56 protein-coding genes and 1 pseudogene (1 of these 57 cut by a window edge) are annotated in these 57,325 nt (G+C 44.1%); 31 read left to right on the top strand and 26 right to left on the bottom strand.

Going from position 1 to position 57,325, the window contains the following annotated elements; genetic code table 11:
- Nucleotides 1–93: 93 nt before the first annotated feature.
- The 3 genes and pseudogenes from AB6E51_RS16735 to dcuC all read left to right on the top strand — a co-directional run bounded on the left by AB6E51_RS16735 (nucleotide 94) and on the right by dcuC (nucleotide 3,131).
- Nucleotides 94–798: pseudogene (locus AB6E51_RS16735) on the top strand (transcriptional regulator).
- On the top strand, nucleotides 791–1,297 hold the full coding sequence (locus AB6E51_RS16740; RefSeq protein WP_010430060.1) for a hypothetical protein: 507 nt from the start codon (nucleotides 791–793) through the stop codon (nucleotides 1,295–1,297). The pseudogene AB6E51_RS16735 and the gene AB6E51_RS16740 overlap by 8 nt, the downstream one beginning before the upstream one ends.
- Before the next feature lie 466 nt (nucleotides 1,298–1,763).
- Nucleotides 1,764–3,131, top strand: coding sequence for an anaerobic C4-dicarboxylate transporter DcuC (gene dcuC, locus AB6E51_RS16745; RefSeq protein ID WP_016788598.1), 1,368 nt, complete (start codon nucleotides 1,764–1,766; stop codon nucleotides 3,129–3,131).
- Between the two features lie 169 nt (nucleotides 3,132–3,300).
- Here dcuC and AB6E51_RS16750 read toward each other — a convergent pair whose 3' ends face one another.
- Both AB6E51_RS16750 and narQ read right to left on the bottom strand, forming a co-directional pair.
- Nucleotides 3,301–3,933, bottom strand: a complete 633-nt coding sequence (locus AB6E51_RS16750; RefSeq protein WP_017062609.1) for a response regulator — start codon at nucleotides 3,931–3,933, stop codon at nucleotides 3,301–3,303.
- On the bottom strand, nucleotides 3,920–5,650 hold the full coding sequence (narQ, locus tag AB6E51_RS16755) for a nitrate/nitrite two-component system sensor histidine kinase NarQ (RefSeq protein ID WP_372058966.1): 1,731 nt from the start codon (nucleotides 5,648–5,650) through the stop codon (nucleotides 3,920–3,922). Before narQ ends, AB6E51_RS16750 begins: the two co-directional genes overlap by 14 nt.
- 253 nt (nucleotides 5,651–5,903) lie before the next feature.
- Here narQ and napF point away from each other — a divergent pair, with 253 nt between their 5' ends.
- The 6 genes from napF to AB6E51_RS16785 all read left to right on the top strand — a co-directional run bounded on the left by napF (nucleotide 5,904) and on the right by AB6E51_RS16785 (nucleotide 10,545).
- Complete coding sequence (napF, locus tag AB6E51_RS16760; RefSeq protein WP_017062611.1) at nucleotides 5,904–6,383, top strand: ferredoxin-type protein NapF; 480 nt, start codon at nucleotides 5,904–5,906, stop codon at nucleotides 6,381–6,383.
- Between the two features lie 23 nt (nucleotides 6,384–6,406).
- Entirely contained in the window at nucleotides 6,407–6,712 is a 306-nt protein-coding gene (locus AB6E51_RS16765) for a chaperone NapD (protein ID WP_017062612.1), read from the top strand.
- Nucleotides 6,709–9,198, top strand: a complete 2,490-nt coding sequence (napA, locus tag AB6E51_RS16770) for a periplasmic nitrate reductase subunit alpha (protein WP_017062613.1) — start codon at nucleotides 6,709–6,711, stop codon at nucleotides 9,196–9,198. Before AB6E51_RS16765 ends, napA begins: the two co-directional genes overlap by 4 nt.
- A gap of 125 nt (nucleotides 9,199–9,323) precedes the next feature.
- Nucleotides 9,324–9,785 (top strand): nitrate reductase cytochrome c-type subunit, encoded by a 462-nt coding sequence (locus AB6E51_RS16775; protein ID WP_102428554.1) that lies wholly within the window; start codon nucleotides 9,324–9,326, stop codon nucleotides 9,783–9,785.
- A 29-nt stretch (nucleotides 9,786–9,814) separates the two neighbouring features.
- The gene (locus AB6E51_RS16780; protein ID WP_009845456.1) at nucleotides 9,815–10,396 is read left to right on the top strand and encodes a NapC/NirT family cytochrome c; all 582 of its coding nucleotides are present in this window, start codon (nucleotides 9,815–9,817) and stop codon (nucleotides 10,394–10,396) included.
- 11 nt (nucleotides 10,397–10,407) lie between these two features.
- A complete protein-coding gene (locus tag AB6E51_RS16785) occupies nucleotides 10,408–10,545 on the top strand; it encodes a TIGR02808 family protein (RefSeq protein ID WP_372058967.1) in 138 nt (45 codons plus the stop codon).
- A 437-nt stretch (nucleotides 10,546–10,982) separates the two neighbouring features.
- Here AB6E51_RS16785 and AB6E51_RS16790 read toward each other — a convergent pair whose 3' ends face one another.
- On the bottom strand, nucleotides 10,983–11,657 hold the full coding sequence (locus AB6E51_RS16790) for an SH3 domain-containing protein (RefSeq protein WP_372058969.1): 675 nt from the start codon (nucleotides 11,655–11,657) through the stop codon (nucleotides 10,983–10,985).
- Between the two features lie 96 nt (nucleotides 11,658–11,753).
- Here AB6E51_RS16790 and AB6E51_RS16795 point away from each other — a divergent pair, with 96 nt between their 5' ends.
- Nucleotides 11,754–12,329, top strand: coding sequence for a hypothetical protein (locus AB6E51_RS16795; protein WP_102428556.1), 576 nt, complete (start codon nucleotides 11,754–11,756; stop codon nucleotides 12,327–12,329).
- Between the two features lie 269 nt (nucleotides 12,330–12,598).
- Complete coding sequence (locus tag AB6E51_RS16800; RefSeq protein ID WP_017062621.1) at nucleotides 12,599–12,841, top strand: hypothetical protein; 243 nt, start codon at nucleotides 12,599–12,601, stop codon at nucleotides 12,839–12,841.
- A 169-nt stretch (nucleotides 12,842–13,010) separates the two neighbouring features.
- On the opposite strand, the gene AB6E51_RS16805 is transcribed toward AB6E51_RS16800, so the two are convergent.
- Nucleotides 13,011–13,469 carry an Lrp/AsnC family transcriptional regulator gene (locus AB6E51_RS16805; protein WP_017062622.1) on the bottom strand — a complete coding sequence of 153 codons (459 nt, stop codon included), beginning with the start codon at nucleotides 13,467–13,469 and terminating at the stop codon, nucleotides 13,011–13,013.
- Between the two features lie 149 nt (nucleotides 13,470–13,618).
- Here AB6E51_RS16805 and AB6E51_RS16810 point away from each other — a divergent pair, with 149 nt between their 5' ends.
- Both AB6E51_RS16810 and AB6E51_RS16815 read left to right on the top strand, forming a co-directional pair.
- Nucleotides 13,619–14,548, top strand: coding sequence for a DMT family transporter (locus AB6E51_RS16810; RefSeq protein WP_017064490.1), 930 nt, complete (start codon nucleotides 13,619–13,621; stop codon nucleotides 14,546–14,548).
- Between the two features lie 158 nt (nucleotides 14,549–14,706).
- Nucleotides 14,707–15,171 (top strand): hypothetical protein, encoded by a 465-nt coding sequence (locus tag AB6E51_RS16815; protein WP_017062624.1) that lies wholly within the window; start codon nucleotides 14,707–14,709, stop codon nucleotides 15,169–15,171.
- 48 nt (nucleotides 15,172–15,219) lie between these two features.
- On the opposite strand, the gene AB6E51_RS16820 is transcribed toward AB6E51_RS16815, so the two are convergent.
- The 6 genes from AB6E51_RS16820 to AB6E51_RS16845 form a co-directional block, all read right to left on the bottom strand.
- A complete protein-coding gene (locus AB6E51_RS16820; RefSeq protein WP_372140011.1) occupies nucleotides 15,220–16,593 on the bottom strand; it encodes a sensor histidine kinase in 1,374 nt (457 codons plus the stop codon).
- 66 nt (nucleotides 16,594–16,659) lie between these two features.
- Complete coding sequence (locus AB6E51_RS16825) at nucleotides 16,660–17,391, bottom strand: response regulator transcription factor (protein ID WP_017067448.1); 732 nt, start codon at nucleotides 17,389–17,391, stop codon at nucleotides 16,660–16,662.
- A gap of 81 nt (nucleotides 17,392–17,472) precedes the next feature.
- Complete coding sequence (locus AB6E51_RS16830) at nucleotides 17,473–18,153, bottom strand: spondin domain-containing protein (protein WP_017072230.1); 681 nt, start codon at nucleotides 18,151–18,153, stop codon at nucleotides 17,473–17,475.
- Between the two features lie 9 nt (nucleotides 18,154–18,162).
- The gene (locus tag AB6E51_RS16835) at nucleotides 18,163–18,846 is read right to left on the bottom strand and encodes a spondin domain-containing protein (protein WP_372058971.1); all 684 of its coding nucleotides are present in this window, start codon (nucleotides 18,844–18,846) and stop codon (nucleotides 18,163–18,165) included.
- Complete coding sequence (locus AB6E51_RS16840) at nucleotides 18,839–18,979, bottom strand: hypothetical protein (protein WP_017067451.1); 141 nt, start codon at nucleotides 18,977–18,979, stop codon at nucleotides 18,839–18,841. Before AB6E51_RS16840 ends, AB6E51_RS16835 begins: the two co-directional genes overlap by 8 nt.
- A gap of 266 nt (nucleotides 18,980–19,245) precedes the next feature.
- Nucleotides 19,246–19,587: a YggL family protein gene (locus AB6E51_RS16845; RefSeq protein WP_017062629.1), complete on the bottom strand. Its 342-nt coding sequence runs from the start codon at nucleotides 19,585–19,587 to the stop codon at nucleotides 19,246–19,248.
- A 254-nt stretch (nucleotides 19,588–19,841) separates the two neighbouring features.
- Here AB6E51_RS16845 and AB6E51_RS16850 point away from each other — a divergent pair, with 254 nt between their 5' ends.
- Nucleotides 19,842–21,869, top strand: coding sequence for a PhoX family phosphatase (locus tag AB6E51_RS16850; RefSeq protein ID WP_017067452.1), 2,028 nt, complete (start codon nucleotides 19,842–19,844; stop codon nucleotides 21,867–21,869).
- A gap of 254 nt (nucleotides 21,870–22,123) precedes the next feature.
- On the opposite strand, the gene AB6E51_RS16855 is transcribed toward AB6E51_RS16850, so the two are convergent.
- The 3 genes from AB6E51_RS16855 to AB6E51_RS16865 all read right to left on the bottom strand — a co-directional run bounded on the left by AB6E51_RS16855 (nucleotide 22,124) and on the right by AB6E51_RS16865 (nucleotide 25,361).
- Nucleotides 22,124–22,744: a LysE family translocator gene (locus AB6E51_RS16855; RefSeq protein WP_017062631.1), complete on the bottom strand. Its 621-nt coding sequence runs from the start codon at nucleotides 22,742–22,744 to the stop codon at nucleotides 22,124–22,126.
- Nucleotides 22,745–22,908: 164 nt separating this feature from the next.
- Entirely contained in the window at nucleotides 22,909–24,195 is a 1,287-nt protein-coding gene (locus AB6E51_RS16860; protein ID WP_017062632.1) for a DEAD/DEAH box helicase, read from the bottom strand.
- Nucleotides 24,196–24,377: 182 nt separating this feature from the next.
- Nucleotides 24,378–25,361, bottom strand: coding sequence for a GTP-binding protein (locus AB6E51_RS16865; protein WP_102333495.1), 984 nt, complete (start codon nucleotides 25,359–25,361; stop codon nucleotides 24,378–24,380).
- A gap of 552 nt (nucleotides 25,362–25,913) precedes the next feature.
- Here AB6E51_RS16865 and clcA point away from each other — a divergent pair.
- Nucleotides 25,914–27,320, top strand: a complete 1,407-nt coding sequence (clcA, locus tag AB6E51_RS16870) for a H(+)/Cl(-) exchange transporter ClcA (RefSeq protein ID WP_017064484.1) — start codon at nucleotides 25,914–25,916, stop codon at nucleotides 27,318–27,320.
- 206 nt (nucleotides 27,321–27,526) lie between these two features.
- A complete protein-coding gene (locus AB6E51_RS16875; protein ID WP_104216296.1) occupies nucleotides 27,527–28,507 on the top strand; it encodes a TDT family transporter in 981 nt (326 codons plus the stop codon).
- A 158-nt stretch (nucleotides 28,508–28,665) separates the two neighbouring features.
- Here AB6E51_RS16875 and hmpA read toward each other — a convergent pair whose 3' ends face one another.
- The gene (gene hmpA, locus AB6E51_RS16880; RefSeq protein ID WP_017062636.1) at nucleotides 28,666–29,862 is read right to left on the bottom strand and encodes an NO-inducible flavohemoprotein; all 1,197 of its coding nucleotides are present in this window, start codon (nucleotides 29,860–29,862) and stop codon (nucleotides 28,666–28,668) included.
- 366 nt (nucleotides 29,863–30,228) lie between these two features.
- Here hmpA and norR point away from each other — a divergent pair, with 366 nt between their 5' ends.
- Complete coding sequence (gene norR, locus AB6E51_RS16885; protein ID WP_372058973.1) at nucleotides 30,229–31,821, top strand: nitric oxide reductase transcriptional regulator NorR; 1,593 nt, start codon at nucleotides 30,229–30,231, stop codon at nucleotides 31,819–31,821.
- A gap of 89 nt (nucleotides 31,822–31,910) precedes the next feature.
- Nucleotides 31,911–32,270, top strand: coding sequence for a glutaredoxin (locus tag AB6E51_RS16890; protein WP_004731371.1), 360 nt, complete (start codon nucleotides 31,911–31,913; stop codon nucleotides 32,268–32,270).
- A 109-nt stretch (nucleotides 32,271–32,379) separates the two neighbouring features.
- Here the strand turns inward: AB6E51_RS16890 and AB6E51_RS16895 are convergent, their stop codons facing one another.
- A complete protein-coding gene (locus AB6E51_RS16895) occupies nucleotides 32,380–33,015 on the bottom strand; it encodes an OmpA family protein (RefSeq protein WP_029235219.1) in 636 nt (211 codons plus the stop codon).
- A 258-nt stretch (nucleotides 33,016–33,273) separates the two neighbouring features.
- Here AB6E51_RS16895 and AB6E51_RS16900 point away from each other — a divergent pair, with 258 nt between their 5' ends.
- The 6 genes from AB6E51_RS16900 to AB6E51_RS16925 all read left to right on the top strand — a co-directional run bounded on the left by AB6E51_RS16900 (nucleotide 33,274) and on the right by AB6E51_RS16925 (nucleotide 38,886).
- Nucleotides 33,274–33,900, top strand: a complete 627-nt coding sequence (locus tag AB6E51_RS16900) for a thioredoxin domain-containing protein (RefSeq protein WP_017062641.1) — start codon at nucleotides 33,274–33,276, stop codon at nucleotides 33,898–33,900.
- Between the two features lie 76 nt (nucleotides 33,901–33,976).
- Nucleotides 33,977–34,450, top strand: coding sequence for an FKBP-type peptidyl-prolyl cis-trans isomerase (locus AB6E51_RS16905; protein WP_017062642.1), 474 nt, complete (start codon nucleotides 33,977–33,979; stop codon nucleotides 34,448–34,450).
- Nucleotides 34,451–34,638: 188 nt separating this feature from the next.
- Nucleotides 34,639–35,229 (top strand): TetR/AcrR family transcriptional regulator, encoded by a 591-nt coding sequence (locus AB6E51_RS16910; protein WP_017062643.1) that lies wholly within the window; start codon nucleotides 34,639–34,641, stop codon nucleotides 35,227–35,229.
- A gap of 143 nt (nucleotides 35,230–35,372) precedes the next feature.
- Complete coding sequence (locus AB6E51_RS16915) at nucleotides 35,373–36,404, top strand: NADP-dependent oxidoreductase (RefSeq protein WP_372058975.1); 1,032 nt, start codon at nucleotides 35,373–35,375, stop codon at nucleotides 36,402–36,404.
- Nucleotides 36,405–36,438: 34 nt separating this feature from the next.
- Nucleotides 36,439–37,059, top strand: coding sequence for a glutathione S-transferase family protein (locus AB6E51_RS16920; RefSeq protein WP_229647847.1), 621 nt, complete (start codon nucleotides 36,439–36,441; stop codon nucleotides 37,057–37,059).
- A gap of 150 nt (nucleotides 37,060–37,209) precedes the next feature.
- Nucleotides 37,210–38,886 carry a pseudouridine synthase gene (locus AB6E51_RS16925; RefSeq protein WP_372058977.1) on the top strand — a complete coding sequence of 559 codons (1,677 nt, stop codon included), beginning with the start codon at nucleotides 37,210–37,212 and terminating at the stop codon, nucleotides 38,884–38,886.
- A 166-nt stretch (nucleotides 38,887–39,052) separates the two neighbouring features.
- Here AB6E51_RS16925 and AB6E51_RS16930 read toward each other — a convergent pair whose 3' ends face one another.
- From AB6E51_RS16930 to AB6E51_RS16940, 3 genes are all read right to left on the bottom strand, one after another.
- Entirely contained in the window at nucleotides 39,053–39,346 is a 294-nt protein-coding gene (locus tag AB6E51_RS16930; RefSeq protein WP_080582263.1) for a YkgJ family cysteine cluster protein, read from the bottom strand.
- A gap of 175 nt (nucleotides 39,347–39,521) precedes the next feature.
- Nucleotides 39,522–40,706 (bottom strand): D-alanyl-D-alanine carboxypeptidase family protein, encoded by a 1,185-nt coding sequence (locus AB6E51_RS16935; protein WP_017064476.1) that lies wholly within the window; start codon nucleotides 40,704–40,706, stop codon nucleotides 39,522–39,524.
- Between the two features lie 178 nt (nucleotides 40,707–40,884).
- Complete coding sequence (locus AB6E51_RS16940) at nucleotides 40,885–41,472, bottom strand: DUF4136 domain-containing protein (protein ID WP_102333490.1); 588 nt, start codon at nucleotides 41,470–41,472, stop codon at nucleotides 40,885–40,887.
- Nucleotides 41,473–41,740: 268 nt separating this feature from the next.
- Between AB6E51_RS16940 and AB6E51_RS16945 the strand changes: the two genes are divergently transcribed.
- Nucleotides 41,741–41,995, top strand: coding sequence for a YgjV family protein (locus AB6E51_RS16945; protein WP_017068159.1), 255 nt, complete (start codon nucleotides 41,741–41,743; stop codon nucleotides 41,993–41,995).
- 257 nt (nucleotides 41,996–42,252) lie between these two features.
- Here the strand turns inward: AB6E51_RS16945 and AB6E51_RS16950 are convergent, their stop codons facing one another.
- The gene (locus tag AB6E51_RS16950; protein WP_372058979.1) at nucleotides 42,253–45,420 is read right to left on the bottom strand and encodes a chitinase C-terminal domain-containing protein; all 3,168 of its coding nucleotides are present in this window, start codon (nucleotides 45,418–45,420) and stop codon (nucleotides 42,253–42,255) included.
- 476 nt (nucleotides 45,421–45,896) lie between these two features.
- On the opposite strand from AB6E51_RS16950, the gene AB6E51_RS16955 reads away from it, so the two are divergent.
- On the top strand, nucleotides 45,897–47,483 hold the full coding sequence (locus AB6E51_RS16955; RefSeq protein WP_017072212.1) for a BCCT family transporter: 1,587 nt from the start codon (nucleotides 45,897–45,899) through the stop codon (nucleotides 47,481–47,483).
- Between the two features lie 129 nt (nucleotides 47,484–47,612).
- Here AB6E51_RS16955 and AB6E51_RS16960 read toward each other — a convergent pair whose 3' ends face one another.
- Entirely contained in the window at nucleotides 47,613–47,975 is a 363-nt protein-coding gene (locus AB6E51_RS16960) for a RidA family protein (RefSeq protein WP_017062654.1), read from the bottom strand.
- Between the two features lie 281 nt (nucleotides 47,976–48,256).
- On the opposite strand from AB6E51_RS16960, the gene AB6E51_RS16965 reads away from it, so the two are divergent.
- Nucleotides 48,257–48,703, top strand: a complete 447-nt coding sequence (locus AB6E51_RS16965; protein ID WP_017108085.1) for a DUF417 family protein — start codon at nucleotides 48,257–48,259, stop codon at nucleotides 48,701–48,703.
- 116 nt (nucleotides 48,704–48,819) lie between these two features.
- On the opposite strand, the gene AB6E51_RS16970 is transcribed toward AB6E51_RS16965, so the two are convergent.
- The 6 genes from AB6E51_RS16970 to AB6E51_RS16995 all read right to left on the bottom strand — a co-directional run bounded on the left by AB6E51_RS16970 (nucleotide 48,820) and on the right by AB6E51_RS16995 (nucleotide 53,506).
- A complete protein-coding gene (locus AB6E51_RS16970; RefSeq protein WP_171733053.1) occupies nucleotides 48,820–49,338 on the bottom strand; it encodes a GNAT family N-acetyltransferase in 519 nt (172 codons plus the stop codon).
- A 69-nt stretch (nucleotides 49,339–49,407) separates the two neighbouring features.
- The gene (locus AB6E51_RS16975) at nucleotides 49,408–49,872 is read right to left on the bottom strand and encodes an acyltransferase (protein ID WP_229647852.1); all 465 of its coding nucleotides are present in this window, start codon (nucleotides 49,870–49,872) and stop codon (nucleotides 49,408–49,410) included.
- A gap of 118 nt (nucleotides 49,873–49,990) precedes the next feature.
- Nucleotides 49,991–50,140 carry a hypothetical protein gene (locus AB6E51_RS16980; RefSeq protein ID WP_017062658.1) on the bottom strand — a complete coding sequence of 50 codons (150 nt, stop codon included), beginning with the start codon at nucleotides 50,138–50,140 and terminating at the stop codon, nucleotides 49,991–49,993.
- 94 nt (nucleotides 50,141–50,234) lie between these two features.
- On the bottom strand, nucleotides 50,235–50,591 hold the full coding sequence (locus AB6E51_RS16985; RefSeq protein WP_017062659.1) for a hypothetical protein: 357 nt from the start codon (nucleotides 50,589–50,591) through the stop codon (nucleotides 50,235–50,237).
- 213 nt (nucleotides 50,592–50,804) lie between these two features.
- Nucleotides 50,805–52,052, bottom strand: coding sequence for a RidA family protein (locus AB6E51_RS16990; RefSeq protein ID WP_017064467.1), 1,248 nt, complete (start codon nucleotides 52,050–52,052; stop codon nucleotides 50,805–50,807).
- Between the two features lie 569 nt (nucleotides 52,053–52,621).
- Nucleotides 52,622–53,506 carry an AraC family transcriptional regulator gene (locus AB6E51_RS16995; RefSeq protein ID WP_017067592.1) on the bottom strand — a complete coding sequence of 295 codons (885 nt, stop codon included), beginning with the start codon at nucleotides 53,504–53,506 and terminating at the stop codon, nucleotides 52,622–52,624.
- Between the two features lie 193 nt (nucleotides 53,507–53,699).
- On the opposite strand from AB6E51_RS16995, the gene AB6E51_RS17000 reads away from it, so the two are divergent.
- From AB6E51_RS17000 to AB6E51_RS17015, 4 genes are all read left to right on the top strand, one after another.
- The gene (locus AB6E51_RS17000) at nucleotides 53,700–54,848 is read left to right on the top strand and encodes an iron-containing alcohol dehydrogenase (RefSeq protein WP_048615371.1); all 1,149 of its coding nucleotides are present in this window, start codon (nucleotides 53,700–53,702) and stop codon (nucleotides 54,846–54,848) included.
- Nucleotides 54,849–55,073: 225 nt separating this feature from the next.
- Nucleotides 55,074–55,820, top strand: a complete 747-nt coding sequence (locus tag AB6E51_RS17005; protein WP_372058981.1) for an amino acid ABC transporter ATP-binding protein — start codon at nucleotides 55,074–55,076, stop codon at nucleotides 55,818–55,820.
- Complete coding sequence (locus AB6E51_RS17010) at nucleotides 55,820–56,617, top strand: amino acid ABC transporter permease (RefSeq protein WP_017062664.1); 798 nt, start codon at nucleotides 55,820–55,822, stop codon at nucleotides 56,615–56,617. The genes AB6E51_RS17005 and AB6E51_RS17010 overlap by 1 nt, the downstream gene beginning before the upstream one ends.
- A gap of 12 nt (nucleotides 56,618–56,629) precedes the next feature.
- Nucleotides 56,630–57,325, top strand: the 5' portion of a protein-coding gene (locus tag AB6E51_RS17015; RefSeq protein WP_017067595.1) for a transporter substrate-binding domain-containing protein. It continues 114 nt past the right edge of the window; only the first 696 of its 810 coding nucleotides appear in the window; it begins with the start codon at nucleotides 56,630–56,632; the stop codon falls past the right edge of the window.

The following is a 57,325-nucleotide window of genomic DNA, read 5'->3' on the forward strand; positions in this document are numbered from 1 at the left end:
AACGCTTACCTTTCGCAAGTCCTTGCAGGGCAAGGGGCTTCGTAATCTTGCCCTGATATTTAAGTGAGAACGCTTATAACAATGAGAACCCAGATGTCTGCTGAATTTATTATCAATGATGATATACAGGTCAATTTAGAAGAGAGTGAAATCCATCACTTTAAGACAGGTCGTACGTACCCAATAGGTTCTAACGAATCAGAGCTACTTAAGTTTTTTATCTCGAGACCCAATGAGGTGATCACGCGCCAAGTTCTTATTGAACAAGTGTGGGTGTCTAAAGGTATCTACGTTGAAGATGGCAGCCTAATGCAAACCATCTAGATTTGCCGAAAAGCGTTAGAAGATAAGAGGGGGATGATCATCGTCACTGAGCGCGGTAAAGGCTACCGATTTGCAGGACAAGTGACACAAGACAAAGAACGCGCGCTGCGTATAGTTCAATCGCAACCAATACAAGAAACGAAACAACCTGAAGACAACACAGCGCCAGAAAGATGACCAACCGAGACAACGGCCGCTACGAAAAAAACAAACAGTGTGTTAGCACTGGTTGCATTATTTGTAGTGGCTGCAGGTTTATCCCATTATCTGTTTTCTTATTTAGATAGAAATAGCCTAGGCGAAGATCTCGTGGGTCAATATTTTATCTCTTGTAAAATCGAATCCGACGAGTTCACTTTTAATGAGTTATTCAACGTGACGCTTTACGAATATAAGGGAAAAAAAATCATCATCGATAATTCAGGAAAATCTCTGAGCTTCCCAAGTGAATTTAAAGGAGTGACTTGTGAATAAAGAAAAACAGATCTTCGTTGCAATCGCCATAATCGGTATTATGGCCGGATGGATGACAACCTTTATTCCTCAAAGTTATCTTAAAGGGCATTATTTATCCAACACAGCCTCGGTGGTCAACCCACAAGAAAAAGTCATTTATAATCAAGCTGCCGTTAATATCGAGTTTAAGAAGAATAACAGCTATGAATTGTTATATGTCTCTACGAAAGAAGCTGGCTTTGCGTCGTCAGGTACTTACGTGGTAACCCAACACGACATTTCTTTAGACGAGACTCAACATGAACAAATCATACCAAATAGAGAGCTCACATTTTACGAAAAGGTGATGATCAGTGAAGGTGCAGTGCTTTCTTCAGATGCCATGGCTTATATCCCACTAAATAATGATGAATTATTATTGGTCACTCAGCGCGGAATGATTCACTTCTGTAAAAAAGTGATATGCGCCGACCTGCCCACTTACTCGAATGCAGATCCTGAATTGAACATTAACTAATCGTTTAACTATCAACTATTTCGGTCAGTAGCTGTACTTAAGCCAATACGTTAGGAGCTATGCATTTCCACATCAATTCAACTCTCGCTGAAGCCTACTTAACTTTCCATTCCCAGTAGGCATCAGTTCATAAATTAATCCGATATCATGTAAAAATACACACTTCTTTTTAGTTCTGCACGTTAGGCTCCAAAAGTCATAGATTTATAAATCCACACCTTTGTATACAACTCCTCACTATAAAGGTGATCCAAGTTATATTCTATTGAGATAGATAATTTGTTTATTAACATCTAAACAACAGTAGTTGTTCATGATTTACAACCACAATTAACATCAAAGAAAATGTTTGTCTTAGATCATATCAACCTCAACTATGCCTCGTGCCACAGTGCAGTTTTCTGTACATTCATTGTCATATTCTGAAACACTTTCTTATATTTTTTTAAACTTTGTGGAGATTTCTATGTTAGAGCTCTTGATCGGATTAGTGATTACTATCGCTGTTGGTTACTTTATTGTGAAAGGCTATAAAGCGGCAGGTGTATTACTGACAGCTGGCCTTGCCCTACTTCTTATTACTGGCCTTATAGGTCACACAGTCTTACCCGCTAAGGTCGCTTCAACAGGTAACATGGTTACCGACTCACTAGAATTCGTTAAGTACATGCTTCAGTACCGTGGAGGCGGCCTAGGCATGCAAATCATGCTTCTTTGTGGCTTTGCTTCTTACATGACGCATATCGGCGCAAACAATGTGGTAGTAAAACAATTCTCTAAACCGCTTGCTGCTATCAAATCTCCATACGTACTTCTTGTTGCGGCTTACATCGTAGCGTGTCTAATGTCTCTAGCAGTAAGTTCTGCAACAGGCCTTGGCGTGCTATTGATGGCGACCCTATTCCCAATGATGACGGCAATGGGTATTTCTCGTCCAGCAGCGGTGGCGGTTTGTGCATCACCTGCAGCAATCATTCTTTCACCAACGTCGGGTGATGTGGTTATCGCAGCAGAAAAATCAGGTATGTCTCTTGATGTGTTTGCTGTTCAAACGGTACTGCCTGTTTCTATCTGTGCGATCATCGTGATGGCGGGTGCGGCTTTCTTCTGGAACAAATACCTAGATAAGAAAGAAAACACGCCAATGGAAAAAGTAGACGTTTCAGAAATTGAAACGAATGCGCCGGCTTTTTATGCTGCTCTTCCATTCTTACCTATTTTTGGAGTATTTCTATTCAACGGTCGTACCATTCCGGGCCTTTCACTTGATATCTACACCATCGTAGTAGGTTCAATTTTCGTGGGCGCTGTTATCGATTACGTTGTGAAGAAGTTTGACGGCGAAAAAACACTAGAAGACCTAGATTCTTGCTACCAAGGTATGGCCGAAGCATTTAAAGGCGTAGTAATGCTGTTGGTTGCGGCGGGTGTATTTGCTCAGGGCCTAATGTCTATCGGTGCAATTGATAACCTAATCGGCCTTGCTGAATCAGCTGGCGCTGGCGGTATCGCATTAATGCTTATCCTGACTGGTCTAACAGTTGCTGCTGCTATCGCGACAGGTTCTGGTAACGCGCCATTCTATGCATTCGTAGAACTGGCTCCGTCACTTGCTGCGAAAATGGGCTTGAACCCTGCGTTCCTAATCATCCCAATGCTTCAAGCGTCTAACTTAGGCCGTACAATTTCTCCTGTTTCGGGTGTAATTGTAGCGACTTCTGGCATGGGTAAAATCAGCCCGTTTGAAGTCGTTAAACGTACTTCAGTACCAGTAATCTGTGGTCTTATCACGGTGATCTTCGGTACGCTTGTTCTAGTACCAATGGCAGCTTAATTGTCAGTAAAACAGACATGATTATTTGGATATAAAATGCCCTAATAAAAAGGCGCTGAACTTAGTAAGTTCAGCGCCTTTTTTAATGTCACTTTCTCACATCGTCAAAACTATCGAGACATGTATAAACAGTCAGGCTTGAAATAGTGTTATCTCAAAGGACCAAGCCCTACTTCATTTCACCATAGCGTTCTAGATACAGAACCGTTGCAGCGGTACGGGAAGGCACTTGCAGCTTTTTCAACAAGCTTTTCATATGTACCTTAACTGTCGATTCAGAAATAAACAGGTGATCGGCGATCTGCTTATTACGGTAACCTTTCGCGACTTCTTGAAGGATCTGCATTTCACGTTCAGTCAGTTGTTCGAAGATATCATTGCGGCTTCCAGCATCATTTAGGTAACGAGCAACCACACTGCTGTAAGCCTTGTCACCGCTGTGTGCTTGCTTAAGCAGTTCAATTAACTCATCGGGTTCAGTGTCTTTCAACAAGTAGCCATCAGCGCCTGCTTTTACAATCGCTTCAATGTCTGCAGGGCTATCAGAAACCGTTAGAATAACAATGTTTGCGCTAGAACCGTCAGTGCGAAGTGCTTTCAAGGTATCTAAACCAGACATGCCCTTCATATTGAGATCCAAAAGGATCAAATCAGGTTCTTCTTCATGAGCAAGAGCAACCGCTTCAGTGCCGTTACTTGCTTCTGCAATCACTTCGAATTCGTCTTCAAAGCTCAGTAATTGGCTTATACCTCTGCGCATCAATGGATGATCATCAACCAGCATTACTTTACAAATCGTCAACTTTAACTTCCTTCAAACTTTTATATTTCAATATGACTGTACAGCCTTCACCTTGCGCCGCTTCAATCGTCAAGTCGCCATTCAGTCTTGCCGCACGCTCCTGCATAATGCTCATCCCGTAGTGGTTCAACTTGGAACTACTTGAGTCAAAGCCATCTCCATTATCTTTTATCACGACTAATACTTCACCGTCCTCATCGATACAGCATACATCTATCAAGTCGGCATTGGCGTGTTTTATTGCATTTATTGTTGCTTCACGAATCAATTGAAGCAAGTGAACCTGACTATGCGCATCAAGCTCGATCGATGAGAGATTATTAGTGAGGTTAATCTTCGCATCGGTTCTCTCGCTGAGCGCCTCAAGCATGGTACTTAAGGCGTCTCCAAAGTTGCCCTCTTTAATGGTCAACCTAAATGTGGTGAGTAGCTCTCTTAACTGGGTATAAGCGTCGGCTAAGCCGTTTCCGATCTCAGACGCGATTTGTTCAGATTGCTCTCGGTGCTGTTGCTCTGGCAGTTTGCCAATCACACGCTTTAATAGTGTAACTTGAATTTTCAAGTACGACAGTGATTGAGCCAATGAATCGTGGAGTTCACGTGCAATCGTGGCACGCTCTTCCATGATAATAAGCTGTTCAGCTTTCTTTTGAGCACGATTGTAGTAGATCGCTCTCGATAGCAGTTGAATGAAGCTTTCGATCAGAGCTTTAGTTGAGTGCCCGTGGTGATATGAACAGTATAAATAGCCGAGAATAAGTTCGTTATCGTCGAGTTTCATCTCAAACTTTTCGTAGTCTAAATTCGAATCGTAACCTTCATCCATAATCAATGAACGGCCTGAGTTATCGACAATCTCGAGCCTCAGTGATCCAATCCCTTCCAAGCTCACGAGATGCTGCAAGATAGCTCGGAAGTTTTCAGGAGCAATACGCGTCACCGTGAGCTCTTGTGACGAGTTATAAAGTGCCTGCAGCGACTGGTTCGCATTTTGCAGCTCAATCGTCTTTGCATCTACCACATCTTCAAGGTTTCGATAAAGCACGCCTAAATCTTTGGCCATCGAGTTGAAGGTTTTGGTCAAAATGCCCATTTCGTTGTTACTGGTCACCTTGAGTTCTACCTCGAAGTCGCTGTTTTTGATTCTTTGGCTCGCACCGACAAGAGCATGTAGCGGTTTAACAACCTGTTTACGTACAAAGTGAACAACAAAAAGAGATATGACCAGAATCCCACCAAGGCCGATACCACCAGCCCACGCTAACTTTATTAACTTGTCTTCAGAGAACTCTTGCAGCTTATAAACGAAGCCATCGATTTCAGCTACGAAGTTTTCAACCAACACGAGATAGTGATCGCGCTCTTCGCTATTCAAGACCTGTTTTAGCTCATGCCAACGGCCGATAATTAAATAGTAATCTTCTGTGATGTCTGTCGGAACATTCCAACTGACCAAATTAGTCATGGATGGCGAGTAAAGAGAACTTTCGAATTCACGAATATGAGATTCATAATCGACAGATTCTATTTGAATATCATGGGCTAAACGGTAGCTTTGCATTCGCATTGAACCGGCCACGTTAACCGCTTCCGCATCATTCAAACTTGAAGCCAAAGTAAAGATGGCAAAGCCAGTCGTAGCAACCGACAACAGCAGTATAGAGAGCAAAGATTTTGCTATCGTACTTGTTACAGATGAAACCGGTTTTATAAGCAAAAGTGCCTTCCTATTGATAAATGACTTGCCAGCGATATCGTATTGTCACACATCAAAAATCATAGCTCCATTCAATATGTGATCACTCGCTCCGTAATTTATTGATCTAAGACAATATATGCCCCCAATTAGCCCTTAGGGGGTATTTATACAATTGTTTCTAAAACTACACTACTTGTGAGGACTCATTACAAGATATTAATAGAATAATGACCTACAATTACAACATCTTAGTAACATCTATAGGTATCTAGTGGTAGATCTATCAAAACGCCGTCTTTTTTCAAGACGAAAAGTTGACTCAAGCCAGATTCGTTTGCCTTGGATTGACAGCCTAGAAAGCTTTACAGATGACTGTACTCGCTGCGGTAAATGCATCGAGAGTTGTGAGACTAAGATAATCATTGTAGGCGATGGTGGTTTTCCCACTGTAGATTTCTCTATTGATGAGTGTACGTTCTGCTATCAATGTGCAGATGTTTGTCCCGAACCCATTTTTAAGCCAAAGCAAGGAGAGCCTTGGCAAGCAAAAGCACAAATCTCTGATAAGTGTTTAGCGCAACAAAATGTTGAATGCCGAAGCTGTGGTGACATGTGTGAACCTATGGCCATTCAATTTGAACTTAGAGCAGGCAGTGTTGCTCTACCAAAAATCGAGTTAGATGAGTGTAGCGGTTGTGGCGCCTGCGTAGCAATTTGCCCTACTTCGGCTATTCTTGTGAGTAATGCATAAAACAAAAATAACGAGAGCAATTTATGGCACTAAATGAAGTGCATATATCAAGTTTAGTCGTGCATGTGAGCCCTGAGCATCTAAATGAGATCAAAGCGGAGATCGATCAATTCGATAACGCTGAAATCTACGGAGATAGCCCTGAAGGCAAAATCATCGTGGTCCTAGAAACTGAAAACCAAGGTTTTGTAACGGACACCATCGAAGCAATAAACAACATTAAGAACGTTTTGGGGACAGCTTTGGTTTATCACCAAATCGAAACTGGACTCGACGAAACGGATTTAGAAACTGGAAGTAACAATTCTCAACTTGAGGGTGAAGTATGAAAATGACAAGACGTGCGTTTGTGAAAGCAAACGCAGCTGCATCAGCGGCAGCCGTTGCAGGTGTAACACTACCGGCAACAGCAACCAACCTGATCGCTAGCTCTGATCAAACAAAAATCACGTGGGATAAAGCGCCTTGTCGTTTTTGTGGTACGGGCTGTTCAGTACTAGTAGGTACTCAAAACGGTAAAGTGGTTGCGACTCAAGGCGATCCAGAAGCTCCTGTAAACAAAGGCCTTAACTGTATTAAAGGCTACTTCCTTTCAAAAATCATGTACGGCAAAGACCGTCTAGAACAACCTCTTCTTCGTATGAAAGATGGTGAGTTCCATAAAGATGGTGATTTCGCACCCGTATCTTGGGACAAAGCGTTCGACGTGATGGCTGAGAAATGGAAAGCTTCACTGAAGAAGAACGGTCCAACAGGTGTTGGTATGTTCGGTTCAGGCCAATGGACAGTAATGGAAGGCTACGCAGCCGTTAAGATGATGAAAGCGGGTTTCCGTTCAAACAACATAGATCCAAACGCTCGTCACTGTATGGCTTCTGCTGTAGTAGGCTTCATGCGCACTTTCGGTATTGATGAGCCAATGGGTTGTTACGATGACTTTGAACACGCAGACGCATTCGTACTGTGGGGTTCAAACATGGCAGAAATGCACCCAGTACTATGGACTCGTATTACAGACCGTCGTCTAAGCCACCCACACGTTAAAGTAAACGTACTGTCTACTTACTACCACCGTTCTTTCGAGCTTGCAGACACGGGTTACATCTTCAACCCTCAGTCTGACCTTGCGATCGCAAACTTCATCGCAAACTACATCATCCAAAACGATGCGGTTAACTGGGACTTCGTGAACAAGCACACGAACTTCAAGCAAGCAACGACAGACATCGGTTACGGTCTGCGTGACGATGATCCACTACAGAAAGCAGCCGCAAACCCTAACTCAGGCGAAATGACTGCTATCTCTTTCGAAGACTACAAAGCGTCTGTTGCTGAATACACAGTTGAGAAAGCGTCTGAAATGTCAGGTGTATCTCAAGAAGACCTTATCAAGCTGGCTAAGCAATATGCCGATCCAAACATCAAAGTAATGTCACTTTGGACTATGGGTATGAACCAACATACTCGTGGCGTATGGATGAACAGCCTTGTATACAACATCCACCTTCTTACAGGTAAGATTTCTACTCCAGGTAACAGCCCATTCTCACTAACTGGCCAACCGTCAGCGTGTGGTACAGCGCGTGAAGTTGGTACATTCGCTCACCGTTTACCTGCCGATATGGTGGTTGCTAACCCTAAACACCGTAAAATTGCAGAAGATATCTGGAAACTTCCAGAAGGCACCATTCCACCGGTACCCGGCGCTCACGCTGTTCTTCAAGACCGTATGTTGAAAGACGGTAAAATCAACGCTTACTGGGTAATGTGTAACAACAACATGCAAGCGGGTCCAAACATCAACACTGAACGTCTGCCAGGTTACCGTAACCCAGATAACTTCATTGTATGTTCTGACCCGTACCCAACGGCAACAGCTCAAGCGGCTGACCTCATCCTTCCAACAGCAATGTGGATTGAGAAAGAAGGCGCTTACGGTAACGCAGAGCGTCGTACACAAGCATGGTACCAACAAGTGAAAACTGTAGGTGAAGCTAAGTCTGACCTATGGCAAATCATGGAATTCTCTAAGCGCTTCACTATTGAAGAAGTTTGGGGTGAAGAACTGGTTGCGAAAATGCCTGAGTACCGTGGCAAAACCATGTACGACGTGCTTTACAAAAACGGCAACGTTGATGCATTCCCACTGTCTGAAGCTCAAGAGCTTAACGACGATGCACAAGCTCAAGGTTTCTACGTTCAAAAAGGTCTATTCGAAGAATACGCAGCCTTTGGTCGCGGCCACGGTCACGATTTAGCACCATACGATCGCTACCACCAAGTTCGTGGTCTACGTTGGCCTGTTGTTGACGGTAAAGAGACACTATGGCGCTTTAAAGAAGGTTCAGATCCATATGCTAAGAAAGGTTCTGATTGGGACTTCTACGGCAAACCAGATGGTAAAGCACTGATCATCAATGCACCATACGAAGCGCCACCTGAAGTACCAAACGATGAATACGATATGTGGCTATGTACAGGTCGTGTTCTTGAGCACTGGCACACAGGTACTATGACTCGTCGTGTACCAGAACTTTACAAAGCAGTACCGGATGCACTTTGTTACATCCACCCTGCTGATGCTAAAGCTCGTGGTCTTCGCCGTGGTGATGAAGTTCTTATCGAAAACAAACGTGGTGAAGTACGCGTTCGTGTTGAAACTCGTGGTCGTAACCGTCCACCACAAGGCTTGGTATTCGTACCATTCTTTGATGCAAGAATTCTGATCAACAAGTTGATCTTGGATGCAACGGATCCTCTGTCTAAACAGACGGATTACAAGAAGTGTCCAGTTAAGATCACTAAGGTCGCTTAAGGACAATATGTTCTTACCACTTAGCTCGTAGATCTGACGTTTTTAATATTGCGACTGCTTTTTTCGTTACTTTTTGAAAGAAGTAGTCCACTCAAAGAATTAGCCTTTAGGCGGAGAAATTAACCATGAAAAAACTGATTACTGCCCTACTATCAGCTGGTCTTTTGCTAGCTGGTGCAGTTCAAGCTGAAGCTGAACTGGATAACCCAGGCGGCATTGGTGGCGTAGAATCTCTACGTGGTGCAAGTGAACTTGAAGCAACTCGCGCAGCAGATGACTTCAAAAAGTTCCCTCGTGACCAAGTACTTGAGAGTGACTACGTATACCAACCACCTCTAGTGCCTCATACTATTCGTAGCTATGAAGTTTCTCTTAACGCTAACAAGTGTCTTTCTTGCCACAGCTGGAAAAACGCAAAAGAAATGGGTGCTACTAAAGTGAGTGTAACTCACTACATGAACCGTGAAGATGCGGTACTTGCAGACGTATCACCTCGTCGTTACTTCTGTCTACAGTGTCACGTACCTCAAGCTAATGCTAATCCACTAGTTGAGAACGAGTTCAAACCTGTAGATTCACTGCGTTAATCGTAGCCGGACTGTAAGAGAGGCTATATATGATAAAATTACTTAAAGCGTTTTGGAAAAGACTTGCGACACCAAGCAAAGCAGCCGTAGGCGTTGTTTTGTTCTTGGGTTTCTCGGGTGGTCTTTTGTTCTGGGGTGCATTCAACACGGGTATGGAGGCAACCAACACGGAAGAATTCTGTTCTGGCTGTCACGCACCTATCGTTGCTGAAATCCAAGAGACAATTCACTACTCTAACCGTTCTGGTGTTCGTGCTATCTGTTCAGACTGTCACGTTCCTCATGAATGGACAGATAAAATTGTTCGTAAGGTTCAAGCATCTAAAGAGCTATACGCACACTTTATTGCGAAAACCATCAATACTGAAGAAAAGTTCAAAGCACGTCGTGCTCACCTAGCGGAACGCGAATGGGCTCGATTGAAGAAGAACGATTCACTTGAGTGTCGTAACTGTCACCAGTTTGATTACATGGACTTCTCAGAGCAGAGCCCCCGTAGTGCGAAACAACACTCGACTGCGCTAGCTTCTGGTGAAAAAACGTGTGTAGACTGTCACAAAGGTATTGCACACAAACTACCAGACATGCACGGCGTTGAAGGCTGGCAATAAGGAGCGATTGAATGAGTACTTTAGAAAGCGTAATTTGGCACATCCTAGGTTACAGCGCTATGCCAGTTATCATTCTTGGTGGCTTTGCAGGTGTTGCAGCCGTATCTCTTTGGATTTTATCTCTGGGTAAAGACAAAGAAATCGATTAACAATCGAGATTCCATCAACTTCTACCAGATAATTCTGATATGAGTTGATACGAAAAAGCCACTGATTTCAGTGGCTTTTTTTATTGTCTGGTGCTTCGTATTTCGACTGTTAAGGTATTCCTACTGTTAAGTAAGAGGCAAAACGTTAAGCTTGGTTTTCCGAAGCTTCTGGATCGACGTTCTCTTTATCGACATCTTCCTTATCAAGAATCGGCAGCACCTGCTTTACGGAATCCCGACAACAATACTCTCATATCATAAAAACTGTAGACCCATTGTTTAAACGGAATAGCCAGATACTGCTTATATCGGATTAAATATAATGAGGTGCCAATAAAGAAGCCCACTCTGCGATAAAGTAAGATTTCAAAAATTTTACTTATGAACGGTAACCCTAAAGAATATTAATACGTCCAACACTTAAAATGGGGCGATTTTTACTTCGTAAATATTTCATTTGTATTTACATCAAGATAAATTTTGTTTTCAAGGGACAACCCACCACAATAAATAAAATATACATCTCGATTGCTGTACTTAACAGATTTCACCCATCCGCCTAATTCTTCAAAATCACTTGGGGCACACTCCCCCTCAGAGATCAGTTTAGCCACCGAATTACGGAATTTTTCTTGATGGATCTTGAGATCATCAGACTTAACCAAATAGGAATCCAATATCTCTTTGCTTTCTTTTTCCGAAATAATGACTTCATCATTCGATAAGCCTGACATAGAGACCCATTCCGCCGTCTGTGGGCCGCCATCTTTAAGGACAATATAGTCTGAGATACGAGCCCATTCTCCCTGTTTCTCGAGTACCTCCACCTTTTCCCCTTTGTAGAGGTAATCCGTTATCAAGCCATCAATTTCAGGTTGCTCGACCACTTCTAGCTTTCTCTCCAAAACGTAAAATTCCGTCTGCTCTGGTTCAGGCTGAAGATCCATGATGGGTACGAGGTCAGATTCAGATTGCTCGGTAGCTTCTAACGCCGGCTCTTCCGTTTTCTCTTGTGGGATTGGTGCTTTATTCATGACTAAGAAGTAGTATGCCGCTCCGCCCAATATCAACAACACAAGTAAAGCGATCAGCGCTTTTTTCATCAAATCCACCAGCTCTTCCGTTATAGGTATGTCTCAAGTGTACATCAACTCATGCTGCTGCTCATCTATACTCTCAGTAGAGCGCACGGTAAGTAGAGGAAAGTCATGAGTTTTTGGGGGAAAGTTATCATTGTAAGCGTAACTTTGAGTGCCAATGTCGCTCTAGCGAATCATTGTGACCGTGAAAACTGGCAAACACTGTTGGATCGTCAGCTCTCTTTTGAAGGTCGCTATAGTCAGTACACCAAAGAGTTCAACCAAGTTCTTTCAACCTATGAGTCACAGACATTGTTATCTAAACACTTTAATGAAAAGCAGATCATTGAGCTTTGGGCAAAGTACGAAGAAAGGTTTAATGTGCAGCTCAATAGTCATATGAATACCGCGTATGACGTCTCCGAGGTTTTGCTACAACAGGCGTATTTTGTGTCTAGTGAACTTGAAGGCGCTGACTCTCTAGCGTATTCATGGCAAGCCGTCGCCAAACACTGCACCAAAGCAAAACTCCCACGCCAGGCAGAAAGCGCGCAGGTGCACGTCCAAAGCTCACAATCACTCTCCCAAGATCTCCATACACTCAGTGAAAAATTCCGTCAGCTGTCTTCAAAATACCGCAGAGAAGCGACGATGATTGACGAAGCCCGCCACATAAACCAACCAGCAAACGGTGCATCAAACTGAAATCACCATTAGATTCTCTCACTCGTTCGACTGGACTTTTCCGATAAATATGCTCAATCCCATTCATAATATTCTAAGAACTCGTTAATCAAAGCTTTATCAATAGGTTGTGAAAGTAATGTGCTATCTATCAACAATGAGGTTCAATTTCCGACCAATGCAAGCGAGTATGTGAGATATTCATCACAAAATAGATTTACAAACGCCAGAAAATTGTTATCATGAATCTTCATATAACTTAATAACAAGAAACATTTTGGCTAGGTAATATGCAAAAGACTATGGCTTTCAACTGCTTGAGTAACACGGAATGGACTGCAGAGATAAGAGGTAAACTTTTATCTGTAGCTAAACACATGGAAGAGTTCGGTTCAGTAAGTGAGCTAGAGCTATGTAAGATATTTGGAGAGACAATTTGGAATGACGGCGTGGATTATCATTCACATGCTTTTTCATTCAGAATTAATGCACAAACTGGGGATTGTTCAATCTCTAACTTTAAGTATCACTAAGTTTTGCACCTATCATATACGGAGTACCTTTCACGAGGTGCTCCGTTTTTTATTGCCTGAAGCCTGACACTTAATGGATGATTTTTGATATTGACCGCGCTTCTACTTCAGGAGTAAACCATTTCGTTTTCAGCTTATTCTGCCTTCGTGTTACTGCTCAGAGTTTGGCTTAATCGGTATAAATTGGCAGTGGTGCATTGCCTTTTACTTGTCTTATCGCAAGGTGGGTATGAATATCTTTCACGTTAGAGAGCCTTTGAAGTTTTCTTGTAAATGCCTCGTAGGCCATCAAGTTCGGGCTAACCACTTCTAGCAAATAGTCATAAGCCCCAGATACAACGTGGCAACTGATCACCTCTTCCATCTCTACAACAGCCGCCTCAAACTTATCTATCGACACTTCTTGGTGGTTGTTTAGGCTCACCTCAACAAACACACTCATTGCGATGCCGACTTGTTCTCGTGACAAGCTCACACGATAACCGTCAATAATGCCCTTTTCTTCTAGCCTTTTGACTCGTCTTGCACAAGGCGAAGGTGATAAACCCACTTCATCAGCAAGTTCAGCCGTGGTTAACCTGCCATCTTTTTGTAGCAGTTCGAGAAGATGCCTATCAATTCTATCCATAGTAAATGCCAAACATTAGTTAAATCCGTTAATTATTTGGTGAATATTAGCAGAAATCATCAACGATAGTTCAATTTTAGCCAAAACTTGCCAACCTGTGGCACACCAACTGTTCCATAATGAGTCATCACCCACTCTCCTTCTATATTATGAATCTTGGCTACTTATCTATTACTGTCACCCTACTCATTTGGGCGAGCTTTTTTCTTTCTCTTAAAGGCGGCGCAAATTCAGATTTAACACCTGCCGATATCGCTCTCACAAGATTTCTCATACCGGCTTTGGTGTTATTGCCTTTGATGTGGAAAGCACGCAGCGCAATTGCCGTCGTCCCTAAACGGTATCTAACGGGTATGTTCGTAGGTAGCGGATTACCTTATCTGCTTGTTGCCGGAACGGCCATGCAGTTTGTTCCGGTATCTCATGGCAGTGCTCTTGTTCCGGGCACGCTTCCTCTGTTCGTTACAGGAATTGCGGTACTCTTTTTTAAGCAGCCACTCAGCCGACATCGTGTTGTTGGTTTAGGTTTGGTTTTGCTCGGCATACTGTTGTTTTTAGGGAGTAGCTTAAGCAGCTTCAACTTCGAATACACCAAAGGTCATTTGTTGTTTTTATGCGGAAGCTTAATGTGGGCGATGTTCACCATCTCAGCCCGTGTCGCTAATCTTAATGCGTTAGTCAGTGCCGGTTTTATTTCTCTCTGTTCTACTTTGCTTTTACTCGTCCTAATCCTGACTGGAACCCTCCCAAGCCACCTAATGGACACACCAATCGCTAATTGGCCCTTCACGGAGCTTGCCGTTCATTCAACAGTGCAAGGCGTTGGGGCGGGTTTAATCGCTGCGTTCACTTACCTTTATGCGGTTAATACCTTAGGGGCTGAACGCTCTGCCGCTTTTGGCAGTGCAACACCCGCAGTGGCGACCTTGTTGGCGATCCCACTATTCAACGAGATTCCTGATGCGATGACTTGGCTCGCCCTTGGTTCTATTTGCATCGGCAGTTTGGTCGCGAGCAACATATTCATGAGAAACGACCAGTCGATGCAGTACCAACCGCCAAGCCATAGCAAAGCCTGATACTGCGTTCAAACCTAAATACAGTTCCCCTAAGCATCGATTTTAGGGCTTGTAGTACACAGATAAGCCTGCCAACGCAGGCTTATCTAAAATCTGCTTTTTCTAAACTCGCTTCTCCATTAAACTGTCCGACCTTTTTGCAGATCCAAGAGAACACCATGCAACGCGACTACACCTTAAATTGCTTAATCACCATGCCTCGCCATGAACTAGAAGAATTTAGTTTAAGAATGATTCATCGCCTTGTACCTGAAGATGCAATGACGGAATTGTTTACGTTCGAGCAAGAAGAAGTCACCAGCGAAGAACGCATGCAATCAGCGAAATTTGACGCAATGCTTCGAATGACAGCTATCGCGCTTGGTGAAGTAAACCTAGCCTTCTCAGAGTCGGATAACTCGCAACAGAACATCGAGCGAATGACTCGCCTACTGCTTTGGCACTTCTACTCAATTTCTTTCAACCTTGAAGAAGCAATCGCAATCGAAGTGCACTGTGAGAAAGTAGAAAAGATCTTAAAGAACGCACCTAAAGATGCGTTTGGCTGGGTTAAAGAATTAACTGAGCTACTTCACTTCTACGCGAAAGTGAACGAAGGCAACGAAGACAGTAAAGACGCTTAACGTTAGTTCTACGTAAGTATACATCGAGCTAAACGAAGGCAGACAGAGCTATACCGAAGGCAAATAAAAGCTTTGCTGAAAGGAGTTCTCTGCCTTTGTTGTTTCTAGCACGCTGTGATGTAACATCAGTATCGACTGCGCGATCTTGGTTCCTATTCCCAAAGAACCATTCGGCGCTTCCAGTTCAACCTCATTATGAATCACCACCTTCACCCGTTTGGAATCCGCTTCAAAACCAACATCTAACGACACCACAGTGCCACTTGGGCTATGCCTCAATGCATTATCTAACAGATTCAAAATCAACCTCTCAAGCAGATCACTGTCACCCACAGCCTTGATTCCAATAGGCATATTAATGTTCAACTCAACATTTTTATGGCGATATTTGCTTTGTATCGTTTCTAAGCATTCGCTCATCAGCCCATTGAAATCGATTGAAGCGTATTGATATGTGGGTACCGGGTTATCATTCTTGGCGCTATCTAACAGCGAATGGAGCTGTTCAGATAACTTGTTGCCATTGCGATATGCCACATCTATGAGTGGATCCGAATGTGGGTTTTGAATCCTCCACGTTTCTAGATACCCCAATACACTCGACAATGGCGTTTTCAAATCATGACTGAGCTGTAATAAGCTTTGTCTTCGATGTGACGACTGATATTCAAGTTGCAAAAATTGCTGTTGAATGTGCTTCGCCATCAACTGATACGAGCGTGCAATCGGCACCAATTCTGGTACTTGATGAATGAAGTTCGGGTCCAATCGAAAATCTTGCTCTGCTTGTTGTTGCAGCTTGTTGGTTACTGCTTCTATTGGGTTTAACAGGCTACGTTTAACCAATAGATAAGCCCCAACTGCAAAACCCAAGATAGAGATCAGCATAAGTCCTGCTAGCGCCATATAAGGTGTGTCGACTTGCGAATTAGCAATCACGGTATGGCGATTACTGCCAATCAACACATACAGATACCCAACTGTTGAACCCAACTCTTCAATCGCAGCAACGGAAAACACCTTACGAGAATCAGGATTGATAGGGTCTTCGCCAAGAATCGGATAAGGCTCGTCATTTAAAAATTGTCTAATGGGTGCTAAGTCTATCTGGCTTGCCAACACAGTGCCTTCTGGCGCAGCATGCGTCGTGATATTTCCTTGGCTGTAGAGAAAATAAATGTCGAAATCGGGACCAATCAACATCAAGGTATGAAATATGGATTTAAGGGCTTTGGGGTTGTAGTCAGTCCCTATCATCAGAGGGTTATCATCGCGCATATGAACCGCGAGCTCTTTGTGTAAGCTCTGCTTAGTTCTTTGTTCTATGGTCTCTTTTTGCCAATTATAGGTATAAGCAATCACCACACTCACGAGCAGAAACCACAAACTGGTGAACAACACTAAACGCGATTTGAAACTCATGTTCTCTCCTCGATGGCTCTTAGGTGTTACTGGTCTTTTAGTAAACTTCGGACGCGACACATAGGCCTAAGCTTTCGACTCAAACTTATAACCAACACCCCAAACGGTTTTAATGAAATCATCATCACTATTCGGCATCGCAAGCTTGGTTCTTAGACGGTTGACTGTGCTACACACGGTATGATGATAGCCAGAGTGATGAGTATTCCAAACATGATCGAGCAGCTCGTCTTTGCTATACACACGCCCCGGGCGGGTTGCTAAGAAATGAAGTAAGGTAAACTCGGTAGCTGTCAGCGGTACGTCTTGGTTATTGAGTGACACCTGATGGCGTTCAGGTTGAATAGTGAGCACACCAAAATTCATAATCGATTCTGCTGTCACAACCTCTTGAGTCGCTGATTCGACATGGCTTAAACGGCGAAGCACGTTCCTCACTCTTGCTTGAAACTCGAGAACGCTGAAAGGTTTCGTTATGTAGTCATCAACACCGGCTTCTAAGCCTGACACCTTATCTAACTCAGCGTCTCTTGCGGTTAGCATGAGTACTGGCGTCCAATCCTCTTGCTGACGCAACATTCGACAGAAATCGAGTCCGTCACCGTCTGGTAAGCCACGATCCAGTACGATCAAATCGAAATGACCCTCTTTATAGAGCGCCTGAGCCTTTTCAATCACATTAGCTCTGATTACGTTATGCCCTTGGAACTTAAGATGCATCTGCACCAGTTCAGCCAAGTCATCATCGTCTTCAACCAACAATATGTTTGCCATCAAATTTACCGCAGCACTATTCATGATCCCTGCTCTATTCTGAGTCCGCCCACCTTTCAATTGACCGGAACAGAGCAGGAATTCTTTCATCGTGCTTTCAACCTGTTACTGAGTTCGAGTAATGGTGATTCTTGCACCGGGGTTAAGGAAACGATGATTTGCACTTAAAGTAGAAGTCGTAAGGCCATCATCTTGGCTGATTACGCCAGAGTGAAAACTCACTATATCGGTGTCGTCTCGTGTGGTATTAAAACCTTCACCACCGCCTGCTGGTCCCGGAATGGTTGCAGCAAGCTCATCGTTCAGCTCAGTTCCCGAATCCCAAACATTCATGTTCATGGTAAAGGTATCACCCACCGCTAATGACTTGAGCGATAATCCGGATTCGCCGACAAACGCATCATTGGTGTTCACCAACATGGAAGCAACTGAGATATACCCTTCTTGATTTGGGTCGACACGAATCGACACCGTGTCTTGCTCACCTGAAAGAATCAGTCCATTGCCTGAGATGCCTTGATAAACATTGGCGTCACTGTCACTGAGCGCAAGCAATTGTGCATTACTACCCCCTTCCGCCAAGTATTCCAGATCGACAGAGGCACTTTGCCCAACTTCAAACAGATCAAAATTCGTATTGTGAGTCAACACCGCGAGTGGTGACATTGGTTGATTGGGGGTGAGGTTAGTAACACTCACATCATAGCGATAGTAATCGTCGTCATCGTCCGGACAACCCGCTAACACAGCTACTGATGCAGCGATAAATAGAATTCTAGCTTTCATACACCCCCCTTACTTCACAACAATGGTGATAGTTGCAACAGGGTTTAACCATCGATGGCTACTGCTATCGAGGTCACTGATGCCGCCCGCCGCATCACCATCACCAATGTTACCTGGATGAATATGAACCTTAGCGTTTGATACTGCCGTTTCTACACCTGTGCCACCAGCGCCAAAGGTAATGAATGGAGGGTTCGGCATACTGCCCGCCAGCTCATCATTGGCTTCTGTGCCTGCGTCATAACCATTTAGAGTCGCTTTGTAGGTGCCCGCTTGAGTTGGGATCTTCCAGCTATCTAGACCAACAAAGCCGTCGTTTGTCGGCAGCAACATTGCACCCAATGATAGGTACTCTAAATCACCAGTACTGATATCAAACGTAGTTGCGACGCCTGGATTGAGGATGCCGGCCGCTGAGTTCTCAACCACCACGCCTCCCGCGTTGGCAATGACACCAGATAAACCTGAAATATCGCCACCTTCGGCCATGGACTCTAGTTCCGAAGAAGCCGTTTCACCCGTTCTAAACATGAACAAGCTTGAGTCATGAGCCGCCGCTAAGATAGGCGTAAAGTAGATCCCTTTCGTTGCATTAGTGACAGTGACTTCAAGCTCAGCAGCCTGAACTTGAGCCGCTCCGAAGGCCAACATAGCCGAGCTGATCACTAAGCTTATTTGAGTACGTTTATTCATTTTGATTCCATCCTTTATCGAGTCCTATCGTTGCCAACAAAACGAATAACAGCGATATACCGTTACCTTTGCCAGAACGAACTGTGGTGTTGTTGACTCTAAGAATGACGATCAAATCTATCAGCAACTTCATTGAATTCTCATAAAACTCTCACAAGTTTATCCAAACTTATTACTGCAAATAAAAATAGCGATAAAGTACTAATATTTAATCGAAAAATATCAATTTATCATTTACGTCAGAAGGGATAGAAAAGAAGATAAAGAATAGAAATGGAACGAATAAAACGCAAAAAGGCCGAATCGATTTAACGATTCGGCCTTTATTCTAGCGTACTGTTGTTACTCTTTCCTAAGCCGTATTTGGCCTTTCAATCGAGCTAACAACACAACATCAAATTAGAACGCGTAGTTTGCGTCAATCAGTTCGCTAACTTCCACTTTGCTTACTTCAGCACGAGCTTCAAGCCATTGAGCAACTTGCAGTTGTTCTGCTTCTGTTACTGAACGGTAGCGCTCAATTGAGCATAAGAAACCTTCAAACAGCTCAAGGCCGCCGCCACCAAAGCACAGACCGATGCTGTCGATGAAATCAATGAACTCATCAATGAACACATCGTATTGATCAAAATCAGTAATCGATGTCTTGCAGCTTACTTCAAAACCCAGAATCGCGAATTCACCTAGGTATAGCTTTTTGCGTAGGCGACGATTTTTGTTTTCGATTTTATCTAATTTCATAACTGCCTCTCTTTTCGTTTGATAAAGCATTTATACACAGTTCCACATCAATCCCCAAGAGTTTTGTATTACACAAGGGTGTTAATGGCAAAAATCGTGCTACAGAAACAAAACCTTAATCAAATCTATAAAAATCTGTCACTTAACTGCTTCACGATTAGTCACACATTGACCCAACTTATTAACCAATTAGTTAGTAGGTGGGTAAGTCATGAATAACGAATAATAAAATCAGCCAATAGGAAGCAGTAAAGATGAGCAAGGAAACATTTGATAGCACTCGTTTTAATAAGAGCAAAAACAAACCCTTCGAAGAAGTTTTAGATGCGAACCTTTCAAGAAGAAATGTTCTCAAAGGCGGTTTAGGCATCAGTGCAATGACGGCGTTTGGTGCTTTTGGTTTAGCAGGCCACAGCACAGCGCACGCGGCGACAGCATCATCTAGCGCACCGCAAAAAAGCACTGCTACACTTGCATTCGAATCGGTTAAAGGCTCACTGACAGACAGTGTCGTTGTGCCAAAAGGCTATACAGCACAAGTATTGGTTCCTTGGGGTACTCCACTTAACAAGCAAGGCAATGCTTGGTTAAAAGATGGAACCAACAACGCACAAGATCAAGCAAACTCACTGGGCATGCACCACGACGGCATGCACTTCTTCCCGCTTAATGGCAACAGCAACGACGGTTTGTTGGTGATTAATCACGAATACATCGACCAAAAAGCACTGCACGCTAATGGTCCTACATACGATGAAGGCAACCGCCCTAGCCTTGATGAAGTACGTAAAGAGATCAACGCACACGGCGTGAGTGTGGTTCGTGTAAAACTTGAAGGCAACCAATGGGTGATGGTCGATAACGATCCACTTAACCGCCGCTACACAGGCGCGACCGTAATGGATCTGTCTGGTCCTGTTGCTCACAGTGAATTTACCAAAACCAAGTTCTCACAAGACGGCAGCCAAGCTCGTGGCACGTTGAACAACTGTGGTAATGGCTACACACCATGGGGCACTTACCTAACGTGTGAAGAAAACTGGCCGGGTTATTTCGTTAACAAAGGCGAGACAACACCAGCGCAAGAACGTATTGGTATCGCTACTGACAAAACACGTTACGGTTGGGACACGCTTTCAGGTAACAAACAAGAACGCCTAGACGAATTTGCTCGCTTTGACGTAACACCAACAGGTGAGTCAGCAATGGACGATTACCGTAACGAAGCACACGGTCACGGCTACATTGTTGAAATAGACCCATACACAGCAAACTCTCGCGCTAAGAAACGTTCTGCACTGGGTTGTTTCCGTCACGAAGGCTGTACGTTTGGTAAGTTGACCGAAGGCGAGCCAATCGTATTCTACTCTGGTCACGATTCTCGCTTTGAATACCTATACAAATTTGTTTCTGAAGAGAAATGGGACCCGCGTGACGCAGAACCGAGTAATCGCCTAAGTGCGGGTGACAAGTACATGGATAAAGGCACGCTGTATGTGGCTAAGTTCAACGATGACGGTTCAGGTACGTGGCTACCACTAACGTTGGGCAGCAAGACTACAAACGGCGGCAAGCTAGGTGATTCATTTGACTCTCAAGCAGCGCTTATCATCAATACAGCGGGCGCTGCCGACCTTGTTGGTGCAACGCCAATGGATCGCCCTGAATGGTGCTCTGTTGACCCAATGACGGGTACGGCTTACCTAACGCTGACTAATAACAACAAGCGTAAAGAAGCGAACTCTGCGAACCCTCGCGTAGACAACAAGTTCGGTCATGTTATCCGTTGGGATGAAGGCAAAACGGCAGGCGAGTTCGATTGGGATATCTTCGTATTTGGTTCACCAGCAGTGGAAGACAAGTCTATTAACCGCTCTGGTCTAACAGACATGAACCAATTCGCGAGCCCTGACGGCTTAGCGTTTGATGCTCGTGGCATCTTGTGGATTCAGACAGATAACGGCGCAGACGAAGTCACTGGCTACACCAATGACCAAATGCTGGCAGTGGTTCCATCTCAGTTAACGGATGACAACGGCAACAGTGCGGTGATTGATGCAAACAACCAAGCACAGCTTAAACGCTTCTTTGTGGGTCCAAACGGTTGTGAAGTGACTGGCTTTACCATCAGCCCAGATTTCAAATCACTGTTTGTGAACATTCAACACCCGGCAAACTGGCCATCGTCTGAAGATGCAACAGCACAAACTCAAGGCAATGTTCGTCCAAGAGCATCTACGGTTGTGATTCGTCGTGAAGACGGCGGTGAAATCGCGGTTTAATACGCAAATCTAGCTAAGATCAGAAACATTTCTGTTATCTAGTTTCTGTTCGCTAGCTCAGTAAAATCAAAAAGAGCGATAAGGCCAAATGCCCTATTGCTCTTTTTATATTCTATGCATTCTTCGGTTTAAGTAAGGAACCAAGCCTTAAAAACTTATCATCATCCAAAGAGCTCGTCATACCAAGCTCTAGTCATCCTCGAGAAGGAGGGACGACTGAGTCGGAGATCTCTAACCGTTATCGCTTTTCAGAATTAACTCACGAACAGCCACACACCAACACCCATCATCAACGTACCAGCAATACGGTTCATCAACTTAACGTTATCCGCCTTGCCGAGCATATGTTTTAAGCTCTTACCGCCGGTCGCGTATAAAGTCATGCAAACAAACTCAGAAACCAGAATGATCGACACGAGAATGAGTAACTGCGGTGCTAAGTCTTTATTGCTGTTAATAAAAGGAGGCAGCAAAGAAATCATAAACGCCCAGCCTTTTGGGTTCGCAATTGCAGTGACAAAACCTTGAACCACCAAGTCCCAATCATTGCTGACTTTTGTTGTTTGGTTGTCAGTACTGATCGCCAGTTTGCCTCTCGAACGCCACATCTGAACGCCTAAATAAAACAGGTAACCCGCACCAACAAATTTAAAGCCCGTAAATAGCCATGGGTAATTCAACATGATCGAAGCGATACCCAATACCGCGGCAATAGAAACCACAGCGACACCAGCCAGTTCACCGATCATCATCCATAATGTACGCTTGTATCCAACACTCATTCCAAGTGTCAACGCCAAAGTCATACACATACCGGGCGTGATTGACACGAAGAAAAACGTGGGAATAAAAGCCCAAAGTAGTGCGCTATCCATATTATTACCTTATCGACTTGTTTTTATTTATTAGTTCTTGTTTCTTGATCGGGCTTGAAATGAAGCGAGGTTGAAACGAAGCAGTAATGACAATAAACAATATTGCGATCAATACAAACAAAAAGAGCCACATAACAGTGGCTCTTTTCAATCACCAACCGTAATTACTTACGACGGTTTTTAATTCGCTTCATCATAGTCAAACGACGTTCAGCGCTTGCTTGATCTTGTGGCTCTTCGTTCGCGTTGTTCTTACGACCCTGACGGTTTTTGTAAGCCGATTTAGTGTTCAGCTTCTCGATGTAAGCATCACGTTTCTTCGGTTCATAACCCGGTTGTTCAACACGACGAATGCGCTGTTGAATCAGTTTTTCAACTTGAACGACAGTCAGCTCTTCTTCGCGGTTAACGAAAGAGACAGCGTGACCTTGCTTACCTGCACGACCTGTACGGCCAATACGGTGAACATAGTCTTCTGCTAGGAAAGGCATGTCGTAGTTAATTACGTGTGGTAAGTCTTCGATATCAAGACCACGAGCCGCAACGTCGGTTGCTACCATTACACGCGCTTTACCTTCTTTAAAATCGTCTAGAGCACGACGACGAGCACTTTGCGCTTTATCACCGTGACACAGTACTGCTTTAATGCCGTCTAGCTTAAGCTCTTTAACTACATCGTTCGCTGTTTCTTTGTAGTTAACAAAAACAAGCACTTGGCGCCAGTTTTTACGACCAATCAGCTCAGAAAGCAGTTCTGTTTTACGCTCTTGATCCACTGGGTAAACCACGTGACCAACAGTAGCAGCCGTAGAGTTTTCGCGCTCAACACTAATACGTTTTGGTTTACGCAGAATATCAACAGACAGTTGGTTTAACTGAGTAGAAGTCGTTGCAGAGAACATCATGATTTGCGGTGATGTTTCTACATCCAACATGATCTTACGAACGGCATTGATAAAGCCCATATCAAGGATACGGTCAGCTTCATCAAATACTAGAAATTCTAGGTTAGCAATAGACACGTTACCCGCTTCTAAGTGCTCTTCTAAACGGCCAGGTGTTGCAACCAAAATATCCACACCCAGTTCTAGTTGACGAACTTGTGAAGACATCTTGTTACCACCGTAAACCGCAGAAACACTTAGATCTGTGTATTTAACGTAGTCTTTAATGTTTTGAGCGATCTGCGCAGCAAGCTCACGAGTTGGAGCAAGAATAAGGCCGCGAGCCGTTCCTCTAGACGCCTTTTTACCGCTGTTCAAAAGGTGTTGGATAACAGGCAATGAAAATGCCGCTGTTTTACCCGTACCGGTTTGAGCAGTAGCAAAAATATCATGGCCTTTACGAGCCATTGGAATCGCTTTTTGTTGAATTGGAGTGAGTTTTTCATAACCACACTCAGTCAACGCTTTGACTAATTCAGGAGCAAAACCTTGAGAGGAAAATGACATTGTTACGGGTTCCTTAAGCAGACAGCCTACATTCTTATTTCAGCCGAGCACTATAAAGTAATTAGAGTGATTTATCTCACATTTATCGTGATATAACGCAAACTTTCTCATTTAATCTGGTGTTTATCCCGCCTTCAACGAGGTAAACACCAAGATCCTTGGTTCAAACAGCAAAAACAGGGCTATTTGATGCCACACAGCTTGAGTAGAATCTGCTCGAGATCGCCCCATGGCATGAGCTGCGAGTCGATCACTTCCAGTCGAGATTCAAAGCCATCAAGCGTAATTTCGTTCACAGACACGACTTGATTCGCCACATTGAATGCGTAGCAACCTTGGTCGGTGTTCACGACAGCTTTTACACGCTCGGCCGTTAGATCTGACAACATAGAGAATAGCGCATCGAAGTCGAACTTATGCTCTGCGCCAAACAACCAACCACAACTGAAATAGCCCTGTCCTTTATTCTCTTTACGGATGAAAGCTTCACCAGGAGGAAGTTGGAATTGAGGCTCTTGTTCAGCGTGATCGTGATGATGCGCTTCAATATGAGAGGAAGCACTGCCGTATACTCTTTCAATGTCTAACACTTCCAATGGCACTTCACCATCGTGAATTAGCTTATGGAAGACTTTTGCTGGCGTTTGATCCGTCACCCAATCATTGAACACATCGATGTCTTCAGAATGAACAAGGTCAACCTTAGTACCAAGAATCACATCTGCACTATTTAGTTGATCATTAAAACTCTGATTCGAGGTGTACTTTTCATTAGACAGATTTCGTGGGTCAACCAAACCAAGCGTCGCTTTTAAATCGACATATGGTGTGTACTGATCGGAAGTCAGTGTCGCTATAACCTGTTTAGGGTGACCAAGCCCTGTCGGCTCAATCAATAAACGGTCTGGCTTTTGGCGAAGTAAGGCATTAATACCCACTGACATAGGCACGCCCGCAGTACAGCACATGCATCCACCCGGCACTTCTTTAATCAAAGCGCCTTGATCTGTCATCAATGCACCGTCAATGCCGATTTCCCCGAATTCATTAACCAGAACAGCCCAGTTTTCATTCTCAGGTTTATTTTTTAGCAGGTTCAAGATGGCTGTCGTTTTACCAACACCCAAGAAACCCGTAATGATGTTTGTAGGAACTTTTTTAGTCATATCAGTTCTCCTTTTTAAGGGAGTATATACTCAATCACCAAAAAGTTGACCCCAATCGATTGTTTACACTGAGATTCGTTAATAGAGGTTGGCGCGAAAATAATCAGAAGAGATAAAGCAGTAGAAGCGGAATGAGGAAATGGGATGCTCCAGACGAACTAAAGGCGTACTTACTCAGTACGCCTCACCCTCGTTACTCAATCGTGAGTTCGCGAATCAGGAAGCCTTAAATATCGACCTGAACATTTAACGAGGAACTAAAACTTTGTTTCTGAATCCATCCAAATTGTGTGTAAAACCTCACTTCTCCTTGCGGTTCGTTATGTTGCTTTACGATTTAACTATGGTTCATTTTTGGGGATATTCAAGCCGCCGCCAGAGAATCGATCAAAACTGTGACGGTGATTCCACTATTGACCATAGATTCCATTTATGTAACACGCACATTCCATAAATGAAATTCAACTTTTCATCTTTGTTGCTATAGGATATGCAGAGGAAGCGTATAATTTAATGCAACCCCGCCTTAACTCATTCAGGAAACTTATTTCTATGACCAGAAGAGAGAAAATTAAGCAGTCCTTATTAGCCAAAATGCCAAGGGATGCTATCAATCAATTTCTCTCAAGAGATAAGACCCCAGCCTCCGTTCTCTTTCTTTCTTGTATTGTGGGTGTACTTGCGGGCGTTGTGGGTACTTATTTCGAAGTTGCGGTTCATTTCATCACAGAAACTCGTACCGATTGGCTGAAAGATGAAATCGGTAGCCATTTACCATTGTGGCTTGCTGCTTTCCTTATTAGTGCGGCATTTGCCTTTATTGGCTATTTCCTCGTTCACCGATTTGCTCCAGAAGCTGCTGGCTCAGGTATCCCTGAAATCGAAGGTGCAATGGACGGCATGCGTCCTGTTCGATGGTGGAGAGTATTACCCGTAAAATTCTTTGGCGGCATGGGCGCGTTAGGCTCTGGTATGGTTTTAGGCCGCGAAGGGCCAACCGTTCAAATGGGCGGCAGTATTGGTCGCATGGTCACCGATATCTTTCGAGTCAAAGATGATGACACTCGCCACTCACTGTTGGCTTCAGGTGCCGCTGGTGGCTTAGCCGCCGCATTCAACGCACCACTGGCAGGCATCATGTTTGTAGTCGAGGAGATGAGACCGCAGTTTCGCTACTCACTCATATCAATCAAAGCCGTCATCATCTCAGCAGTTTCAGCCAACATTGTATTTCGTTCTATCAATGGCCAATCTGCCGTTATCACAATGCCTCAGTACCAGCCGCCTGAACTCGACGCACTTTGGTTATTCTTATTATTAGGTGTGTTGTTCGGCCTGTTTGGTGTGATTTTCAATAAACTGATTACGCTTTCCCAAGACCTGTTTGTGGCGATCCACAAGAATGACCGTAAACGCTACTTGATGACAGGCACCCTACTTGGCGGTTGCTTTGGCTTGTTGCTCCTTTATATACCTGAATTAACTGGTGGTGGTATTGGTATCATCCCGAACATCACGAATGGCAGCTACAGCGCCAATGTGTTGTTGTTGATTTTCTTAGGCCGAGTCCTCACTACCCTGCTTTGTTTCGGCTCTGGTGCGCCAGGCGGTATCTTTGCACCAATGCTTGCGCTAGGAACACTCTTTGGTTATGCGTTCGGGCTTATCGCAGCGGCATTCTTTCCCGAACTGAATATTGAACCGGGTATGTTTGCAATTGCTGGCATGGGAGCATTATTTGCCGCCACCGTGCGAGCGCCTATCACTGGCATACTGTTGGTTATCGAAATGACCAATAACTACTACCTGATCCTGCCGTTGATCATCACCTGCTTAGGTGCGGTAATCATTGCTCAAATGTTAGGTGGGCAGCCAATTTACAGTCAACTGCTTAACCGTACGCTGAAAAACGAAAAACTAAGACAACAAGATCTCCCTCAACAAGAGGAAGTACGTTAATTACAAATGACTCATGAAACAAAAGCACACATTCAACGTGCTTAATCTCCCGATTCCGTATCAAAATCAAAAAAGCAAACGTTAAACTTGGTATCATCCACTCAAAATTAGTTGAGTGCCCTCAAAATCTATTGATGGAAGACCTACACACTCTAACTAAGGCAAATAGTCCAATATTCTGTAATTAACTAAGTCGGAGCAAGTCGTTGAACTGGAGAAGATTAACCCAAGTAAAAAATGTGCCGCCATCTCAGGCGTCTTTAGCACTTGGCGTTATTGGGTTAGGACAAGCTTGGGCGTTATATATCCCGGGCATTGGTGAGATAATTCGTCCCTACCTCGCTGCATTCGGCGCGCTATTATTGCTGCCTGTTTTACTGCGCTATTTAACGAGCTTTAATACCTTCCTTAATGATATTCGCCACCCGTTAAGCGGAAGCTTGATGGCACCAATGAGCATGGCTTTACTGATTCTGTGCGACTATTTAGCCGAGATATCGCCAGCTATCGCCTACCCAGTTTGGTTCTGCGCGCTATTGCTGCACTTTACCATGATGGTGTTGTTCTTCAGTTTTCAGATCATCAACTTCAAAATGTCGAACATTGTACCGAGTTGGTTTCTGTATCCGGTCGGTTTGATCAGCAGTTCCTTAGCTGGCACACAGTTCGGGCACACCGTATTTTCAGAAACACTTGCGGTCACTTGTATTGGTATCTATTTCCTTATGTTGCCAGTGGTGTTGTACCGCTTGGTGTTCGAAGGCAATCTTCCTCGCCGAGCAAGACCAACACTCGCTATCATGGCAGCTCCGGTTAACTTATCTTTAGCCGCTTACTTGGTTAACTTCGACAACCCAGACCCGATTCTAACAGGTGCATTGGCGGGCATTGCCATCACCATGACTTTGTTGATTTACTTGTGTTACATCCGCCTGATGCGTTTGAAGTTCCAACCTTCGATTGCTGCCGTCACCTTCCCATCTGTGATCAGCGCTATTGCCATGCATCGTCTAACTACATTTTTCGGCGCGGAATACCCACAATGGTATTGGCTACACAAGTTTGGTTTCTTTGAGCTAACCATCGCCACCATTCTAGTGATTTGGGTTGCCGGTGGTTACGTAAAAATGTACTGGCCTGAGTTTTTCGATTCCGACTACATGTCCAAGAAGATGAAACGTTCTTAGATAGAAGCGAAAAGATCTTAGCTGAACCATCGTGTTCTGCAGTAGTCGATGATGTCAGACAAAACCAACCAAACCCAAAAAGGCCTCACACTGTGAGGCCTTTGAATAGGCAAGGTATTAATAGCTCAGGCGAGTGTTACTAGAAATGCCGAGACCTATTAGAAGTTAGCGTGAGGGCCGAATACTTCGTAGTGAACGCGTGAACGGTCAACTTTCATTGCATCTAGCTGCTCTACGATATTCTTCATGAAACCAACAGGACCACAGATGTAGAAATCGCTCTCTTCAAAGCCTTTAGTATCAGAGATAGACGCTAGATCCATTTGACCTTGATGCGTGTTTTCACATGCAGATTCATCTTTGTTCATGTACCACGTTTTCGCTTCCCAACCTTTGTCGGCAACAATATCTTTAACACGAGTCGTGAAAGAGTGTTGGCCTACGTTCTCACAAGCGTGAAGGTAAAGTACTGGCTCGTTTTTATCTTCCGTGTTTAGGAACTCAAGCATAGACTGCATTGGCGTTACACCAACACCTGCAGAGATAAGTGTTACTGGCTTGCTGCGCTCTTGATACATGAAGTCACCCGCTGGTGCGTATAGGCTAACCTCATCACCAACAGCAACCGTATCGTGTAGGTGGTTAGATACAACGCCTTGTGTCTCTTGGCCTTGTCCTTCACGTTTAACAGAAATACGGTATTGCTTGCCGTTTGGCTTATCAGACAGTGAGTATTGACGAATCTCGCTGTATTGAGAGCCTTCTGGTTTCACTTCGATACCGATGTATTGACCTGGTGTGTAATCCAGAACCTCACCGCCGTCTTTTGGCTGAAGGATAAAGCTTGTTACTAGCGCTGACTCTTCGATTTTGTCTGCAATCACAAACGCACGCGCTGCTTCCCAACCACCAACAGCTTGCTTACGCTGTAGGTAAAGTTCAGCTTCACGATCGATGAATACTTGCGCCAAGAATAGGTAAGCGGCTGTCCATGCTTCTTCCACTTCTGGAGTAAAGGCGTCAGCAGCTAGTTCACGTAATGTCTCAATCAGGTGCAAACCAACAATTTGGTAGTGCTCTGGTTGAATGTTAAAGCTTGTGTGTTTCTGAGCAATACGTTCAACGGCAGTTGTTAACGCTGCTAGATTTTCAATGTTCTTTGCATATGCCGCGATAGCTTCAAACAGTGCTACGCCTTGGCGACCTGTTCTTTGGTGAGTCATATTGAAGATATCTTTCAACTCAGGGTTATGCGTGAACATACGTTGATAAAAATGCTGAGTTAAAGCTGGGCCTGCGCTCTCAAGTAGAGGAATAGTAGATTTGATGATTTCGATATGTGCATTGTTAAGCATGAATTTACTCCGAACACTGAGCCTTATGACCTATATGTCATTTTGACTACTAAAAATTAAGAATGACTTATCGATTTTCTGAAACCTTAGTTATTTTTAGAAACTGAGTTATTTTGACTCGTTTTCATTTCAAAAAATCGCGAAACCTGATTAATGCAACCTGATTGATTGAGATCAAGAATAGTCTGTTTAATCAGCGCTATAATTGGGCTTCTCTGTATCTTCTGCACAATCAGTGCCAACTTTATCAATCCCCGTCATTACTGGTTTTCTTCTCAAAACTCATCTTATAAAAATGTCAAAAAGACCTTTTTTTTAAGTCAATAAGACTCTATTATGTAGATAAACACACAGTTAGAGTTTTTTATGCAAGATATCTCCGCATCTACCCTCATGGAAATGACCATTGGCCTCGCAAGTGGTGTCAACGATCAAGATCGTTTCAATCGCCTGATCGATGCCATTCGCAAAACCATAACGTGTGATTGTGTCGCGCTTTTAAGCCTTCAAGGCGACACGCTAGTACCTATCGCAATGCAAGGGCTCAGCCGAGATACATTCGGTCGTCGCTTTATCATTTCAGAACACCCACGATTTGAAGAGATCTGCGCGTCTCGCTCTCCTGTTCGTTTCGATGCTGACAGCTCCCTACCCGATCCTTTCGATGGTTTGCTTATTGACCATGATGGCGATTTACCAATGCATGCTTGTATGGGCTTGCCTTTGCTATTTGGCGACAGGTTATTGGGCATTCTGACTCTAGATAGCTTGAAACCTGATGTCTTCGCGAATATTCCGGCGCGGAACCTTGAAGTACTGGCAGCTATTGCAGCCTCAACCATGCAGATGGCACTGACCTTCTCGCAACTTGAGCATCAAGCAAAACAGTCAAAGCAATTACTCGAAGAATTGAACGTAGAAGCGTGGGAACGTGACGGCGGTGAGTTGATTGGTAACAGTGACACCATGGTCGCGCTTAAGAACGACATCGCTGTTGTAGCTCCATCTGAGTTTAATATCTTGATTCATGGTGACACCGGGGTTGGTAAAGAGCTTGTGGCTCGCACCCTGCACCACCAATCGCAACGTAAGCGTAATCCGCTGGTCTACGTGAACTGTGCTGCTATTCCTGAGAACTTGGTAGAGAGTGAACTATTTGGTCACGTTCGTGGCGCATTTACTGGCGCAGACAAAAACCGCTTAGGTAAGTTTGCTCTAGCCGATGGCGGCACGCTGTTCTTAGATGAAATTGGTGAATTGCCTTTAGCAGCACAAAGTAAGTTACTGCGTGCGCTGCAAAACAACGAAATCCAACCGGTAGGCCAAGACAACATCCAAACCATTGATGTTCGTGTTCTGGCTGCAACCAACCGAGACTTAAAGAAAGAAGTTGAAGACGGTCGATTCAGAGCCGACTTGTATCACCGATTGAGTGTGTACCCTATCGCGGTACCTGCATTGAAAGAGCGTGGTGACGACATCAGCTTATTAGCTGGTTTCTTCCTAGAACAAGCGCGCCGTAAGCTTGGTATCAACCAAGTTAAGTTCCGTTCTGATGTTCTGGTATTCCTAAACCGTTACGGTTGGCCAGGTAACGTTCGTGAGCTTGAACACGTTATCAGCCGTTCAGCACTGAAAGCATTGGCTCGCAGCACTAACAAAAACCTCGTGACAATCACTAAAGAAGATTGTGGCCCACTCGACCAAGATCAACCGATTGCGACGACACAGGTAAAAAACACACCATTATCGACACCAACGATCGACCTATCCGCTGGTTTACGTGGCGCGACGGACGATTTTCAACGCAGCATCATTACTGAAGTGTTGGAAGATGCCAATTTTAACTGGGCGCAAGCAGGACGAGTTCTGAAAACAGACCGAGCAAATCTGACTCGACTGTCTAAGCGTTTAGGACTAAATGTGGCTAAGTCTCACACGATCGAACGGACAAAATAGATATTAGCGGTTTGTTGCGAGCATCTAGCAAAACTTGTGTATATAATGCTGCAAATTGTAACGCTAATTTTAAATATGTAGAGAGAGTTATGAAGTTTATCCGTTGGTTCTTAGGTCGTGTCATCTTGTTATTGAATTTTGTATTCAGCCCACGTGGTGTGAAACGTTCTCAAGAAGAGCAAAGCAAAGTGAATGAGCAGGCAAAGACGCACACGTTATACCAATTCGAAGCGTGCCCATTTTGTGTAAAAGTGCGCCGCGCGATGAAACGTCAATCGGTTCAATTTGAACTTCGTGATGCAAAGAACAATGATCAACACCGTGCAGAGCTTGAAGCTGGTGGCGGTCGCGTTAAAGTGCCTTGCCTACGTATCGAAAAAGATGGCAAAACTGAGTGGATGTATGAATCTTCGGATATCGTGACTTACTTAGAAAAGCAGTTTGCATAAGCAATAAAGCAACAAAAGTCAGATACAAAAAATCCCTCGAATGTGAGGGATTTTTTATATCTGTTATTTGGCGTTAATCGCTTCAAATTGGGCGCGAAATTTCAAACGACTACTTCGTGACAATCAGCATCAATTCAACACGGCGGTTACACGCCTTGCCTTGCGCAGAAGCGTTCGTACAAGCTGGAACATACTCACCGAAGCCACGAGTATAGATGGAACGACTTGATACGTAGTTACTCTCTAATCGAGCCTTCACTTCTTTTGCTCGCTGCTCTGAAAGCGGATCATTGATTCGATCTGTGCCCGTGTTATCGGTGTGTCCTTCAATCACCACATCAATATCTTGGCGTTGAGCAAGGTAGCTGCCTAGCGTATCTAGCCATTGATTATACGCTGGCTCAGGGAATGCTGAACCTGTTTTAAAGTTCACGTGCTGCTCAAGCTTTACCATCACATGGTTACCCGGCAACACTTCAAAATCGATGCGGTTTTGTCTTAAAAAGACTTCCAGTGGGTCGTTAGTCGAAACGCCACGTCCGTAGTTGGTCGTGATGGTTCTGTGTTGATGAGTGCTACTCTGGATAGAGTACCCACGATTGCTTGCTACATGAGTCGTTTGAACCACACCCCATTCAGGATGCATCAAGTCGTAATCGGTTTGTGGTGCAGTCTCTAGCATGTCACCGCCAAGTAAGTCAGTTGGTGACGTGGCTTCACACCCAGCCAAAGCTATGCTTAACATTATCGCTAAATATCTCATTACTTCACCAACCACTCATGCAGATAAACCATTCACTAATGTCTATATCGGCACCGAGGGAAAAACTTTAGACGAAAAGAAAGCAGAACCCAAAAAAGTGCTGTTGATCACAGTTAACCGTCTACTAGCTTGTGTTCAGCCGCTAGTTCGAACTGTTTGCATTTATTTACCTTATAATTGTTTTCCAATTCGCACTAAATAGTTAGAATCTCACGACTTCTCAACGCTAGAGCAAACATTATGTTTAAACCATTTACTAAATTCATCACAGCACTCGCTGCCGTACTCATTATCGCGGGTTGTAGTGAAACAGACGAGCCACAAAAAGGCGTTCAATACGAAGCGCTTCCTACTGCTCTAACAGAATTTAACTTGTCTCCGATCACTGAAATCTTCTCTCTTAACTGTGGTCACTGCCGTCAAATGGAAAGTGCCATTCCAGAGATTGAATCTCTAACAGACCAAACTATTGGCAAGATGCACGTGACGTTCAACGAAAGCGCTCAAATCAGCGCAATGATCTACTACACAGCAGTGATGCAGCTTGATGCGACGCCTGACCACGCATTCATGGACGACCTATTTGGTGCCGTTCAAATGGGTGCAGATGCAACACCTGAGCAGCGTCAACAAGCACTAGAGACAGCGTTTACTTCTCGTGGTTTGGTTAGCCCATACCAGCTGAATAAAGAACAGCAAGTCGCTCTTTTCGACTACGTTAAGCAAGCAGAAGAGATCTCAGTAAAAGGTCAGATCAACTCAGTACCAACCTTTATCATCAACGGTAAATACCAAGTACTAACAGCAGGTCACCAAGACGTTGCTGGCATTGCAAAAACGATCAACTACCTTTTGACTCAACCATAATCACGGCTTTAGTCAACTGATTAACACATTTTGTATTAACTACGAAATTCAGCACTCAATATAAATAGGTTTTACTATGTCTAAATTTGTCATCCCGGTCATTGTCTTTCTTTTGGCGGGTTTCATGATTTACCGTACTTGGACGAATCATAAGTCTGGCGGAGAAAACTTCGAACAAGGCCAACAATTTCTAATTGAAAACGGCACTAAAGAAGGCGTGATTACGACTGAAAGCGGTCTTCAATACCTTGTTCTTGAAGAAGGTACAGGCACAGAGCACCCAACTAAGAACAGCAAAGTAACGGTTCACTACCACGGTACGCTAATCGACGGCACTGTTTTCGACAGCTCTGTTGAGCGCGGCGAGCCAATCTCATTTGCTCTTAAGCAAGTAATTAAAGGCTGGCAAGAAGGTTTGACTTACATGGTTGAAGGCCAAAAAGTTCGTCTATTTATTCCAAGCACTCTAGCTTACGGTAAAGGCGGTTCAGGCCCTATCCCACCATCATCGACTCTGATTTTTGATGTAGAACTCATCTCTATCAAATAATCGAAGTTACTGATTTAAGCCCCAACATACGCGCTATGTCGGGGCTTTTTTATATCTGAACATTTGAAGCCTCTTTAGATATTGAGCTATTTAGCTATTTAGCTATTTAGCTACTGTAACAACGACCAAATATACCCTCGAAAACCGACCACTAGACGACTGGTCTAATTTAACTTATAGTACCGCCCATGAACGAAAAAACGAATGACACACGCCTGCATGTTTTAGATGTTGGCTACCAATTAATAGTGAACAACGGCTTTAACGGCGTTGGCTTATCGCAATTGCTTAAAGAAGCGGACGTGCCGAAAGGGTCGTTTTACCACTACTTTAAATCGAAAGAGCAATTTGGCGAGGCTCTGATCCAGCACTATTTTGAGACCTACATCAGCAGAGTTGAAACTATTTTGGTTCATGGTGAAGGCAACCATTACCAGAGAATTGTCAGTTATTTCACTCGATGGTCACAGATTGAAAACGGCACCTGCAATGCTCATAAATGCTTGGTCGTTAAACTCAGCGCGGAAGTTTCTGATCTTTCTGATCCTATGCGCCAAGCGCTATTAAAGGGTGCAGAAAAAGTGACGAATACCATCGAACAGTGCATTGTCGGCGGTATTGAAGATGGCTCCATAAAGGTTGAAGAGAGCCAAGAAGCAGCTCAGAACCTATACTCAATGTGGTTAGGCGCCAGCTTATTGAGCAAGCTGAGCCAAAGCTCACATAGCTTACAGTCAGCTTTGAGCCTTACCGAACGAATTTTAAAAGGTGAAAGCTAATAACGCGCAGCGCGCTTTATTGGCTTTAACTTAAAAAAATCACCCGCCCTCTTATCAATTTGATGACGGCGGGATTTTTAGACAACAAGACTAGACGACTGGTCTAATTCTAAATGTATAAAATACACAATTAAGGACATCCAATGACTCAACAAGACAATCGCCGAATCGTATTGGCTTCTCGCCCAGTTGGCGCACCGACTCAAGACAACTTCCGTTTAGAGACAATAGCTGCGCCAAGCATCAAAGACGGCGAGATGTTACTTCGCTCAGTTTACCTTTCTCTAGACCCCTACATGCGTGGTCGTATGAGCGATGCTAAATCTTACGCAGACCCTGTCGAGATTGATGAGGTGATGGTTGGCGCAACCGTATGTCAGGTTGAAGAATCAAACCACGCTGATTACGAAGTTGGCGAATGGGTACTGGCTTACACAGGTTGGCAAGATCTTGGTGTGTCTAACGGTGAAGGCCTAATCAAACTCGGCAAAGAACCAACGCACCCTTCTTACGCGCTTGGCATCATGGGTATGCCTGGTTTTACCGCTTACATGGGCTTGCTTGATATCGGCCAACCTAAAGAAGGCGACACGCTAGTCGTTGCAGCAGCAACAGGTGCTGTAGGCGCAACCGTTGGACAAATCGGCAAACTAAAAGGCTGTCGTGTTATCGGCGTTGCAGGCGGTCAAGAGAAGTGTCAGTACGCGAAAGAGATTCTTGGCTTTGATGAATGCATCGACCACAAAGCTGACGACTTCGCGGAGCAATTGGCTAAAGCGTGTGACAACGGCATCGACGTTTACTTTGAAAACGTTGGCGGCAAGGTATTCGATGCAGTAATGCCTCTGCTTAACACAGGTGCTCGTATTCCTGTGTGTGGCCTTATCTCTCAATACAATGCGACTTCACTGCCTGAAGGACCAGATCGTATGTCTAGCCTGATGGGTATGCTGCTTGTTAAAAGAATTAAGATGCAAGGTTTCATCATCTTTGATGACTACGCACACCGTTACAACGAATTTGCTGTTCAAATGACAGAATGGTTGTCTCAAGGCAAGATGCATTACCGTGAGCACCTAGTTGAAGGCCTAGACGAAGCGCCACAAGCATTCATGGGTCTATTGGAAGGCCAAAACTTCGGTAAGCTTGTTATCAAAACAAACGAAGCTAAATAAATTTAAAAACTGAACCAGTTAACTAGGTAAAATCATGATTACTTTGCATCACCTAAACAAATCTCGCTCAAAACGAATCATCTGGCTACTGGAAGAGCTTGGTGTTGATTATCAAATCAAACCATACCAACGAGACAGTGTAACGTTTCTAGCACCACCAGAATTGAAGACTGTTCACCCTCTTGGTAAATCTCCGGTTATTGAAGACGATGGTGTTGTGATCAGCGAATCTGGTGCTATCACCGAGTACCTAATCGATAAATACGGTCAAGGTAAGTTCGCACCAGTGCGCGGCACCGCTGACTACGTGGAATACTTACAGTGGCTTCACTTCGCTGAAAGCTCTGGTATCCTGCCAATGCTACTTAAAATCTTTGTGATGAAAGACGGTTGCGAGACAAATTTCCTTGGCGGCTACGCTGATGATGAAAACCAAAAGGTCCTAACCTTTGTCAACGAAGCACTTGAAGGTAAAACTTACCTTGTTGCTGATACTCTGACGGGTGCCGATTTCATGATGTCGTTCATCGTAGAAATCGTGGGTAACTTCGGTGCCACTGCGCTCTACCCTAACATTGCTAAATACGGTGATCTTTTAACGAGCCACCCTGCTTACCAAAAAGCCGAGCAACTAGAGCTAGAACACTCGAACTGATCGAGTTTCAATCAAGCTCTGCGCGCTTAGGATAAGCACAAGCAACTAAATGAAGCCAAAGTCGATTTATCTTTCGCTTTGGCTTCTCATTTGCCTTCATTTCGACAACAATACCGAACTCTAACTGAACAGCCATAGAGTTTGATCTTAATGCCAACAAACCTCGCTCAATACACACCTCTGCACCTAGCAAACACGAATGTCGATTTAGCGCTACCGACTCGTTTTACGTTTCCGTATTACTATACCCCGCACCCTGTGTGTGAATTCGCTATGCTGCAGCTTCAGCAATCACTTGTCGACTGTGGTGTGAATGAAACCTCGCAAGGTAATCTCTACGCTGTGCTTCTTGTTCAGAATCCAACCACACAAGGGTTAGGTTACCTTTCTGCGTTTTCAGGCTTACAGTTAGATCCGGCTTTGGTCTCTCAGTTAAACAACATTCACTTTGTTCCACCAGCCTTCGATTCAAAACAGTTTCAATCTCAAAACAGTGCGAACCTTGCTCGACAATTGCAGCTCTCGGACGACATTGAAAAGCTGCAACAGTCGCACAATCTAGACACATTATTGGCCGAGCTTGAAGGGTTAAAAATCGAATCAGCAAAAGCTATCGAAGCCTTTCAGTTAGCAATGGCCGCAAACAAAGCTCAGCGTAACGAACTCAGAGAACAAGCCAATCAAGAAAAAGCATTAGGGAATCTAGAGTCAGCGGCGAATTTGCTCAAACAACTGGGCAATCAAAGTAGCCAAGAGAAACGTGACCTAAAAGCACTTCGTATTGAGTGGAAACAGAAGATCGCAGAGCGCCAATCACAAATTGATTTGATTGAAAGCGAACTGAAAAACCGTAAGCAAGATCACCAAGCAGTTTCACAACAGTTGGAAACTCAACGCCTCTCTCACTATCGCTTTATCAATCAAGCCAAGCAATCTAAGAATTTACTCGAGTTGCTCGATGGTAAAGACGCGCTTGAAGGCTCTGGTGACTGCTGCCTACCAAAGCTGCTTAACTTCGCCTTTGAACACGGGTTCAAGCCGTTAGCTTTGTCTGAATTTTGGTGGGGATTACCGCCTACAGACATCATTCGACAACACGCAAACCTCTACCCTGTTTGTCAGAGTAAAAGCTTTGAGATCCTCGAACACCAGTTAAGTGGCATAGAGCTAGAAGATAACCCGCTTATCGTGAACCCTGCGGTTGGTAAGTCTTTTAATATTGTTTATGAAGACGATGAAATCGTAGTCGTCAATAAGCCAGAAGAGTTCTTGTCGGTTCCCGGTAAGTTCATCGAAGATTCAGTTTATACCCGCATAAAAGCGCGTTACCCGGATGCGACTGGTCCTTTGATTATCCATAGGTTGGATATGTCGACGTCAGGTTTGTTGATCTTGGCGCTCACGGCGGAATCAAACAAGCATATTCAGAAGCAGTTCATTAATAGAACCGTAGAGAAACGCTACACCGCTTTGTTAGATGGCGAGATAACGGGCGAATCTGGCAATATCAGCCTTCCTTTGCGCGGCGACATCACGGACAGACCAAGACAACTGGTTTGTCACCAACACGGCCGAAATGCAGAGACCCATTGGCAAGTGGTTAGCACTCACAATGGCAAAACCAAGGTTCACTTGTACCCTAAAACAGGGCGAACCCACCAGCTGCGAGTGCACTGTGCTCATCCATTAGGGCTTGCTGTACCTATTCGTGGTGACGACTTATACGGATACAAACGCGAGCGCTTACACCTGCACGCTGGCTACTTAAAGTTGATTCACCCGACAACCGGTGAATGGATGGAGTTTGAAGTGCCTTCCGAGTTCTAAACTCTAACTTATCGAGCTAAGACTCTTATCTCACTCAATATTTGATCTCATAAAACGCATCAAGGTTCTACAACTGCTTAAGGTATAGAACCCTGATATTTAATTTTAATGTGATTATCACAGTTCATTAGCGTACTTTAGTTACTGAGTTCAATACTGCAGACGCCTAGCCCATCACATCTTTGCGCTGGTCAACACATTCGAAAGAGCCCATTTCGAACTCGCGACAGATCCATGGTCGGTTTTCGTAGATAGTACACATCAGTGTTTCTCTATCTACCGCAGAACACCAGCCGTCGTCTAAGCGCTTCATGGTTTCACCGCCCCATTCATCATAAGCGATGTGCTCTTCAGGTACGCCCGTATCTGTGATGATCATAACCTCTAAACGACAACAGCATGCCTGACAATTTGCACAGGTTACTTCGGGTTCGGTTACGTTCTTTATATCTATCGTCATAAGTGACTACACTGCTAAATTTTGCGTATAGTAATCGAAACCGCCCGCTACGGCTAATAAAGATAGTGCGGCGCGGCGTTTTCATTGATGTAGAAATAACAAAGGGCGCTGTGATTCACTCACAACACCCATAATATTTCGACTTTTCAGCGCGGCTTATCGCCACAGGCTCTATTTAGAACAGGCTCGCGAAGAACAGCTTAACGTAGTCTATTAAACGTTTGAACAAACCGCCCTGTTCAACCGCTTCAAGCGCGATCAAAGGCTGAGTTTGAACATCTTCGCCATCAACGGTGTAATGAACCACACCTAGAGTTTGACCTTCTGCAATTGGCGCTTTCAGTTCAGAGTTAAGCTCGATAGATGCAGTCAGCTTTTTACTGTCTGACTTAGGCAACGTAATGAACGTGTCTTCTGCCACACCTAATTTCAATGTGTCTTGCTCACCAAACCATACCTTCTCTTCAGCCACTTGATCGCCGCCTTTATGCGGGTTTAGTGTATCGAAGAAACGGAAACCGTAGCTCAACAGCTGTTTGCTGTCTGATTCACGGCTCTTAACGCTTGATGCGCCCATCACAACCGCGATAAGTCTCATCTCACCTTGTGTCGCTGAACTCGCCAAACTGTAGCCAGCACCAGAGGTGTAGCCCGTTTTCATGCCATCAACGGTTAAGCTTCTATCACGCAACAAGCCATTACGGTTATGTTGAGTGATGCCGTTGTAACTGAAAGAGCGTTCGCTGTATAAGCCATACACATCCGGTAAATCACGAATAATGGCACGACCGAGTAACGCGATATCGTAAGGAGTCGAATAGAGGTCGTCTGCATCCAAACCATGTGCATTGGCAAAATGGGTGTTTTCTAGCTTCAGAGAGGTAGCCCAAGAGTTCATCAGGTCAACGAATGCATCTTGTGAGCCTGCAACATGCTCTGCAATCGCAACGCTAGCATCATTACCGGATTGAATAATCAAGCCACGATAAAGATCCATCATTGCTACATCGGTGTTTACTTCGATGAACATTTTTGAAGAGTCTGGGAAGTTCTTCGCCCACGCGTTCTCACTGATTCGTACCTGATCATCAGCAGAGATGTTGCCTCGCTTCATCTCTTGACCTGCCACATAACTGGTCATCAGTTTGGTCAAGCTTGCTGGGTTTAACTTCGTATGTGCGTTTTTTTCTACCAGCACATCACCAGAATTAAAATCAATTAACACATACCCTTTTGCGCCTAGGCTAGGTGGGCTTGGTACTATAGAAGGTGCTGCGATAGCTGCATTACTTACCATCGCGGCGTTACTTACAATGAATATACTTAATAGAGGGAGAGAGTATTTGGAAAACAGTTTCATTGAATCAAACCTAAGTTAACGTTTTGAGCAGTATAGACAAATGCTAGCAAAAGAAGCGCGAACTTTACGTTGCTTTACGTATTTGTACCATTCGTTACAAATAAAAAAGTATAATCTGCGATCTGACCATATTTTCCACAACTAATATTTACTCCACGAATGCATTCAACGCCTAATGCTATCGCTCAGGCATGCGTCTAAATAACATTTCAACAAAGCCAGTAATACGCTGTTTGCTCTCGCTTGGCTCTAAATCAGGTTGGATGCCAGACTGTGCTAATGCTTGCCATTGTACGACCTCTGAGTTAGGTACGAAAAACGCAATGTACAACGACCCTTTCTCCGCGACTTTACCTTCACCATCGTAAAATGGCACACCAGTAAATAGCTTAATCGCATCGAAGATAGACTCATCGTTCAGTTCCGATTCTTCCGCTAATCCAAAGCCTACAACAACATCACCGACACCATCCTGCTTTAACTGATAACCTTTACTTGAGAGCTGTTCTTGAATCGAATCACGCACTAAATCGGTTACCACGGTTTCATCGTATTTTTGAGAAAGGTAAACCTTTTCTGACTCAGGGTGCCAGGAGTACGTCATCACGCCGTGTTTCATGAAACCAAAGTCACCGCTAGTGACCACACCATAATTGTGTGTGGGTGGTATTTCTTGCGTAGAGCATGCGGTCAGCCCAATAGCCATCAAAGCCAATAGTGCTGCTTTTTTTATGCTTTTTGTTGCACAAATGGATCGTTTTATCATTCGAGGCTTCCTTACCTATATAAGAATAACTATCAATTCAACCTCCAACATAAATAGTAATTATGTTAATAGAAAGGTCATTAAACGTTTGCGTAATCGCTAACCTTCACCTCTGTCTGTTTTGGGGGTTTAATCACAAAAACAGAGTTGGTATAGTTCTCCCCGTTAAACAAAACCAGACCATTCGAGGCACGGAGCTTCCTCAATCATCTCATGAAGAGAAGAATTGGTACCGACAAAGTATCGGCAAATTTAAGAGGGTCAAACAATGGAATTCAATATGGTTGAAATTTTAGGTTACGCTGCGTCTATTATGGTCGCAATTTCATTAACAATGAAAGATATCGTTCGTCTGCGTGTCCTTAACTTTATTGGCTGTGCACTCTTCACAGCATACGGCATCATGATTGACGCATGGCCAGTTGCAGCCACCAACGGCTTTATCGCTTGTGTAAACATCTACTTCCTTGCAAAAATGCAAAAGGAAAAAAAAACGGAAGCGATGAAAGCAGCGAAAGCTTAAATTAACGATTAGCCTTTCAAATAATTCTGAAAAAGCCCAAATAAAGCGGATCTATTTGGGCTTTTTTATATCTGTTATTCCTCTACACGCTCACTACCTTCTACTTTTTCACCGTTCGGACATAGCGGGCGTAAAACATAGTAAGACCATGAATAAAAAACGCCGAACAGGATTGAGTTCGGCGTTTGACTCTACGTTAAGTGGTTTGTTTAAGGAGGTGGGGATAGAAAGCTCTCACCTCTATCAACAAATCAATACTATGAACACACTTTGGTCCAGCTACCGTCACTGCCCGGCTCAGAACTTGTCCACCAGTTAGCTTGGTAAATACTACCGTTGTGAACGACTTGGTCACCCGTGTTTGCATGGCTTGGATTACCTGCCCAATCTTTCTGAGGTAGATCTGGGTAAACAGTTAAACCTGCAGTATCACACGTACCAGGGTTTGTGCCACCATCGCCAGGGTTACCGCCACCCGAACTGATATCACCTAATGGTAGGTCTGGTTGCTCAAAGCTAAAGGCATAATCGACACCATTCACGCTTACTGCATAGTTAGCAGGGCCTGAGATTGGCAAGTAATACACCATATCTAGCTCATACACACCACCAGCTGGAAGCTCTTCCCATGTAGGCAACGTAAACGCCACTCGGTGCATGGTGCCATCTAACCCACCAATGTTATCCGCACGAGTATGACCCGAAGCAATCACAGTTAAACCACCACCCGATTGATCTTTCGCATTATCAGGTGCTGACACTGGGATATCAAACTGGAACTCGGTACCACCCGGAAGTGCTTGACCGGTGTTGTTTGTAAACGTGATCTTAGGATTGATTGGATAGTTTTGGTCACCGACTTTGAAGCCACCAACTGAAACCGTAATATCTAACGCTTCTGTCGGGATAGCACCCGTCGCTACTTTGTTTCCATATGGTGTTGCAGACTTAAACTTATCGTAGATAGCTTTCGTCATGGTGTTACCCATGTGGAACTCACCGTTACCGCTGTTACACGCTTGCTCAGTCGTATCGATAGAGCTTCGGTTGCCATTCGCATCGAGAACATAACAGTTATAATCCCCTGCTAGTTCCCAGAACATAATGCCGCCGATCTCTTTGTCGATAACGTAGTCCGCTTTCACGTCGATAGACTGTTTATCTTCTGTTGAAAGGAATACGCCCTTCTCTGCGTTCCACAACCAAGGGGCAACCGCCACACTGTCGTAGTTTCTCGTGTAAGTGCCCGTTAGAACATCTGAAGGATCATTCACAGGATCAAGCTTGTAAGCTTCAGCGTAAGAGCCCCAAATACCCTTCTCTAGGTTCTTCGCGTGCCACATAGGGTTAGAACCCGCGCCCATTTCGTTACCTTTTGGATCGGTATCGTGCCACATGTTGTCGATACCAATAGCGCCATGGCCACAGTTGTTTTTCTCGCCTTCACCCGTACCCGCTGAACATTCAGATTGGTTTGGCAGTGCTGCTCGGCCCCAAAGACCATTCTCACCACCCGTTACGCCTTGCCAACCACGAGTGTAGTAAGGCACACCGATGTTAATACGGCCTGCTGGCATAGAACCACGGAAGTAATGGTAAGCCCAATCCGTGTTCAGATAACCAATACCACCGTAAGCCGCCGTGTCGTATACGTTCCACTGCGCTAGCTCTGAATCTTTACCCGTATCAAACAAGGCTGCGTTATGACCTACGTGATCGTTCCACGCACCGTGAAGGTCGTAAGACATGATGTTTACGTAATCGAGGTACTTGGTTACATCGAATGTTTCCATACCGCGTAATAGGTAACCAGAAGAAGGCGCTGCGATCGTTAACATGTAGTGATTGCCATCTTGCGCAGACGCCGCATCGAGCTTCTCACGTAGCACTTTCATCAACACTTGGTACGACGCCCACAGGTATTGACGACGCGGCTCCATGAAGTCTTTGTCGTATGGGTTACCTGCGCCAGCCATAGAAGTTGGGTATTCGTAATCGATATCTAGACCATCGAACTGGTACTTACGCAGCATTTCGACCGCTGAAGTCGCGAATGTTTCGATACCTTGATGGTTGATAGAACCATCAGCATTGGTCGTCATGGTGTAGAAACCACCATCAGCCACGCGGCTGCCATCAGTCGCGAAGTGACCACCTGTTTCAGCCCAACCACCGATTGAGATTAACGTTTTCACGCCGTGTTTTTTCTTCGCTGTCGCTAATGCACCGAAGTGACCTTTGAAGCCTAATGCCGGATCAACTTCCACACCCGGCCACTCTTTACCAACCGCTGCGTTATTTGGATCGTTTACATCACCGACGTTTACTTTGCCATCTGAACCGATGCTCACGAAAGCGTAGTTAATGTGTGTGAGTTGTTCCCAAGGAATATCATTTACTAGGTAAGCAGCTTGTGGGTCATCCCCTGCACGCCAACTTGTGAAGTAACCAATGACACGACGGGGATGGTCTGCGCCCATTTTCTCACGGCCTTCATCATCGTAAATTGTACAGTAAGGAACATCGACACCTTGAGTTTGATATAAGCCATCAGGGCGACATGTGCTCACTGTTGGAGCGCCGTTCACGGTCAAAGATGCCAACGCAGAATCTGCAGTCGCACCTTGGTCGTCTGTTGCTTTCGCGTAAACCGCTAAAGAACCCGCTTGAGTTGTTGTGTAATCTAACGTGTAAGGGCTCGTTGCAGCAGTGCCCACAAGAGCACCCGCTACGTAGAAATCAACCTTATCAACTGTGCCATCGCTATCTGCTGCCGTTGCTGTCAGTGTGACTACACCACCAACATCAACAGATGTCACTGAAAGTGCAACTGAAACTGTCGGTGCTTCATTCCCTGGTTGTGCTGAATCAACAGAAACAGAAACCGCACTTGCAACACTTGCTGCGCCTTCATTATCCGTTGCAACAACAGAAACCTGATGATTACCCGACGTTGCAGCCCAAGTCGCTTCGAAAGGTGCCGCTGTGACTACCGCAACAGATGCGCCATCAACAAAGAACTCAACCGAAGCCACACTGCCATCAGAATCTAGTGCTGTTGCACTCAATACAACATTATCGCCTTCAGTAATCACGTCAGAAGCAGAGGGTGCCGTTAATGAAGCCGTTGGTACTTCATTTGGCGTACCGCCACCTCCGCCACCACTACACACATCAATCTTTTTCCATTGTGCATAGTCACCCTCAAATTGGCTCGGGTTGTTATTTTGATTCCAGTAATTCGCTGAGTACGCGCTGCCGTCATGTGAAACCTGATCACCACCGGTGTACACCGTGGCGGAATCCCACGCTTCTAACGTTGAACAATCCACAGCCGCGTAGCTGTTGAACGCCATTAAGCATGACGCGGTGAGAGTACTGAGTGTAAAAACCTTCTTGGCCACTCTTCCTTGGTTTAGGTGCATGTTAGCTGTCCCTTAAGTTATTGTTTCAAGATGCTTAATTTAAGTGTCATATTTCTCATCACTTAAATCTCTTCGCAAAACAACTGTAGGTAACAGTGCCAATTTAACACCTAAAATATTCGATATTTATAAAATGACTCGCATTAATTTGTTTATAGCATGCAATGAATCGACACTTATTTTGCACGAACAACTAATATTAAATTTATTTCGGTACGCTAAAAAATATCGCCTAATTCGTATCCTTAATTACAAAACTCTATTCATATCTGCTTTATTTGTTCGTTCTGAAATTTCGTTTTAAAACTAACCAAAAGGGATTGATTTCGCCGTAGAACTGATTTCTTTTCTAAATTTGCCCACTTTTTCTTAACAATTGTGGTAGTATCGCGGATTTTTTTGACGAACCTCACATTTCCAATGCAAGTGTGGGAGAAATACATAGGCTCGAAAGAGCCAAATATAGCGAAGAAATAATGTCCAACTTGACGCAAGTCGCCAACGAAAACATCAACGCAGAATCTACTTCTATCGATTTCAATAAAGCTCAATCTTTGGGTGAAAAACTGGAACTCGGAAACCCAGTCTTTTGGCTTAGTGGCAGTTTTTTAACCCTCTTTGTCATCCTAGCCTTCACCAACACCTCCGTGTTGTCCGAACTTGTAAACATCGGCTTTAGTTATTCAACTAAGTGGTTCGGTGCTTTCTGGCAAGTCCTACTACTTCTCAACTTCATTATCGGTTTAGTGCTTGCACTAGGTCGCACCGGCCACGTTCGCTTAGGAACGCTTGCCCTACCTGAAATGACCACCTTTAAATGGATGTCTATCGTCCTATGTACGCTGCTAGCCGGCGGTGGTGTGTTCTGGGCAGCCGCAGAGCCTATCGCTCACTTTGTTTCAGCTCCGCCACTGTATGGCAACGCAGATCCTCAAGCGATGGCGTTCAATGCTCTATCACAATCTTTCATGCACTGGGGTTTCCTTGCATGGGCAATCTTAGGTGGTTTGTCTTCCATCGTGTTAATGCACTTGCATTACGACAAAGGCCTTCCTCTTAAGCCTCGCACTCTGCTTTACCCAGTACTTGGCGACAAAGCGATTAACAGTTGGGTTGGTAACGTTGTCGACGCATGCAGCATCGTGGCTGTAGCCGCAGGTACTATCGGCCCTATCGGCTTCCTTGGCCTACAAATCAGCTACGCACTGAGCGAACTGTTTGGCATTTCAGACAGCTTTGCAACTCAAAGTGTTGTTATTATCTTTGCTATCGCAATGTACACGCTTTCTGCTTTGAGCGGCGTGAACAAAGGTATCCAACTGGTAAGCCGTTACAACATCATCTTGTCTGTGTGTCTAATCGGCTACATCCTTCTTGTTGGCCCAACGAGCTTCATCGTTGATGGCTACCTGCAAGGTATGGGCGAAATGGTTGATAACTTCATCCCAATGGCGCTATACCGCCAAGATACAGCATGGCTAGGTGGCTGGACTGTGTTCTTCTGGGGTTGGTTCTTAGGTTATGGCCCAATGATGGCGATCTTCATTGCTCGTATCTCACGTGGCCGTACTATTCGCCAAATGATCGTTTCTATTAGCATCGTTGCACCGCTTGTAACGTGTTTCTGGTTCAGCATCGTTGGTGGTAGTGGTCTAGCGTTTGAATTAGAGAACCCAGGTGTGATTTCTAGTGCGTTCGAAGGCTTCAACCTTCCGGCGGTTCTTCTAGCAATTACCGCGCAACTGCCGTTCCCAACTCTGATTGCAATTCTGTTCCTGATCCTGACGACCACGTTCATCGTGACAACAGGTGACTCAATGACTTACACCATCAGTGTGGTAATGACGGGTACGACAGAGCCAAACGCAGCGGTACGTACTTTCTGGGGTATCATCATGGGTGCGGTAGCGATCGCACTTATCTCAATGGGTTCAGGCGGCATCTCCGCTCTACAGTCGTTCATTGTAATCACAGCGGTTCCGGTATCGTTTATCTTGCTCCCGTGTCTATGGCACGCGCCGAAGATCGCGAAGCAGATGGCAAGAGATCAAGGTATCGCTTAATACCTGACCCGATTTAGTTTCGGGTAGCGTAGAACACTAAAAAGCCACTCAAGTGATTCACCTGAGTGGCTTTGTTTTATCTGTTCGTTACTTCTATCTACGATAGCTTATTTCAACCGATAGTTCGGCTTATTGAAACTTTTCACCCGCAGCAACCATAAACGACATCTCAACCAGTAGCTCAGGATTAGCAAGTTCTGCTTTCACGCATGCACGGCTTGGCGCGCAGCCTTCAGGGAACCACGCTTCCCAAACTTCATTGAGTGCATCAAAGTTAGCGAAATCCGTGAGATAAATAGTCACTGACAATACGCGAGATTTGTCGCTGTCTACCAAACTCATCATTTCTTCGGCTTGTTCGAAGATTTGCTGAACCTGACTCTTAATTCCTGCTGTTGTATCCGTCTCTGCCACTTCCACAAAGCTTGCAATACCGTTAAAAACAGTTACATCAGACCAACGTTTGGTCGGGTTAATTCTATGAATTTTCACTGGTTATACTCTTCTTATAATTAGGGTGAACATCAGCGTAATCTAATCCAAATCATGAATATTGAAAACAAAAATTAGAAAGCTCGCGTTACCTTTTGAACAGCACTATCGCCTACCCATTGCTTTGGTTCTCAACATCACTAGCCTTTGAGTTCCTATCGAGACAATAAGTCGCTACCTATTAAGTTTTTAGATAAATATATTAATTATTATTCTCAATGCGAAATTTAATCTGAGCTATTGCGGTCATATTCAGGGAGTTTATTAAATTGAGTACTTTTATGCATGTTCAAACCTATGATTTAAAACAGAGTAATGTGGGATATAACCTAGGCGTGATTGGCGTAGCGTTGGTGTTAGCTTGGATTGGTATTTACAAGTTTACGCCAACCGAAGCAATGCTTATCGAGCCTCTAATCGCAAACCATCCTGCAATGAACTGGCTTTACAATCTGTTCTCAGTCCAAGCTGTGTCTAACATGGTGGGTGGCGCGGAGATCATTGTCGCGATTGGACTGATCGTTGGATTTAAGAAACCGACAGTTGCCTTCTACTCAGGCATTGCTGCAGCGGCTATCTTTGTTGTGACACTCAGCTTCCTGATTACAACGCCAAACGCTTGGAAAGTATCGGATGGCATCTTAGTCACTAACTTCTTCCTAGTGAAAGACATCCTGTTTTTGGCAATCGCAATTAGCGTAATCGAACGCAATAAACCTCAGAAGTAACTGTATAACTAGAAGTGGCCATAACCCTAGAAGTAACCTTAAACCTTGAAAATAAAGGCTCGAAGCTGGCTAGAAGGACGCTGCCAGCTTCTAATGTATAAGGCACTGATAGTCACCTAGTCAGCTAAAACCTTACGATAATAATTAGCATCTTGATGTTCTCCTTTAAACACCGCGTAGCTCTCAACATACTCGACCAATTCAAAACCTGTATTGGATAAGATTTTGTTGGAACCGATATTGCCCACTAACGCATAGGCATCAACATATTTAAGGTTGGTCTGTTCCTCCAAATAGAGTAGAAACTGCTTTACTGCGTTAGACGCAATGCCTTTTGAAGCAAAGGAACGACCTACTCGATACCCTAGCTCTCCACTATGGGCGATCTGGTCGATATCGCGGATGTTGATTCTTCCACAGACAGTGCCATTGGCATCTTTGATCAACATAGGAATCATCTCACCATTCTCGTATTCAGTTAGAAAGCTGGTGATTTGCTCGGTCACACCTGCATTTGAATAGAAGCTATCACCCCTAACTGGAATAAATTGCTCAAACCACTCTCGATTTTCGACCTCAAAATCCAAAAGCGCACTCGCGTCATTCGGTTGAAGTAAGTGTAAAAATACATCCATGACAAATACTCTAATGTTTCCCTAAAAAGCCGCACCTTATGATTCATGAACCACGGCTTATTAATACGGTTACGGTAAACCTCTCAATTTCTTGGCTGGGTTACCTGCGTAGATACCTTTTTCGGTGATGTCTTTCGTTACCACACTGCCCGCGCCGATTACTGCACCTTCGCAAATGCTGACAGACAGAACCGTAGCGTTAGAACCGATCGTGACGTTGTCAGCTATCAAGGTACGCCCCCAACTTTCAGGATTAGGATCTGGCTTGCCCTCTTTGAATAAGTCGTTGGCAAACATGACTCCGTGACCAACAAAGCAGTCACTTCCAATGGTCACATACTCACAGATAAAGGTGTGAGATTGAATCTTGCTTCTCGCACCTATCACGGTGTTCTTTTGAATCTCAACAAAGGGGCCAACTAACACATCATCTTTAAGCTCACAGCCATAAACGTTACTTGGCTCGATGATAGTGACATTCTCGCCACAGGTAATATCAGTAATCTGTGACTTTAATACTCTTGGACTTGCCATACTTCACTTCCTCTCGACATTAGCGTCACAATTCAACCTAAGAGATTGTGCCGTAGCCATTAAAGTGCAGCAAATAGATATGTTGAGAGTTGGCAATGGATCAGAAATTCTGCATAAATTAAAACAGTCCTACCAGCACAACTGACAACAGCACCCCACCGATAAAACTTGGGGCGTGGAATGGCTGAGCTTTAGATCTAACGTACTCTTTTTGAAGGTCTTCTTGGTAAGTTTTAACGGCGAGTTCTTTTACGTAGTTATTTTGCATAATAAGCTCCTTCTTAATCAGTAAGAGAAGCTTAAGACTTGAAGTTAGGTTGAGGTAAAGCAAAAAATCAGATTAATTGAACACTTTATTTTTGTTACTCGAGGATTACCCTGAACACATCGTTATTCACGCCGCCAACATCTACTAACTCTCCCGGTTTCATTAGAAGCGAGGTGTTAAGCTGTCGTGTTGAACGTGGCTCTTTTGTCTCTCGAATCACTAACATATCGACAAAATAGCCAGAGTCTTTCTTTGATATTGAGCCCGAAAACGTAACGCTTTCAACCCTATCGGCAAGGACTGAATTGAATGTTTTATCCTCTAAAACACCTGCGGCGATGGATGTATCACCATAAAATAGCGTGATGGTTGTTGGGTCGGGTACCAACTCTTGATTGGACGAACACCCTATTAGGGTAAGGCATAGCAGTAAAATGGCTCGAAATTGCATAAACTGGTTTTCTTTATTACGTTAAGCGTCTGTTTTTCATATTAAAACACTTCAACCTTATAAATACCATGTTTACGGGATAAGCTTAGGTGTGTCGCTTCGATGGACTTGAGTAATGAAGTGAACGGATCAGATCTCGGCCTGTTGAGTTTGCTCCCTATTTGGAAGCTAAACCGAGATCTGATCGATATTATCGAGAAGGGTTCAATTGATTTATGCAACAACGTCTTGTGGAGGTGTCCCTTCACAGTTAGAAACGACAGCATCAATTTGTACTAAAGCATTCATTGGGATTTCTGAAACCCCTACTACCGTTCTTGCAGGCAGCTCAGCATTAAAGAATGTGGTGTAGACTTCGTTTACCACATCAATATCTGAAATATCCTTAAGTTGAATATTAATTTTCACCGTATCGTCCATGCTATGGTCAACGCTTTCAATTATCGCCTTAATATTGTTTAAACATTGTTCCGCTTGTTCTTTTACCCCGCCAGCAACGATTTCATTTGTTTTCGGATCTAAAGGTAATTGGGCTGAAATATGATTGTAGTGAGAGAAAGCAACAGTATGCGAATAAGGCATGAATGGTGCAGAAACAGTATTATTGGTTTCAATAACCAGTAAGCGAGTGTCTTCTGGTAATTGCGGCGGTGTACCGTCGCCATGTGAAATGGATGTATCAATTTGAATTAAAGCACCCATTGGTAATTCAGCTGCGTTAACAACAGTACGAGCAGGAACGTAGCTTGGGAAGAATTTAGCACATACTTCATTTACCACTTCCGCATCTGCGATATTTTTTAGGTAGATAGTCGTTTTAACCACATCATTCATGACGTGTCCGATGCTTTCTAAAATAGCTTTAATGTTTGATAGACATTGCGCTGTTTGCGCTTTGATACCACCATCAACCAACTCACCTGTGGCTACATCTATAGGCAACTGAGCTGAAAGATTGTTGTAGTGAGAAAAGGCTGCAGTCTGCGTAGACACAGCACTTTGAGGTGCGTTATCCGTATTTCTTGAGACCTTAATTAGCGCGCAAGGAGCTTGTGGTTTAGTGCCTTCACCGTTAGAAATGAGAGCATCCATTTGAACCAGCGCATCGCTGCTTGGCAGTGCAGTGACACCCACGACAGTGCGTGTTGGAAGGCTGTTGTGGAAGAAGTTTTTGTAAACTTCATCAATAGCATCGATATCAGAAATATTCTTAACGAAAACATTAATCTTCACGACATCATCCATAACATGGTCGATGCTTTCAACAATCGCTTTAATATTATTCAAACATTGTGCTGCTTGATCTTTAATATCACCGATGACTATTTCACCCGTTTTAGGGTCAATCGGAAGTTGAGCAGAAAAGTTATTATAATGAGAAAAAGCGACCGTTTGTGTAGATACAGAATTAATTGGTGCGTTTTCAGTGTTTCTTGAAATTTTAATGATATCGCTACTCATCGGTATTATCCTTTTAATAAAATAGGTATACGTATTTATATTTAACAATCGTATTTGGAAGAATGATTAAAGTAGCGCCATGTTAAGTGAATTATTTTAGGGTAAACGTGATACCCGTCAGACTCTAAGGTGACTATAAATCAGCAAGTTACAGAATAATTAGTCATCACACGACTAAATATCCGTCACATTTGGCTTTATCAACTGCTAAATTCTCTTTAATTTTTAAACTATTCAATAATCCTGAATACTCTCTCAAGTAGTGTGATAAGTAATTTACGAAATTTAGATGCAGTTTGATAGGTTGTTCACACTAAAACTTCGTTAATAGCTAAGTTAGTGAGTTTCTCCCCTATACCTGTGCATAAACTCTTAGGCTATTTAATTAATTATTTTCGAGAGCTTATTTTATATAAGTACGTTAATAATATATTCGAGAATCAAATACCTACAATCTGACAATGCCTATGATTAGATACATTTACTCATATAATTCAACAAATATGAGCAATCGTCACCATAGCTTTTGGCATTATAGCTCTCAACACATAGTTTCGTTGAAAGAAGAACTAAACCGCTCTTGGAGTAGTATTGAAGTGGCGCTTAAATTCGCGGCTAAATTGAGATGGGCTGGAGTAACCGACTCGACGTGCAGCATCACTAATACGAAGGCCTTCTAGTTGAATCAGCTCTTTGGCTTTATTAAGTCTAACCTTTTTCAAGTATTGAAGAGGTGATTCAAAGGTGACATTACGGAATGCATTGTGGAAGGCAGACACGCTCATGTTGGCTTCGTCAGCAAGCGATTGAACGGTGATGGTTTGGTCGTACTCTTCATGCACTTTAGACAGCGCTTTGGCAACACGTGCGTAATGGCCATCATGATGAGCTAAATCAAACAGCACACGCCCTTCTGAACCGGTTAATGCGCGGTAGACAATCTCCGTTACCATGGCATCGCCCAATATGTTGGCCTCAATGTCGCAATGCAGCGTTTTCACCAATCGGGTAAAGCTCTCTAGCATTTGCTCTTCCATTGGCGTCGATTCTAAGCCACTCGAGTTCTGTTTGTGCTTGTTGCAGTAGCTCTCTAAGAAGCCTTGATCTTCGAGCTTTTTGACTAAGCTATGCAAGCGTTGAGAATCAATGCTAATCGACAAGCCAAGCAATGGTTCACCATTAACAGGCAAGGCTTCGCACTCTAACGGCATTGGCACACCCACCACAAGATAATCACCTGCAGCGTAAGTCACTGGCCTTTCGCCAATGTAGATGTTCTTTTTACCCTGTCCGAGCATGATAATGCCAGACTGGTAAGTAAATGGCTGACGCTGATTCCCTCCACTGCTTCTATACAACCACACGCCGCTAATTTCAGTTTCTCTGATCCCTTCGAGATCATCCCAACCTTTGTGTTCTACATATGACTGTAACAACTGAGCGAGTGTTTTCATAAGTGGCGACTTTCCATTCCAAGTGCTAAGAGTAAGTAAGCTAAAGCAGAGGAAGAATATCAAGTTTGTAGAAATAGGCAATTTATTTGGAGGAACAGCTCTTCATTGACCTAGATTACTGTACTAATATGCAAATATAGAAATTGAGCAATAAACCAAAATAACAAATTTCGCTTTACACAAGGAATCTCTGATGCAATTTACTTACGTTAACCCTACTGTTATCCATTTCGGCCAAGGCCAAATCAACGCTATCAGCCAAGCGGTTGATACTTCGAAGAAAGTACTGGTCATCTATGGTGGCGGTTCAATCAAGAGCAACGGTGTTTACGACCAAGTTGTAGAATCTTTGAAAGATCACTCTTGGATCGAGTTCTCTGGCGTTGAAGCAAACCCTACCAAAGAGACGCTAGACAAAGCAGTCGCTCTTGTTAAAGAAGAAAACGTAGAATTCATTATCGCTGTTGGCGGTGGTTCAGTAATCGACGGCTCTAAGTACGTTGCTGCAGCGGCTAAATATGACGGCGACGGTTGGGACATCCTAACGGGCAAACACCAAGTAACTGAAGCGACGCCAATCGGTGCGGTACTGACACTTCCTGCGACAGGTTCTGAATCTAACATGGGTGCGGTAATCACGCGTAAAGCGACTCAAGAGAAGCTTGCTTTCCTTAACCCTGCAGTACAACCTAAGTTTGCGGTTATGGACCCAGACGTAATGAAGTCTCTGCCAGAGCGCCAACTGATCAACGGTCTAGTTGATGCGTGGGTTCACGTATGTGAGCAATACATCACAATGCCAACAGACGCGATGGTTCAAGACGGTTACGCAGAAACACTGCTTAAGAACCTACTTGTACTGGGTAAGCAATACGACGAGCGTGACAACGACGCATGGCGTGCAAACCTAATGTGGACTGCAAACCAAGCGCTTAACGGCCTAATTGGTACGGGTGTTCCTCAAGATTGGGCAACTCACATGATTGGCCACGAATTCACAGCACTATGGCACGTAGACCACGCACGTTCGCTTGCGATTGTTCAACCTTCACTACTTCGTAACCAAATCGAAGCAAAACGTGGCAAGCTAGAGCAAATGGGTCGTAACGTATTTGGCCTAGAAGCGGGTGCTGATTTAGCAGAACGCACAATCGCTGCAATCGAAGCGTTCTACCACAGCCTAGACGTAGCAACCATGTTTGACGGCTACGAAACAAACAAAGCAACGGCGATTGACAATGTTGTCGCTCAACTTGAATCACACGGCTACCTACAACTTGGTGAGAATCAAGCAATCACGCCAGAGAAAACACGTGAGATTCTAGAGTCTGCGATTCACTAAGAATCGGGAAAATAGAGAGAAAGTAAAGATAGTGGTCATACAACGATGAATTTTCACATCTGACTGAACCCATTACTTTTTTCTTTCGTACAACAGAAGCAGCGTTCATTTTGAGCGCTGCTTTTTAATTTGCCCTACAAGATGCTATTAAATTCTCATAAGTCCCTAATTTTATGTGCAATCATATTTCTATATTGTTAAGGTAAACCTGTCTCTTTACTAGGTATGAACAACGATTTGAACAATCTCAAGGAAATGGTTAAGTTTAAGTCACTTAACAAGTGGTATGGTGATTTTCATGCCCTAAAGGGTATCGATTTAAATATTGAACAAGGAGAAATAGTGGTGATTTGCGGGCCATCAGGTTCGGGGAAATCAACTTTAATCCGCTGTATCAATCAGCTAGAACCCTTCGAAAGTGGCGAGCTTTCTGTGCTAGAGCAAGTGCTTCCAAGCAAGTTCAGCACTCCAGGTCAAGTCGGAATGGTGTTTCAGCACTTTCATTTATTCCCCCATCTTACTGTGCTTGAGAACCTAACTCTGTCGCCGATTCGTACGCTTAAAAAAAGCAAACAAGAAGCCGAGAAGATTGCAATGCACTATCTCGAACGCGTACACATTGCAGAACAAGCCAACAAATACCCAGTGCAACTTTCTGGTGGCCAACAACAACGAGTGGCTATCGCACGTTCACTGTGCATGAAGCCTGAATTACTGCTTTTTGATGAACCAACTTCAGCGCTTGATCCGGAGATGATCAACGAAGTGCTCGATGTGATGGTTGAATTGGCGAGCGAAGGTATCACCATGGTGTGTGTGACCCACGAAATGGGCTTTGCGAAACAAGTGGCCGACCGCGTTATCTTCATGGATGAAGGACAAATTGTGGAATCCAATACGCCTCAAGCGCTCTTTGAAAACCCTCAACATGAACGTACTCAAGCGTTCCTAAATCAGATCCTGACTTATTGATGTTGATTCGAATTATTAAACCAGCCCTTTCCGCTCTAATACAAATTGTTGTACTAGTGGCCGCTGTTGTCTGGATTCTCGATTCTGGCGCACAAACCATGGGATACAGCTGGCAATGGGAGCGCGTGCCGGACTATATTGCTTTCTATGAAGATGGCGAATGGTGGCCTGCAGAGTTAGTTGAAGGGCTACTGGTTACCATCAATATCTCTCTGATTTCTTTGGTCGCGACACTGATCATCGGCTTAACGACGGCGCTATTGAGAAACTCAAATTCTGTGGTTGGACGCACCTTGGCCACCAGCTATGTTGAGTTGATTCGTAACACGCCGTTATTAGTACAAATTTATTTGCTCTATTTTGTGTTTGGCCCCGTGTTAGGGCTGGATCGTTTTAGCACTGCCGTTTTGGCCTTGGCACTTTTCCAAGGTGCTTACACCGCCGAAATCTTCCGTGCTGGTTTAAATGGTATTGCGAGAGGACAATTTGAAGCAGCTCAATCTTTGGGTTTATCAAAGACCTATACTTACTGGGATGTGATTCTTCCTCAGGTGGTGCAACGCACCTTGCCACCTTTGACTAATGAAGTGATCTCTCTTATCAAAAACTCTTCGATTGTGAGTGTCATGGCTATCTTTGACCTAACAACCGAAGCCAGAAACATAGTTTCTGAAACCGCGATGCCATTTGAGATTTGGTTCTCTGTGGCGATCATTTACCTTGCACTTACACTTTCACTTTCTGCCGTTGCAGCTTGGCTTGAGCATAAGCTCGGAGCTAACTGGCGAACACAATAAGGATTTATCAGCATGAAGCTATTTAAAACCGCAATTACAGCCCTACTTGCGCTTGCCGTAAGTTTGCCTGCACTTGCTTCTGAAACGCCTAACCTAGACAAAATAAACGAACGTGGCTCTCTACGCGTTGGTATGTCGACATTTGTTCCTTGGGCGATGCGTAACAAACAAGGCGATCTTGTTGGCTTTGAAATCGATGTAGCAAAACGTCTTGCTGAAGATTCTGGCTGGAAAGTTGAATTCGTACCGACGGCATGGGATGGCATTATTCCTTCTCTACTTTCGAACAAGTTTGATGTAATCATTGGCGGTATGTCTATCACTGAAGCTCGCGCTAAAAGCGTTTTGTTCACTGAACCTTACTCGCACTCTGGCGTTCAACTGGCAGCGAATAAAGAGCTAGCAGAAGGTTTTACACAAATCTCTGATTTTGATTCTCGCCGTGTAAAAATTGCAGCGCGTCGTGGTGCATTCACAGTGCAAGTAGCTCGTGAAACCTTCCCTAAAGCGAAAGTTCTACAGTTCGATGACGATGCTCAAGCATTCCAAGAAGTATTAAACGGCAACGCACACGCGGTTATCGCGTCTAGCCCGAAACCAGAACACGAAGCGATTAAAAACGCAGACACGCTATTTATTCCATTCGAAGAACGCCTATCAAAAGGTAATGAAGCATTTGCAGTTCGCCTAGGTGAAACTGACAAGACA

This window comes from Vibrio sp. 10N.247.311.47 (assembly GCF_041467535.1).
In the GTDB taxonomy this organism is placed as follows: Bacteria; Pseudomonadota; Gammaproteobacteria; order Enterobacterales; family Vibrionaceae; genus Vibrio; species Vibrio crassostreae_C.

What these genes read in the sequence shown, in the direction of transcription:
- AB6E51_RS17000 (WP_048615371.1), top strand. Translation starts at nt 53,700, where the DNA reads ATGCAATTTACTTACGTTAACCCTACTGTTATCCATTTCGGCCAAGGC.
- AB6E51_RS16895 (WP_029235219.1), bottom strand. Translation starts at nt 33,015, where the DNA reads ATGTTAAGCATAGCTTTGGCTGGGTGTGAAGCCACGTCACCAACTGAC.
- AB6E51_RS17010 (WP_017062664.1), top strand. Translation starts at nt 55,820, where the DNA reads ATGTTGATTCGAATTATTAAACCAGCCCTTTCCGCTCTAATACAAATT.
- AB6E51_RS16810 (WP_017064490.1), top strand. Translation starts at nt 13,619, where the DNA reads ATGAATCTTGGCTACTTATCTATTACTGTCACCCTACTCATTTGGGCG.
- AB6E51_RS16780 (WP_009845456.1), top strand. Translation starts at nt 9,815, where the DNA reads ATGATAAAATTACTTAAAGCGTTTTGGAAAAGACTTGCGACACCAAGC.
- AB6E51_RS16815 (WP_017062624.1), top strand. Translation starts at nt 14,707, where the DNA reads ATGCAACGCGACTACACCTTAAATTGCTTAATCACCATGCCTCGCCAT.
- napA (WP_017062613.1), top strand. Translation starts at nt 6,709, where the DNA reads ATGAAAATGACAAGACGTGCGTTTGTGAAAGCAAACGCAGCTGCATCA.
- AB6E51_RS16825 (WP_017067448.1), bottom strand. Translation starts at nt 17,391, where the DNA reads ATGAATAGTGCTGCGGTAAATTTGATGGCAAACATATTGTTGGTTGAA.
- AB6E51_RS16955 (WP_017072212.1), top strand. Translation starts at nt 45,897, where the DNA reads ATGTCCAACTTGACGCAAGTCGCCAACGAAAACATCAACGCAGAATCT.
- AB6E51_RS16940 (WP_102333490.1), bottom strand. Translation starts at nt 41,472, where the DNA reads ATGATAAAACGATCCATTTGTGCAACAAAAAGCATAAAAAAAGCAGCA.
- AB6E51_RS16920 (WP_229647847.1), top strand. Translation starts at nt 36,439, where the DNA reads ATGATTACTTTGCATCACCTAAACAAATCTCGCTCAAAACGAATCATC.
- AB6E51_RS17005 (WP_372058981.1), top strand. Translation starts at nt 55,074, where the DNA reads ATGAACAACGATTTGAACAATCTCAAGGAAATGGTTAAGTTTAAGTCA.
- AB6E51_RS16950 (WP_372058979.1), bottom strand. Translation starts at nt 45,420, where the DNA reads ATGCACCTAAACCAAGGAAGAGTGGCCAAGAAGGTTTTTACACTCAGT.
- AB6E51_RS16860 (WP_017062632.1), bottom strand. Translation starts at nt 24,195, where the DNA reads ATGTCATTTTCCTCTCAAGGTTTTGCTCCTGAATTAGTCAAAGCGTTG.
- clcA (WP_017064484.1), top strand. Translation starts at nt 25,914, where the DNA reads ATGACCAGAAGAGAGAAAATTAAGCAGTCCTTATTAGCCAAAATGCCA.
- AB6E51_RS16835 (WP_372058971.1), bottom strand. Translation starts at nt 18,846, where the DNA reads ATGAATAAACGTACTCAAATAAGCTTAGTGATCAGCTCGGCTATGTTG.
- AB6E51_RS16980 (WP_017062658.1), bottom strand. Translation starts at nt 50,140, where the DNA reads ATGCAAAATAACTACGTAAAAGAACTCGCCGTTAAAACTTACCAAGAA.
- AB6E51_RS16995 (WP_017067592.1), bottom strand. Translation starts at nt 53,506, where the DNA reads ATGAAAACACTCGCTCAGTTGTTACAGTCATATGTAGAACACAAAGGT.
- AB6E51_RS16850 (WP_017067452.1), top strand. Translation starts at nt 19,842, where the DNA reads ATGAGCAAGGAAACATTTGATAGCACTCGTTTTAATAAGAGCAAAAAC.
- AB6E51_RS16925 (WP_372058977.1), top strand. Translation starts at nt 37,210, where the DNA reads ATGCCAACAAACCTCGCTCAATACACACCTCTGCACCTAGCAAACACG.
- AB6E51_RS16865 (WP_102333495.1), bottom strand. Translation starts at nt 25,361, where the DNA reads ATGACTAAAAAAGTTCCTACAAACATCATTACGGGTTTCTTGGGTGTT.
- AB6E51_RS16990 (WP_017064467.1), bottom strand. Translation starts at nt 52,052, where the DNA reads ATGAGTAGCGATATCATTAAAATTTCAAGAAACACTGAAAACGCACCA.
- AB6E51_RS16905 (WP_017062642.1), top strand. Translation starts at nt 33,977, where the DNA reads ATGTCTAAATTTGTCATCCCGGTCATTGTCTTTCTTTTGGCGGGTTTC.
- AB6E51_RS16900 (WP_017062641.1), top strand. Translation starts at nt 33,274, where the DNA reads ATGTTTAAACCATTTACTAAATTCATCACAGCACTCGCTGCCGTACTC.
- AB6E51_RS16805 (WP_017062622.1), bottom strand. Translation starts at nt 13,469, where the DNA reads ATGGATAGAATTGATAGGCATCTTCTCGAACTGCTACAAAAAGATGGC.
- AB6E51_RS16910 (WP_017062643.1), top strand. Translation starts at nt 34,639, where the DNA reads ATGAACGAAAAAACGAATGACACACGCCTGCATGTTTTAGATGTTGGC.
- AB6E51_RS16975 (WP_229647852.1), bottom strand. Translation starts at nt 49,872, where the DNA reads ATGGCAAGTCCAAGAGTATTAAAGTCACAGATTACTGATATTACCTGT.
- AB6E51_RS16855 (WP_017062631.1), bottom strand. Translation starts at nt 22,744, where the DNA reads ATGGATAGCGCACTACTTTGGGCTTTTATTCCCACGTTTTTCTTCGTG.
- AB6E51_RS16970 (WP_171733053.1), bottom strand. Translation starts at nt 49,338, where the DNA reads ATGGATGTATTTTTACACTTACTTCAACCGAATGACGCGAGTGCGCTT.
- AB6E51_RS16800 (WP_017062621.1), top strand. Translation starts at nt 12,599, where the DNA reads ATGCAAAAGACTATGGCTTTCAACTGCTTGAGTAACACGGAATGGACT.
- AB6E51_RS16775 (WP_102428554.1), top strand. Translation starts at nt 9,324, where the DNA reads ATGAAAAAACTGATTACTGCCCTACTATCAGCTGGTCTTTTGCTAGCT.
- AB6E51_RS16930 (WP_080582263.1), bottom strand. Translation starts at nt 39,346, where the DNA reads ATGACGATAGATATAAAGAACGTAACCGAACCCGAAGTAACCTGTGCA.
- AB6E51_RS16765 (WP_017062612.1), top strand. Translation starts at nt 6,407, where the DNA reads ATGGCACTAAATGAAGTGCATATATCAAGTTTAGTCGTGCATGTGAGC.
- AB6E51_RS16890 (WP_004731371.1), top strand. Translation starts at nt 31,911, where the DNA reads ATGAAGTTTATCCGTTGGTTCTTAGGTCGTGTCATCTTGTTATTGAAT.
- AB6E51_RS16840 (WP_017067451.1), bottom strand. Translation starts at nt 18,979, where the DNA reads ATGAAGTTGCTGATAGATTTGATCGTCATTCTTAGAGTCAACAACACC.
- AB6E51_RS16965 (WP_017108085.1), top strand. Translation starts at nt 48,257, where the DNA reads ATGCATGTTCAAACCTATGATTTAAAACAGAGTAATGTGGGATATAAC.
- AB6E51_RS16795 (WP_102428556.1), top strand. Translation starts at nt 11,754, where the DNA reads ATGAGTTTTTGGGGGAAAGTTATCATTGTAAGCGTAACTTTGAGTGCC.
- AB6E51_RS16820 (WP_372140011.1), bottom strand. Translation starts at nt 16,593, where the DNA reads ATGAGTTTCAAATCGCGTTTAGTGTTGTTCACCAGTTTGTGGTTTCTG.
- hmpA (WP_017062636.1), bottom strand. Translation starts at nt 29,862, where the DNA reads ATGCTTAACAATGCACATATCGAAATCATCAAATCTACTATTCCTCTA.
- AB6E51_RS16845 (WP_017062629.1), bottom strand. Translation starts at nt 19,587, where the DNA reads ATGAAATTAGATAAAATCGAAAACAAAAATCGTCGCCTACGCAAAAAG.
- norR (WP_372058973.1), top strand. Translation starts at nt 30,229, where the DNA reads ATGCAAGATATCTCCGCATCTACCCTCATGGAAATGACCATTGGCCTC.
- AB6E51_RS16945 (WP_017068159.1), top strand. Translation starts at nt 41,741, where the DNA reads ATGGAATTCAATATGGTTGAAATTTTAGGTTACGCTGCGTCTATTATG.
- dcuC (WP_016788598.1), top strand. Translation starts at nt 1,764, where the DNA reads ATGTTAGAGCTCTTGATCGGATTAGTGATTACTATCGCTGTTGGTTAC.
- AB6E51_RS16830 (WP_017072230.1), bottom strand. Translation starts at nt 18,153, where the DNA reads ATGAAAGCTAGAATTCTATTTATCGCTGCATCAGTAGCTGTGTTAGCG.
- AB6E51_RS16935 (WP_017064476.1), bottom strand. Translation starts at nt 40,706, where the DNA reads ATGAAACTGTTTTCCAAATACTCTCTCCCTCTATTAAGTATATTCATT.
- AB6E51_RS16785 (WP_372058967.1), top strand. Translation starts at nt 10,408, where the DNA reads ATGAGTACTTTAGAAAGCGTAATTTGGCACATCCTAGGTTACAGCGCT.
- AB6E51_RS16985 (WP_017062659.1), bottom strand. Translation starts at nt 50,591, where the DNA reads ATGCAATTTCGAGCCATTTTACTGCTATGCCTTACCCTAATAGGGTGT.
- AB6E51_RS16915 (WP_372058975.1), top strand. Translation starts at nt 35,373, where the DNA reads ATGACTCAACAAGACAATCGCCGAATCGTATTGGCTTCTCGCCCAGTT.